At 64.5% G+C, this 55,976-nt stretch carries 56 protein-coding genes and 1 pseudogene (1 of these 57 running past the window's edge); 10 read left to right on the top strand and 47 right to left on the bottom strand.

The genetic code is table 11. The annotated features are described in order from the left end of the window. From BLW48_RS28510 to BLW48_RS28455, 12 genes are all read right to left on the bottom strand, one after another. Positions 1 to 1,325, bottom strand: partial view of an aminotransferase-like domain-containing protein gene (locus BLW48_RS28510; RefSeq protein ID WP_093178821.1) — the 5' portion only. Its footprint begins 79 nt before the window's first position; only the first 1,325 of its 1,404 coding nucleotides appear in the window; the start codon lies at positions 1,323 to 1,325; its stop codon lies off the left edge, out of view. Positions 1,326 to 1,386: 61 nt separating this feature from the next. After that, positions 1,387 to 2,211, bottom strand: coding sequence for an inositol monophosphatase family protein (locus BLW48_RS28505; RefSeq protein WP_218137528.1), 825 nt, complete (start codon positions 2,209 to 2,211; stop codon positions 1,387 to 1,389). Beyond that, positions 2,208 to 3,101, bottom strand: a complete 894-nt coding sequence (locus BLW48_RS28500) for a glycerophosphodiester phosphodiesterase family protein (protein ID WP_093178820.1) — start codon at positions 3,099 to 3,101, stop codon at positions 2,208 to 2,210. Before BLW48_RS28500 ends, BLW48_RS28505 begins: the two co-directional genes overlap by 4 nt. A 60-nt stretch (positions 3,102 to 3,161) precedes the next feature. Beyond that, positions 3,162 to 4,016 carry an ABC transporter permease gene (locus BLW48_RS28495; RefSeq protein WP_093178818.1) on the bottom strand — a complete coding sequence of 285 codons (855 nt, stop codon included), beginning with the start codon at positions 4,014 to 4,016 and terminating at the stop codon, positions 3,162 to 3,164. Next, positions 4,009 to 4,893 carry an ABC transporter permease gene (locus BLW48_RS28490; protein WP_093178961.1) on the bottom strand — a complete coding sequence of 295 codons (885 nt, stop codon included), beginning with the start codon at positions 4,891 to 4,893 and terminating at the stop codon, positions 4,009 to 4,011. Before BLW48_RS28490 ends, BLW48_RS28495 begins: the two co-directional genes overlap by 8 nt. After that, a complete protein-coding gene (locus BLW48_RS28485; RefSeq protein ID WP_093178817.1) occupies positions 4,893 to 5,969 on the bottom strand; it encodes an ABC transporter ATP-binding protein in 1,077 nt (358 codons plus the stop codon). The genes BLW48_RS28490 and BLW48_RS28485 overlap by 1 nt, the downstream gene beginning before the upstream one ends. A gap of 46 nt (positions 5,970 to 6,015) precedes the next feature. Further along, entirely contained in the window at positions 6,016 to 7,260 is a 1,245-nt protein-coding gene (locus tag BLW48_RS28480; protein ID WP_093178960.1) for an extracellular solute-binding protein, read from the bottom strand. A gap of 28 nt (positions 7,261 to 7,288) precedes the next feature. Further along, positions 7,289 to 7,981 (bottom strand): hypothetical protein, encoded by a 693-nt coding sequence (locus BLW48_RS35915; RefSeq protein ID WP_256330964.1) that lies wholly within the window; start codon positions 7,979 to 7,981, stop codon positions 7,289 to 7,291. Beyond that, positions 7,978 to 8,412, bottom strand: a complete 435-nt coding sequence (locus BLW48_RS28470) for an ExbD/TolR family protein (RefSeq protein ID WP_093178815.1) — start codon at positions 8,410 to 8,412, stop codon at positions 7,978 to 7,980. The genes BLW48_RS35915 and BLW48_RS28470 overlap by 4 nt, the downstream gene beginning before the upstream one ends. A 3-nt stretch (positions 8,413 to 8,415) precedes the next feature. Further along, positions 8,416 to 8,844: an ExbD/TolR family protein gene (locus tag BLW48_RS28465; protein WP_093178814.1), complete on the bottom strand. Its 429-nt coding sequence runs from the start codon at positions 8,842 to 8,844 to the stop codon at positions 8,416 to 8,418. Between the two features lie 26 nt (positions 8,845 to 8,870). Then, entirely contained in the window at positions 8,871 to 9,677 is an 807-nt protein-coding gene (locus BLW48_RS28460; protein ID WP_093178812.1) for a MotA/TolQ/ExbB proton channel family protein, read from the bottom strand. A 52-nt stretch (positions 9,678 to 9,729) separates the two neighbouring features. Then, positions 9,730 to 12,435, bottom strand: a complete 2,706-nt coding sequence (locus BLW48_RS28455) for a TonB-dependent receptor (protein WP_093178811.1) — start codon at positions 12,433 to 12,435, stop codon at positions 9,730 to 9,732. Positions 12,436 to 12,612: 177 nt separating this feature from the next. On the opposite strand from BLW48_RS28455, the gene BLW48_RS28450 reads away from it, so the two are divergent. The 7 genes from BLW48_RS28450 (at position 12,613) to BLW48_RS35125 (ending at position 20,113) form a co-directional block, all read left to right on the top strand. Beyond that, positions 12,613 to 13,785 (top strand): ROK family transcriptional regulator, encoded by a 1,173-nt coding sequence (locus BLW48_RS28450; RefSeq protein ID WP_093178809.1) that lies wholly within the window; start codon positions 12,613 to 12,615, stop codon positions 13,783 to 13,785. Between the two features lie 131 nt (positions 13,786 to 13,916). Further along, positions 13,917 to 14,837, top strand: coding sequence for a DUF6528 family protein (locus BLW48_RS28445; protein ID WP_143047802.1), 921 nt, complete (start codon positions 13,917 to 13,919; stop codon positions 14,835 to 14,837). A 114-nt stretch (positions 14,838 to 14,951) separates the two neighbouring features. Then, entirely contained in the window at positions 14,952 to 16,055 is a 1,104-nt protein-coding gene (locus BLW48_RS28440) for a glycerophosphodiester phosphodiesterase family protein (RefSeq protein ID WP_093178806.1), read from the top strand. 135 nt (positions 16,056 to 16,190) lie between these two features. Next, positions 16,191 to 16,676, top strand: coding sequence for a peptidylprolyl isomerase (locus BLW48_RS28435; protein ID WP_177142437.1), 486 nt, complete (start codon positions 16,191 to 16,193; stop codon positions 16,674 to 16,676). Positions 16,677 to 16,686: 10 nt separating this feature from the next. Then, positions 16,687 to 17,550: a hypothetical protein gene (locus BLW48_RS28430; protein WP_143047801.1), complete on the top strand. Its 864-nt coding sequence runs from the start codon at positions 16,687 to 16,689 to the stop codon at positions 17,548 to 17,550. Positions 17,551 to 18,386: 836 nt separating this feature from the next. Beyond that, positions 18,387 to 19,139 (top strand): hypothetical protein, encoded by a 753-nt coding sequence (locus BLW48_RS28420; protein ID WP_093178800.1) that lies wholly within the window; start codon positions 18,387 to 18,389, stop codon positions 19,137 to 19,139. Between the two features lie 86 nt (positions 19,140 to 19,225). Continuing rightward, positions 19,226 to 20,113 carry a hypothetical protein gene (locus tag BLW48_RS35125; RefSeq protein ID WP_143047800.1) on the top strand — a complete coding sequence of 296 codons (888 nt, stop codon included), beginning with the start codon at positions 19,226 to 19,228 and terminating at the stop codon, positions 20,111 to 20,113. 248 nt (positions 20,114 to 20,361) lie between these two features. Here BLW48_RS35125 and BLW48_RS28405 read toward each other — a convergent pair whose 3' ends face one another. From BLW48_RS28405 to BLW48_RS28360, 12 genes and pseudogenes are all read right to left on the bottom strand, one after another. Further along, complete coding sequence (locus tag BLW48_RS28405; RefSeq protein WP_093178796.1) at positions 20,362 to 21,261, bottom strand: LysR family transcriptional regulator; 900 nt, start codon at positions 21,259 to 21,261, stop codon at positions 20,362 to 20,364. 345 nt (positions 21,262 to 21,606) lie between these two features. After that, a complete protein-coding gene (locus BLW48_RS28400) occupies positions 21,607 to 22,398 on the bottom strand; it encodes an SDR family oxidoreductase (RefSeq protein WP_256330963.1) in 792 nt (263 codons plus the stop codon). 1,010 nt (positions 22,399 to 23,408) lie between these two features. Continuing rightward, the gene (locus BLW48_RS35495; RefSeq protein WP_177142436.1) at positions 23,409 to 23,546 is read right to left on the bottom strand and encodes a hypothetical protein; all 138 of its coding nucleotides are present in this window, start codon (positions 23,544 to 23,546) and stop codon (positions 23,409 to 23,411) included. A 487-nt stretch (positions 23,547 to 24,033) separates the two neighbouring features. After that, positions 24,034 to 24,519 carry a (R)-mandelonitrile lyase gene (locus BLW48_RS28395; RefSeq protein WP_371127574.1) on the bottom strand — a complete coding sequence of 162 codons (486 nt, stop codon included), beginning with the start codon at positions 24,517 to 24,519 and terminating at the stop codon, positions 24,034 to 24,036. An 11-nt stretch (positions 24,520 to 24,530) separates the two neighbouring features. Further along, entirely contained in the window at positions 24,531 to 25,592 is a 1,062-nt protein-coding gene (locus BLW48_RS28390) for an NAD(P)-dependent alcohol dehydrogenase (RefSeq protein WP_177142442.1), read from the bottom strand. 59 nt (positions 25,593 to 25,651) lie between these two features. Continuing rightward, positions 25,652 to 27,850, bottom strand: a complete 2,199-nt coding sequence (gene paoC, locus BLW48_RS28385; RefSeq protein ID WP_093178790.1) for an aldehyde oxidoreductase molybdenum-binding subunit PaoC — start codon at positions 27,848 to 27,850, stop codon at positions 25,652 to 25,654. 3 nt (positions 27,851 to 27,853) lie between these two features. Then, on the bottom strand, positions 27,854 to 28,804 hold the full coding sequence (locus tag BLW48_RS28380) for an FAD binding domain-containing protein (protein ID WP_093178788.1): 951 nt from the start codon (positions 28,802 to 28,804) through the stop codon (positions 27,854 to 27,856). Next, positions 28,801 to 29,436 carry an aldehyde dehydrogenase iron-sulfur subunit PaoA gene (gene paoA, locus BLW48_RS28375; RefSeq protein WP_093178787.1) on the bottom strand — a complete coding sequence of 212 codons (636 nt, stop codon included), beginning with the start codon at positions 29,434 to 29,436 and terminating at the stop codon, positions 28,801 to 28,803. Before paoA ends, BLW48_RS28380 begins: the two co-directional genes overlap by 4 nt. A 156-nt stretch (positions 29,437 to 29,592) precedes the next feature. Then, complete coding sequence (locus tag BLW48_RS35910; protein ID WP_371127573.1) at positions 29,593 to 30,090, bottom strand: SUMF1/EgtB/PvdO family nonheme iron enzyme; 498 nt, start codon at positions 30,088 to 30,090, stop codon at positions 29,593 to 29,595. A 23-nt stretch (positions 30,091 to 30,113) separates the two neighbouring features. Next, positions 30,114 to 30,367 (bottom strand): annotated as a pseudogene (locus BLW48_RS36095) (formylglycine-generating enzyme family protein); the annotation flags it as partial. 80 nt (positions 30,368 to 30,447) lie between these two features. Continuing rightward, on the bottom strand, positions 30,448 to 30,579 hold the full coding sequence (locus BLW48_RS35900) for a hypothetical protein (protein WP_256330979.1): 132 nt from the start codon (positions 30,577 to 30,579) through the stop codon (positions 30,448 to 30,450). A gap of 177 nt (positions 30,580 to 30,756) precedes the next feature. Next, positions 30,757 to 31,188 (bottom strand): cyclophilin-like fold protein, encoded by a 432-nt coding sequence (locus BLW48_RS28360; RefSeq protein ID WP_093178784.1) that lies wholly within the window; start codon positions 31,186 to 31,188, stop codon positions 30,757 to 30,759. Between the two features lie 107 nt (positions 31,189 to 31,295). On the opposite strand from BLW48_RS28360, the gene BLW48_RS28355 reads away from it, so the two are divergent. Next, positions 31,296 to 32,267, top strand: coding sequence for a LysR family transcriptional regulator (locus tag BLW48_RS28355; protein ID WP_093178782.1), 972 nt, complete (start codon positions 31,296 to 31,298; stop codon positions 32,265 to 32,267). A gap of 110 nt (positions 32,268 to 32,377) precedes the next feature. On the opposite strand, the gene BLW48_RS28350 is transcribed toward BLW48_RS28355, so the two are convergent. The 15 genes from BLW48_RS28350 to BLW48_RS28280 form a co-directional block, all read right to left on the bottom strand. Beyond that, entirely contained in the window at positions 32,378 to 33,517 is a 1,140-nt protein-coding gene (locus BLW48_RS28350; RefSeq protein WP_256330960.1) for an alcohol dehydrogenase catalytic domain-containing protein, read from the bottom strand. Positions 33,518 to 33,682: 165 nt separating this feature from the next. Next, positions 33,683 to 34,084: a carboxymuconolactone decarboxylase family protein gene (locus BLW48_RS28345; protein WP_093178781.1), complete on the bottom strand. Its 402-nt coding sequence runs from the start codon at positions 34,082 to 34,084 to the stop codon at positions 33,683 to 33,685. Then, complete coding sequence (locus tag BLW48_RS28340) at positions 34,081 to 35,076, bottom strand: Bug family tripartite tricarboxylate transporter substrate binding protein (RefSeq protein WP_093178779.1); 996 nt, start codon at positions 35,074 to 35,076, stop codon at positions 34,081 to 34,083. The genes BLW48_RS28345 and BLW48_RS28340 overlap by 4 nt, the downstream gene beginning before the upstream one ends. A gap of 10 nt (positions 35,077 to 35,086) precedes the next feature. After that, a complete protein-coding gene (locus BLW48_RS28335; RefSeq protein WP_143047798.1) occupies positions 35,087 to 35,479 on the bottom strand; it encodes a hypothetical protein in 393 nt (130 codons plus the stop codon). Positions 35,480 to 35,493: 14 nt separating this feature from the next. After that, on the bottom strand, positions 35,494 to 36,600 hold the full coding sequence (locus BLW48_RS28330) for an amidohydrolase family protein (RefSeq protein WP_093178776.1): 1,107 nt from the start codon (positions 36,598 to 36,600) through the stop codon (positions 35,494 to 35,496). Further along, positions 36,591 to 37,583, bottom strand: coding sequence for a branched-chain amino acid ABC transporter permease (locus BLW48_RS28325; protein WP_093178775.1), 993 nt, complete (start codon positions 37,581 to 37,583; stop codon positions 36,591 to 36,593). The genes BLW48_RS28330 and BLW48_RS28325 overlap by 10 nt, the downstream gene beginning before the upstream one ends. Position 37,584: 1 nt before the next feature. Beyond that, positions 37,585 to 38,469 carry a branched-chain amino acid ABC transporter permease gene (locus BLW48_RS28320; RefSeq protein ID WP_218137531.1) on the bottom strand — a complete coding sequence of 295 codons (885 nt, stop codon included), beginning with the start codon at positions 38,467 to 38,469 and terminating at the stop codon, positions 37,585 to 37,587. Between the two features lie 3 nt (positions 38,470 to 38,472). Further along, the gene (locus tag BLW48_RS28315; RefSeq protein ID WP_093178772.1) at positions 38,473 to 39,201 is read right to left on the bottom strand and encodes an ABC transporter ATP-binding protein; all 729 of its coding nucleotides are present in this window, start codon (positions 39,199 to 39,201) and stop codon (positions 38,473 to 38,475) included. After that, complete coding sequence (locus BLW48_RS28310) at positions 39,194 to 39,955, bottom strand: ABC transporter ATP-binding protein (protein ID WP_093178955.1); 762 nt, start codon at positions 39,953 to 39,955, stop codon at positions 39,194 to 39,196. The genes BLW48_RS28315 and BLW48_RS28310 overlap by 8 nt, the downstream gene beginning before the upstream one ends. A gap of 31 nt (positions 39,956 to 39,986) precedes the next feature. Continuing rightward, positions 39,987 to 41,195: an ABC transporter substrate-binding protein gene (locus tag BLW48_RS28305; RefSeq protein WP_093178770.1), complete on the bottom strand. Its 1,209-nt coding sequence runs from the start codon at positions 41,193 to 41,195 to the stop codon at positions 39,987 to 39,989. Between the two features lie 496 nt (positions 41,196 to 41,691). Further along, a complete protein-coding gene (locus tag BLW48_RS28300; protein WP_093178769.1) occupies positions 41,692 to 42,501 on the bottom strand; it encodes an SDR family NAD(P)-dependent oxidoreductase in 810 nt (269 codons plus the stop codon). Positions 42,502 to 42,587: 86 nt separating this feature from the next. Next, positions 42,588 to 43,562, bottom strand: a complete 975-nt coding sequence (locus tag BLW48_RS28295; RefSeq protein ID WP_093178767.1) for an SMP-30/gluconolactonase/LRE family protein — start codon at positions 43,560 to 43,562, stop codon at positions 42,588 to 42,590. 67 nt (positions 43,563 to 43,629) lie between these two features. Beyond that, positions 43,630 to 44,595: a Bug family tripartite tricarboxylate transporter substrate binding protein gene (locus BLW48_RS28290; protein WP_093178766.1), complete on the bottom strand. Its 966-nt coding sequence runs from the start codon at positions 44,593 to 44,595 to the stop codon at positions 43,630 to 43,632. A 23-nt stretch (positions 44,596 to 44,618) separates the two neighbouring features. Next, positions 44,619 to 45,749, bottom strand: a complete 1,131-nt coding sequence (locus tag BLW48_RS28285) for a zinc-binding dehydrogenase (RefSeq protein WP_093178764.1) — start codon at positions 45,747 to 45,749, stop codon at positions 44,619 to 44,621. A 23-nt stretch (positions 45,750 to 45,772) separates the two neighbouring features. After that, the gene (locus BLW48_RS28280; RefSeq protein WP_218137527.1) at positions 45,773 to 47,182 is read right to left on the bottom strand and encodes an aldehyde dehydrogenase family protein; all 1,410 of its coding nucleotides are present in this window, start codon (positions 47,180 to 47,182) and stop codon (positions 45,773 to 45,775) included. 370 nt (positions 47,183 to 47,552) lie between these two features. Here BLW48_RS28280 and BLW48_RS28275 point away from each other — a divergent pair, with 370 nt between their 5' ends. Then, positions 47,553 to 48,470 carry an NAD(P)-dependent oxidoreductase gene (locus BLW48_RS28275; RefSeq protein WP_093178763.1) on the top strand — a complete coding sequence of 306 codons (918 nt, stop codon included), beginning with the start codon at positions 47,553 to 47,555 and terminating at the stop codon, positions 48,468 to 48,470. 21 nt (positions 48,471 to 48,491) lie between these two features. Beyond that, positions 48,492 to 48,869: a carboxymuconolactone decarboxylase family protein gene (locus tag BLW48_RS28270; protein WP_093178761.1), complete on the top strand. Its 378-nt coding sequence runs from the start codon at positions 48,492 to 48,494 to the stop codon at positions 48,867 to 48,869. Positions 48,870 to 48,912: 43 nt separating this feature from the next. Here BLW48_RS28270 and BLW48_RS28265 read toward each other — a convergent pair whose 3' ends face one another. The 8 genes from BLW48_RS28265 to BLW48_RS28230 form a co-directional block, all read right to left on the bottom strand. Then, positions 48,913 to 49,875 carry a Bug family tripartite tricarboxylate transporter substrate binding protein gene (locus BLW48_RS28265; RefSeq protein ID WP_177142434.1) on the bottom strand — a complete coding sequence of 321 codons (963 nt, stop codon included), beginning with the start codon at positions 49,873 to 49,875 and terminating at the stop codon, positions 48,913 to 48,915. Positions 49,876 to 49,918: 43 nt separating this feature from the next. Then, positions 49,919 to 50,821, bottom strand: coding sequence for an NAD(P)-dependent oxidoreductase (locus tag BLW48_RS28260; RefSeq protein ID WP_093178758.1), 903 nt, complete (start codon positions 50,819 to 50,821; stop codon positions 49,919 to 49,921). 42 nt (positions 50,822 to 50,863) lie between these two features. Further along, positions 50,864 to 51,865 carry a tripartite tricarboxylate transporter substrate binding protein gene (locus BLW48_RS28255; RefSeq protein WP_093178757.1) on the bottom strand — a complete coding sequence of 334 codons (1,002 nt, stop codon included), beginning with the start codon at positions 51,863 to 51,865 and terminating at the stop codon, positions 50,864 to 50,866. Next, on the bottom strand, positions 51,865 to 52,251 hold the full coding sequence (locus tag BLW48_RS28250; protein WP_093178755.1) for a (R)-mandelonitrile lyase: 387 nt from the start codon (positions 52,249 to 52,251) through the stop codon (positions 51,865 to 51,867). The genes BLW48_RS28255 and BLW48_RS28250 overlap by 1 nt, the downstream gene beginning before the upstream one ends. Before the next feature lie 28 nt (positions 52,252 to 52,279). Then, on the bottom strand, positions 52,280 to 53,263 hold the full coding sequence (locus BLW48_RS28245) for a tripartite tricarboxylate transporter substrate binding protein (protein ID WP_093178754.1): 984 nt from the start codon (positions 53,261 to 53,263) through the stop codon (positions 52,280 to 52,282). A gap of 15 nt (positions 53,264 to 53,278) precedes the next feature. Next, on the bottom strand, positions 53,279 to 54,265 hold the full coding sequence (locus tag BLW48_RS28240; protein ID WP_256330957.1) for an SMP-30/gluconolactonase/LRE family protein: 987 nt from the start codon (positions 54,263 to 54,265) through the stop codon (positions 53,279 to 53,281). A gap of 162 nt (positions 54,266 to 54,427) precedes the next feature. Further along, on the bottom strand, positions 54,428 to 55,612 hold the full coding sequence (locus tag BLW48_RS28235) for an acetyl-CoA C-acyltransferase family protein (RefSeq protein ID WP_093178752.1): 1,185 nt from the start codon (positions 55,610 to 55,612) through the stop codon (positions 54,428 to 54,430). Positions 55,613 to 55,829: 217 nt separating this feature from the next. Further along, a partial coding sequence (locus tag BLW48_RS28230; RefSeq protein ID WP_256330977.1) for a 3-hydroxyacyl-CoA dehydrogenase family protein occupies positions 55,830 to 55,976 on the bottom strand: 147 nt, incomplete at its 5' end.

The following is a 55,976-nucleotide window of genomic DNA, read 5'->3' as shown; positions in this document are numbered from 1 at the left end:
TCAGAGATGCCGAAGTACGCGCCCGGGGCAAGCCAGATGCCTTGCCTCAGCGCGCGCGCCGTGACGTCCTTAGCCGACTGGGGATCGATCGGCAGACGCCCCCAGAGGAAAAGCCCCGCCTGCGGACGATGAAACAGCTCCACGCCGGCCGCGACGAGCTTGCGCTCGATCCGCGCATGCATGTCCGCCAACCGATGACGCAAGCGCTCCAGGTGCCGGCGGTAGGCGCTATCTATCAGTACCTGATGGACCGCCTTTTCCGTGACCGCGGAGGAAGTCAGGCCGGTGACCATCTTCAGACGCGTCAAAGTGTCCAGAGTCGCCGGGTCAGCCGCGACGAAGCCTACGCGCAGCAACGGCGAGATCGTCTTGGAGAAGCCCCCGACGTAGACGACCGGCCCAAGCCCCGCCATGGCGACCAGCATCGGTGCATCGGGCGGCGCCAGCCCCCGGCTCACATCGTTTTCGATGATACGCACCTGCGCGCGCTGGGCGATCTGGAGCACCTTGTAGGCCGTCGGCAAGGTGAACGACGAGCCCGTGGGATTGTGCAAGGCGGAGCTCACGAACAGCGCCTTCGGTTGGTGCCGCCGAACCACATCCTCGAGCGCTTCGGTATCCAGGCCATCCGGTGTGCGGGGCACGAACACCAGTCGCACGCCCGAGAGCCTCAATAGCTCGAGCAAGTTGCAGTAGCAAGGGTCCTCGACGGCAACGACGTCATCGGGCTTGAAGAGTGATCGAATGACCAGATCCAAGGCCTGACTGGCGCCTTGCGTGATCAGGATCGAATGGGCATTGGCAGGCAGGCCAAAGCGCGCCAGTTCGAAGGCGATGCGCGAGCGCAGGCTGGCGTCGCCCTGCGGCTGTCCGTATCCGCCGACCTGGCCCGCCATGGTGCGGCCCAGCGACCGCAGTGCCCGGCCGAATTCAATGCCGTCGAGCCAGCCGGGCGGAAGCCAGCCACAGCCGGCCTTGACGGATGTCGTCTGGTCGGAGAACACCACCGATGACAACCAATTGTCGTTCGGACTGGAAGGAGTCTCGGGGAACGGGGGCGCAGGCTGCGGGGTGATCTGGTTTATCACGGTGAATCCGGCACCGGGACGCGACGCGATCATTCCGAGTGACACCAGTCGCTGGTACGCCTGGACAACGGTGAACGTGCTGAGCTGGAGGCGCATCGCCAGTTGGCGCACGGACGGCAGCTTCTCGCCGGACAGTATCCGGTGCTGCCTGATCGCTTCGTCTACACCGTCCACGATCTGGGTCACCAGAGAAGTCGCGCGACCTTTGCGACGATCTATCGACAGCTTCAAGTCCATGAGCGCTCATCTCTCCCTGTTTCTCCGTCAACCATGGATTCGCAATCCGCAACGCGCAGGTTCAACGCTTCACCGGCGTCGGTGAGGATTCGCCAGCAATGCCCCACCCTGGCTGCGTGATCCTGTGGATCTCCGGCAACCCGGCGCGCACCCACGTCGATCTCTCGTCCAACGGCCCGTGATGCACTTCGAGCCCGGCTTCGGCGCACAAGACCAAGCCCGCCGCAATGTCCCAGGCCTGAACGCGATGCTGCAGGTGCCCGTCGAGGCGGCCGAGCGCGCTGAAGGCCAAGCCAAGCGTGGTGCAGCGGTAGGACTCCACCACCCACCCCGCCTCGCGCAGACGGCGCGTCGTGGCCAGCGCGTCCTCGAGGTCCAGGTCGGCGTCGCCGACCGAGGCCAGGTGCACATCTCCGAACGGCCGCTGTGGCTGCGCTGCAAGCCCGTTGACGAACAGCCCGAAGCCGGCCTCGGCACCGACGATCAGGTCCAGCGCCGGGAAGGCGATCACGCCGATGCTCGGCTTGCCGCCACGCACCAGCCCGAGCGACACGCCCCACAGCGGCAGGCCACGCAGGAAGTTGCTCGTGCCGTCGATCGGATCGATGAACCAGGTGGCATTCGCGCTGGGCCGCCCGCCGCCCTCTTCGCCGATCACCGCATCGCCAAAGAAATCCAGTGCGAGCCGCGCCCGGATCAACTGCTCCACCTTTTCGTCGGCCGCCGACACGAAGTCCTGAGGCCCCTTGGCGCGCATGCGCAGGTTGCCGCGGTCGTTGAACGCTTCGAGCGCGCATGCAGCCGCGTCGGACACGATGCGGTGTGCACGCGCCAGTCCGTCGGGCATCCCTGCGCGGACTTGGCCCGGGTCGCTCGCCGCGGTCATCGCACCGCCCCCCTGCCCTGACGGTCTTTGCTGCGTGCCAGGTAAGCCACCAGGTCCGGCACGACATCGGTCTGGATCGCGCCCACGCCGACGTCGAGCAGGCGGCCCCAGACGGCATCGGCGTCCTGCAGCGCATGCGTGTCGTTGAAGTCCAGACTGTGCGAGCAATCGATGGTGTTGACCCACAGGCGCGCGCCCTGGCGCCTAAGTTCGTCGCGGCCGGCCTCAAGATCTGCAAGGTCGGCGAAGCCCACCTCGTACATCTGGCAGCCCAGCGGCTCGAGCCAGCGCAGGTCTTCGGCGAAACGGCCGGGGCGGGCCTGCATCATCGGCACGAAGGCGATGCGACCGAAGAAGGGGCTGGCCCGGACCTGGTCCACATGCGCCTGCTCGGTGATCGTGGCCTTGACGAACACCTGGTCGGCCATGCCCGCGGCAATGACGGCCTGCGCGACGTGGTCGGCCATCAGCGTGTCCTTGACGTCGATGTTGACCACCACGCGATCGCGCGCCGCTTCGAGCGCGCTCGCCAGCGTGGGCAGGCGCTCGTGCGTCGGCACGAGCGCGCTGCCGCCGTCGCGGGGTTTGAGACGAGCCCGGCGCACTTGGCCGAAATCGAGCGCGGCCACGGCGCCGCTGCCGGTCGTGGTGCGTTCCAGCGTCGGGTCGTGCAGCAGCACCAGCACGTCGTCGCGCGTGGCACGCACGTCGAGTTCGATGATGTCGGCGCCCTGCGCGATGGCGTCGTCGAGCGCGGAGATCGAGTTTTCGGGGAGCTCCCGCCAAGCCCCACGGTGCGCGGCCACGAGCACGCGGGGGTTCGAGGAGCCGATGAGTGCGGTGGTCGAGATGCAGGAGTCGTCGGTTGGCAAGAATGCGGAAACAGCCATTGCGGGTGATTGATGTTGAAAGAGAAGTGAACGAAAAGTGAGCGGCTCGCGGGCGCGCTTTCAGACCTTGCCCATGCCCGCGGCCATCAGGTCGTCGCGCAGGATGCGCCCCGACAGCACGAACACGACCAGCACCGGCAGCAGAAGAATCAGCGCCACCACCGCGGCCAGCGGGAATTGCAGCGAATACGGGTCGAGGTGGTGGTACAGCAGCACGGGCAGCGTCTGCACCGCCGGCGCGCCGACGAGGAAAGTCTTGTCGAACTCCTCGAAGCTGCCGACGAAGGACAGCAGCGCGCCGGCCAGCAGCCCCGGCGTGCACAGCGGCAGCGCCACGTGCCACACGGCGCGCAGCGGGCTCGCGCCGAGCGAGCGCGCGGCGTGGAGCAACTCGTCGGGCAGGGTCTCGAAGCTGGCCACGAGCAGCCGGATCATCAGCGGCAGCGTGCCCACCATCTGCACCAGCACCACGCCGGGCACGGTGTAGGTCAAGCCCCATCCGAGGAACACCTGCCCCACGCCCACGGCAACGACGATGCCCGGCACGATCACCGGCGCCAGCACGAACACCTCGACCGCGCGCCTGCAGCGCAGCGGAAACTTGGCCATCGCCCAGGCTGTGGGCAGTGCCACGATCGCGGTCAGCACGGTCACGAGCACGGCGATGACGGTGCTGGTGATCGCCGCGCCCAGTACGTCGCCATCGTCGAACACGGCCCGCCAGAGGGCGCCGGTGTAGCTGCTGGGCAGCAGGTCCGGTGCGGGCCAGCGCCCGGCCACACTCCACAGCACCAGCAGCAGCAAGGGCAGCCCCAAGGCCAATGCGAGGGCCGCGAACAGGCCCGCCGACACCCAGATCCGGTCTTCGGGCTCGAAGCGCCGACGCGCCGGGGAGATCAACGCCGCCTCACTCATGGTCGTCCTTTCGGGCGCTGCCGCCCAGCAGCCGGGCAGCCCGCGCACTCAACGCGTAGTAGCCCAGCAGCACCGCGACCGCGAAGGCGCTGAGCAACATGCCGATGGCGTAGACCAGCGGCAGATGGCCGCTGCCGAACTCCGCGTACATGTGCACGGCCAGCGGACGCGGAGAAGGCGGCCCCACCAGATCGGGGATGGCGAACGAGCCCATGGTGCCGATGAAAGTCAGCAGCACCGCGGCCGAGATGCCGGGCAGCGCCATCGGCAGCTCCACCCACAGCAGCGTGCGCCAGCGGCCTGCGCCCAGCGTGCGCGCGGCGTGGCTCACCTCCTGCGGGATGGCGGCGAAGGCGCCGGTGATCACCAGGGTCATGAACGGCAGCTGCTTCCAGACCGAGGTCAGGATGACGCCCACGCCCCAGGGGTCGCGCACCAGGCGAGGCAGCGCGAGGCCGAACGGCGCGGCCAGCCGGTCGAGGAAGCCGCCGCGTTCGGCCAGGGTCATGACGATCAGCGCGGCAATGATGCCCGGCACCGCCATCGGTATCTTGTACAGCCCGTTGAACCACGCGCGCCCGCGGAAGTGGCGGCGCAGCAGCAGCGCCAGGCCGATCGAGAGGACGAGCGTCACCAGCACCGGAGCGACGCCGTAGTAGATCGACACCAGGAGCCCGCTGCGCAAGGCCGGGCGAGTGAAGATCTGCGCATAGTGCTCGAGCGTGAAACCGGCCAGTCCTTGGTCGAGGCCCAGGCTGCCCGCCAGGCTCCACAGCAGCGGACCAGCGAACAGCGCGCCAAGAAAGACCACGCCGGGCAGCAGGCAGGCCCAGGCCAGCAGCCGGGCGCGCGTGTCCGCCGCGGATGCGTTCTTCATCATGGGCGAGTCCCGCGGTTCGAGTCCTCGTCCGCGGATTTCAAAGCGTGCAGGCGCTCTGCAGCAGTGACGCTCACGCGCTGCCCCACGGGCAGCAATGTCGCGCCATCGCCGGCCGTGACGGTGACGCGCAGGCTCAGATCCGCGATGCGCACCGTGTAGTTCAGCTGCGCTCCCGTGAAACTCGCGGCCGTGACCTCGCCGGCGCCTTCGGCATCGGGCACGACCCACAGGTCCTCGGGCCGCAGCGACACCAGCGCGGAATCGGCACCGTCGGCCAGGTCGTCGATGGCGGCGGACGCGCCCCAGGGCAGCATCACCCTGCAGTCCTTGCCGCGGCCCGTGACCGGCAGGCGCAGCAGGTGCGTGTGCCCAAGGAAGTGCGCCGTGAATGCGTCCACTGGCCGGCGGTACAGCGCGAGCGGGGTGCCGCTTTCGACGATGCGCCCGGCGTTCATCACCATGATGCGGTCCGACATCGCCATCGCCTCGGTCTGGTCGTGCGTGACGTACAGGCTGGTCGTGCCGACACGCCGGTGCAGCGCGACCAGCTCGTCGCGCAGGCTTTCGCGCAGCTTGGCGTCGAGGTTGGACAGGGGCTCGTCGAAGAGCAACAGCGCCGGCTGCATCACGATCGCGCGCGCCAGCGCCACGCGCTGCTGCTGCCCGCCCGAGAGCTGGCGCGGCATCCGGTCCAGCAGGCCGTCGAGCCTGCAGATGGCCACGGCGTGTTCAATGCGGCTGGCCTGCTCGGCCGGCGCGATCTTCTTCATACGCAGGCCGAAGCCCAGGTTCTTGCGCACGCTCATGTGCGGAAACAGCGCGTAGGTCTGGAACACCATGGCCACGTCACGGTGCTCGGGCGGCAAGGTGTCGATGCGCCGCCCGCCGAGCCGGATCTCGCCGCCGCTGGCGCTCGCAATGCCGGCCACGATGCGCAGCAGGGTCGTCTTGCCGCAGCCCGAAGGCCCCAGGAGCGTGACGAACTCGCCATGCGGCACTTCGAAGTCGGTGGGCGCCAGCGCCACGGTCGAACCGTAGGATTTGTGAACGCCGCTCAGTGTCAGGGAGGCCATCGTTTGCCGCTTCAGGAAATGGAGGATGGAACAGGAGATGGCGTGCTCAGCGCTTCGCGAGCACCTTGTCTTCGAATGCGCGGATCAGCCCGCGCGTCACCAGCCAGTTGGCCGGCACGGAGCGCGTGCGCATCTGCGCGGCGGGCACCAGATAGGGTGCCGTTGCGGCGCTCGCAACGGCCGCAGGGTCGACGTCGTTGCGCGGCGAACGCGAGGCGTGGTGCTCCAGCTTCCAGACCTGGAACTCGCGGTCGAACGCCATGTCGATGAACAGCAGCGCCGCAGCCGGATTCCTGGCATTGGCCGGCACGATCAGGCCGTCGCCGCTGGCGGCCATGCCGCTCTCGAGCAGCGTGAGCCTGAAGCTGGACGGCAGTTGCCTGTCGCGGACGAACGCCAGGGACAGGTCTTCCCACGTGGTGCCGATCCAGGCCTGCCGGTTGTTGAGCAGGTTCAGCGTGTCGGCGTTGCCGTTGGTCAGCTCCGCCACCTTGAGCAGTTGCGTGAGGTACGCCCACAGCGGGTCGAGGCAGCTTGCGGTCGCGGCCCATTGCACGGCCTCGTCCTCGGTCATGCGCGCGCTCGCGAGGGTCTTGCGGCATGCCGGATCGCTGGCGAAGTGCAGCGCGGCCGCATACAGGAACCCGCTGCCGGAGCCGCCCTTGGCGGGCGAGGTGATGGCGAACTTCCCGGGATTCTTCTGCGCCCACGCCAGCAGCGACTCGAATTTCGCGGGCACCTCGGCGGTGGGCAGCAGCGCGCTGTCGTAGCCCAGCGCGGTCTGGTTCAGATGCACCAGCGGCCATGCGCCGCCGGTGTCCACGCCGAAGATCGCGTGCTTGTACTCGGCAGGAACCGCCGAGAGATTGGGCATGACATTGGCCAGGTCCAGCTGTGCGATCACGCCGGCGGAACGCAGCACCTCGAAGCTGTCGGTGCTCCCGGCAAAGTACACATCCACCGGCGAAGGCGCACCGGCCTTGTGGACGGCCATCAGCTGCTGGTTGGCCTGCGCCTGGCGTACGTTGCGGTACTCGACCTTGATGCCGTAGCGCGCCTCGAAACGCGGGATCAAGCCGAGCTTCCACACCGGATCGAAATTGCCCGCGAAGTTGTAGAGCATGAGCTTGCCTTCGCGCCGGGCCACGGGTTCGAGCACCTTGTAGAAGTTGTCGCGCGTCAGCGCGGCCGCATCGAAGTCGGCGTACTTCAGCGGGGCCTGCGCGTGGGCACCGAGCAGCGCGAAGGCCTGCAGGGCGAGCAACACGGCGGTGCGGAGCATCGAAAACATGGACATGGATACAGACCCGGGTTGCCGGCTATTCGGCACGGAAATTGACGTCGAAGACCACGAGTGCCTCCTCTGCCCCTTCGGACTTGCAGGTGAAGCGGCGCACCGCAGCCTGCACTGCACGCTGGTATTCGCGCGGGCCCGACAGCAGGCTCACGTCGAGCACGGCGCCGCCGTGCACGCGGAACTGCACCTTGACCGTGGCGGCCAAGCCGACCCGCTCGAAGACACCGGCCAGGCCGCTTTGCAGCGCGGCCTGGTAACCCGGGCACACCACGCCCACGCTCGACGATGGTGACCGGGCCGGCGCGGGGGATGGCGCAGGGGACGGCACTGGTGGGGCCGGCGGCGATGGTGCCGGTGCAGGGGCAGGTTCAGGACTCTGCATCGCAACGACGGGAGGCGCCGGCGGCGGCACGGGAACAGGCGCGGGCGTTCGCACGACCTCGGGCCGCGGCGCACGGGCCGGCTGCGGCGTTGCCGTCTTGCGGGCCTCGACGATCTTCTCGACCTTCGGCGGCTTCACCTCCTGGACGATGACGGCTTCCAGCGGCTTCCTGGCGACAGCCTCCACCGCCTTGCGCGCCAGCCCGGTGACCAGCGCATAGCCGATCAGCAGGTGCAGCCCCACCATCACTGTCAGGCCTGCCGGGCCGAAGCGGTTCGCAGGCTTGAAGTCCTTCACGCGGCCGAGGCTCGCAACAGGCAGGGTCGCGCTCATGGAGCCAGCGCCTGTGAGCCGACGATGCCGATCCGGGTCAGGCCGGCGCGCTGCGCCGCGGCCAGCACGGCAGCGACCACCTCGTATTTCGCCTTGCGGTCTGGCCGCAGGTACACCGGCGGCTGATCGGGCTGTGCGACGAGCTGTTCCATGCGGCGCACGAGCTCGGCCCGGTCGGCCAGCGGCTCGCCGTTCCACGCCACCACGCCGGCGGCGCTCACGTCGACGTGCAGCACTTCGGGCCTGGGTTCACTGGGCGGTGCGCTGGCCGTGGGCATGTTCAGATTGACCGCGTGCAGCTGGACCGGGATGGTGATGATCAGCATGATCAACAGCACCAGCATCACGTCGATCAACGGCGTGGTGTTGATGTCCGCGACCGGCGCGTCTGCCGCAGCGGATTGGCGTGGGGGTTTCCTGATCTTGCGCATGGTTCAGTCGTTGGGCGGAGGTTCGGTGATGAAGCCCACCTTGGCAATGCCGGCGCTGCGACAGGCGTTGATGACCCGGCCCACAGGCTCGTAGTCGCTCGCGCCGTCGCCGCGGATCTGCACTTCGGGCTGCGGGTTCATCGCGGCCACCGCGCGCAGCCGCCCGGCCAGCGCCGCGTCGTCGGGCAGGCGGCTGTCGAGCCAGTAGATGTCGCCGCGGGCGTCCACCGAAATCACGACGTCCTCCGCCTTGCTCACGCGCACTTCGTTGCGCTCCTTGGGCAGATCCACCGGGACCGCGTGGTTGGCCACGGGAATGGTGATCAGGAAGATGATCAACAGCACCAGCATCACGTCCACCAGCGGCGTGGTGTTGATCGCCGAGACGACCTGGTCTTCGTCGCCATCGGCAGCGGGGATGTTCATGGCCATCGCGTTGCTCCGGTCTCAAAGACTCGTCATGCGGCCTGCCTCGGGGGCGATACGAGCTGCGTCGTGTACAGAAGCAGCGCCGTATGCAGTTCGCCGCCGAAGTCGCGCACCTCGTCCATCACGCCGACATTGCGGCGCAGCAGCCAGTTGTAGCCCAGGACCGCGGGCACCGCGACGGCCAGGCCGATGGCGGTCATGATCAGTGCCTCGCCCACCGGGCCGGCGACCTTGTCGATGCTGGCCTGCCCGGCCACACCGATGGCGGTGAGCGCATGGTAGATGCCCCAGACCGTGCCGAACAGCCCGATGAAGGGCGAGGTGGACCCCACCGTCGCGAGGAACGACATGCCGTTGCCCAGGCGCCGCTGCACGCGCTCGGTGGCGCGGTGGATGGAGAGCTCCACCCAATCGTAGAAGTCGACCTTGGCCTGCAGCCCCACATGCTTGCGGGTGGCATTCAGGCCTGCATCTGCAATGAAGCGAAAGGGGCTGCCGTCGGCCAGCTTTTCGACGCCCTCTTCGGTGCTGTGGGCGCTCCAGAATTCACGCCCTGCGTTGGCCGCCTGGCGCTTCATCTTGCCCTGCTCGAGCAGCTTGGTCACGATGAGGTACCAGGTGCCCATGCTCATGATCGCAAGGATCACGAGCACGGTCCGGGCCACCAGGTCGCCCTGGCTCCACAACGCATCGAAGCCGTAGGGGTTGCTGCCGCCGGTGGTGGTTGCGGTTGCAGCGAAGGCTTGCGAGCCAAGGCACATGCCGCATGCAGCGAGGGTGGCGAAGCGATACAGCGCGTGCCGCGTGCGCTCGGAAAGTCGGTGTTGTTTCATCATGAGTTGGAGCGAATGGATTGAGTGGGCGGGGTGCGGGCCATGAGCTGCGCCGTCAGAGTGCATAGGTCATGCCGAACCAGTACGACTTGCCGTTGTCGATCTCCTGGTTGAGCAGGGATTGCCCCGGACCCGTCACCCGGCGCAGCTTCGCACCGGTGAGGTTCTTCGCCTGCAGAGCGAAGGACAGCGCCTTGCTGTACTGGTAACGCACCTGCATGTCGACCGTCTTGATCGCGGCGTAGTAGATGTCCAGTGCAGAGTTCGTGGTCGACAGCGAAGTCAGGGTCTTGCCGGTGTAGTTGTAGGCGACCTGCCCGCTCCAGGCGCCGCTGCCCCACAACAGGGCCAGGTTGGCCATGCGCGTGGGCGAGTCCTGCATCTGGGGCATGGCGCGGCTGGTGCCGTTGCTCATGCGCACGCTTGCGGGCTTCTGGTCCATCAGCGTGAAGTTCGCGGCCCCGCCGAAGGCGTTGAAAGGCGCCGGCAGGAAGTCGAAGTGCACATCGGTCGCGCCGAGCTCCAGGCCATTGACCTTGGCCGTCCCGACGTTGGAGGCCTGCGTCAGGTTCTGCGTGTAGCTCGCACCGCCGATCATCAGGTTGTTGGTCGAGGTCAGGCGTGCGATCTCGTTGGAAATGTTCTTGTCGAACAGCGCCACCGACACCATCGAATCGAGCGAGGGGTGCCACTCGAGCGAAACGTCGAGGTTGCGGGACTTGCGCGGCTGCAGGTCCGGGTTGGCCTGGGTCGTGGTGATGATGTTGCCGGCGACGGAGCTGGAGTTCTGCCCCAGGTCGGAGTAGATCGGGCGCGCCAGCGAACGGCCCAGGCCGGTGCGCAGGCGCAGGTCGGGATGGATGTCCCAGCTCAGGTTCACCGAAGGCAGCACGTCGGTGCGACTGGACGATTGCGACGTCTGGCCGTAGGTGGTGGACTGGTTCAGCGGCGTGGGCATCCAGGTGTCGATGCGCGTGGCGGCATGCTCGACGCGGGCCCCTGCGGTCGCGGTGAAGTTCTCCAGCTGGTAGGCCGCCATGCCGTAGGCGGCGCTGATGCGCTCGGAAACATCGAAGTCCTGCGACGTGCTGCGCGCCACCTGATCAGGGGACAGCGTGTAGCGGCCCGGATTGGCATTGAAGTAGGCCTGGGCAAGCGCCGGATCCACCAGCAGCAGCGAGCGCCCGTTGCTGTTGTAGGGAACCACCATCGCGCTGCTGGCGCCGACCTGCGCCAGCGTGATCGGCCGGCCGGTGGCGGGGTTGAAACGCTGCTCGTCGAAGTTGTAGTTCTTCGTCAGGTCCCGCAGCTGGAAGCCGGTCTTGAAGCCCCAGCCCTGCGCGCCGTCCTCCAGGTTGTGGCTGAGGTTGACCTTGAGCGTGTGCTGGTGCGTGGTCGACTGCTCGACCTGCGAGGTGTTTTCCGTCAGGTTGTAGCGGCTCGTGTCGTAGAGGGCGCTGCCGTTCCTGGGCGTGAAGACCGGCACGGAGCCGGGCACCAGCGTGTAGTCGTAGCCCAGCGCCGTGCTGTTGCCGGTCGCGAAGGTGTGCAGCTTGGAGTCCTGCCGGTAGCTGCCGCTCGCCTCGTTGTACGTCACGTCGATCAGGCCGCGGTCCCAGGGCTGGTACTCGGCCCCGGCCTCGACATAGCGCAGTTGGCGGTTTTGGTCGAACTTGGCGTAGTCGGTCTGCGACTGGCCGCTTGCGGCGCTACCGGTCAGGCCGTTGACCGTCACGGGCGAGGAGGCGGTGGCGGTGTTCTGCAGCCACTGCGCGCGACGGTCTTCGTCGTTCAGGTGCTGGAACCAGCCACCCGTCAGGTGCGCGCGGAAGTTGCTGTGGTTGTCGTATTCGAGCTTGCCGAACAGGCTCTTGCGCTCGCGGATGTTGTCGTAGGTCAGCCAGCGCAGGCGGTCGGGGAATGCAATGGCGTTGCTGACGTCGGCGGTGGCAGGGTTGAGCTTGGCGGCGTTGGTCTGCGCGCCGCCCTTGGGGTAGAAGCTGTAGCTGTCGATCGCGGTGTTCAGCGACGACGAGACCCGCCGGAAATAGCTGCCCGACAGCAGCGCACCGAATTCGTTGTGCTCGCCGAAGGTGGTACTCATCGTGCCTTCGAGTTGTCCGGAAGGCGATGATCTGTCGAGGCGCCGGTGATTGGTCCAGTCCGACAGATCGGTGCGCAGCGAAAAGTGCTGCCCGGGATTGTCGAATGCGCTGCGCGTGCGCAGGTTCGTCAGGCCGCCGATGGCGTTGCCTTCCATCTCCGGCGTGAAGGTCTTGTAGACCGACACCTGGCTGGCCAGCGACGCGGGAATGACGTCCAGCGAAACGACGCGGCGCGTGGTTTCCGTCGCGGGCAGTGCGATGCCGTCGATCGTGACGCTGTTGTAGTCGGGGTTAAAGCCGCGCAGGGTCATGAACTGCGCCTCGCCGCGGCCGTTGTTGACGATCATCGACACACCGGGCACGCGCTGCAGCGCCTCGCCCAGACCAAAATCGGGGATCGAACCGATCTCGTCGGAGGACACGCCGTCCGACACGACACGCTCGGCGCGCTTCTCTGCGATCGCCTTCTTCGCCGACAGGGCGCGGCCCGTGATGACCACGGGCGCCAGTTCCGTGGCCGGCGCGGAGGGCTCGGCGGACGACGCTGGCGAAGGGCCAGGCTGCGCCTGCGCCCACGCCCGGGTCACGGACAGTGGCAGGACGCCCAGGACGAAAGGGACGCTCAGCAGTACGACCCGGCTGAACAATGCTTGCATGACGGCTCCAGATGAATGAGTGGTTCGTGGCAAGGGCGTGCATCCCCCTGACAACGACTTCGACTGTATTTATTCACTGTGACTGAATTATTAAATTCATCGCAGTATCCCTAGGAAATCAAAGAGACGACGGACTTTTCTTATTTATGTCACCTTTCATGTATATAAACTTGATGCATGGAAGATGACTTGCACCGCCCGGGCACGGCCACGCCGCCCCGGACCTTCTGGCGTACGCCTGCCGACCCCGTGGTCGCCAGCCCCAACGAGCGGGAACTGCTCGATCTGGTCCGTCGCCAAGGACGGATGTCCCGGGCGGACCTCACCCGTGCCACCGGCCTGGCGGCGCAGTCGGTGATGCGGCTGGTCGACGAGTTGCGCGACCGCGGTTTGCTTCACCTGGGCGAGACCTTGCCGCGCGAAGGCCGGGGCAAGCCGAGCCAGGCGGTCGAGCTGGTGCCCGGCCATGCCTGCACGATCGGCTTTTCGATCACCACGGACAGCGTCAGCTCGGCCATCGTCGACTTCGCGGGCAATGTGCTCGGACAGAGGCACGTGCAGACGCCGAACCTCGATCGCAGCAAGCTGGTCGCGGTGCTGCGCCAGCACACGCAGACGCTGCTGCACACGCACAAGGTTTCGCCCGATCGGCTGTTCGGCCTGGGTGTGGGCATCACCGGCTTCTTCGTGGGCGAAGGCCGCCGGGTGAACTCCCCCTCCCCGCTGGACGATCTCGCGCTGGTCGACCTAGACGAGTTGCTCGCGCGGGAGCTGGGACACCCCGTGTGGCTGGACAACGACGGCACCGTGGCCGCCGTCGGAGAGAGCATGCTGGGTGTGGGGCGCTGGGCGCGCAGCTTCGTCTACCTGTACTTCAGCCTGGGCCTGGGAGGCGGCCTGATTGTCAATGGCCGGTGCGTGCGCGGCGCCCACGGCAACGCAGGCGAAGTCGCCGGCATGCTGTCGATACCGGGAATCGAGGCACCCACACTGGAGTTGCTGCGCGAAATGCTGGCCTCGGACGGCCTGGCCTTCGCGGACATCGGCGCGATGCTCGCGCAGTTCAACCCTCATTGGCCGGCCTGCGATCGATGGCTGGAGCGTGCGCGTCCTGCGATGTCGCTGATCGTCTCGGCCACCGTCGCGTTGCTCGACCCCGACGCCATCGTCTACGGCGGGCGGCTGCCGCGGGCGCTGGCCGAACGCCTGATCGCCGGCTCGACCATCGACAACAAGCCCCGGCGCGGGCGCAAGCGGCCCGAGCCGCGCCTCGTGCCAGCCGAAGCGCCCAGCGATGCCACGGCCATCGGTGCGGCCGCGCTGCCGTTCAAGGAGCACTTCTTCCTGTGATGGTGCGATTGGAGTGCATGAGCATCTTTCTCCCTTAATAATTCAGTCACAGTGATTAAATAGACTGGCGGCGGTTCGGTGTCTGGGCGACGTGCCTCACCGCTCTCGCACTCATTCGAAGGATCACTGTCATGTCTCCATTGCCGGTCCGCCTTGCAGGCAAAGTTCGCGCCACGCTGTTTCTCGCTTCGGCGCTGCTGTTCGGCGCAAGCTCGCACGGTGCTGCGCTTCTGGCCTGCGGCAGCGATGCGGTTCGCAAGTACGAAGTCGACGGTGATCGTTCGACAGTGACATGGTCGTGGTCGCCTCGAACCGACGGCAACATGCCTGAGGCCTACAAGTCGGGGCTGTTCGACAAGATCGATGAATGCAAGCCTGTCCTGGGCGCCAGCGCGGTCCTGGTCACGGCCTCGACGGGCGGCGTTGCGCTGGTCGACCTGCGGACCGGCCATGCCACGTTCTGGGCGCAGGTGGCCATGGCGCATTCCGCCGAGATGCTGCCGGGCCATCGCATCGCTGTAGCCGCATCCCTGGCACCGCAGGGCAACCGCATCGAGATCTATGACGCGAGCTTGCCGGGCCGCATGCTCCATGCCACCGAGCTGTACTCGGGCCATGGCGTCGTGTGGGATGAGCGCCGATCCCTGCTGTATGCGCTGGGCCACGAGGCCGTCAGAGCGTACAAGCTGACGGACTGGGACTCTCCGGCGCCGCGGCTGGCATTGGTGGCGTCCTGGCCGCTGCCAGGCAAGGCGGACGGACACGACCTCGCCCGGCTTCCGGGTGGCCACGAGCTGGTCCTGAGCACCGACGACGGCGTCTGGCAGTTCGACCCCGATACCGGCGTCTACGAGGCCTATGCGCCGCTGGCCGGCCTGCGCAACATCAAGGCCGTCAGCGTCGAAGCCCGCACGGGCCGCATCGCCTTCCAGCAGCCCGAGGAGCGCTGGTGGTCCCATCACATCCGGCTGCTCGCGCCCGAAGGTGCCATCGCCGTGCCGGACATCCGGCTCTACAAGGTGCGCTGGCTCCCCGACCACCAAGCGCCTTGACGGCACCGGCCTCGCAGAAAGTTCTCTGCCCCGCTCGATTTAATAATTCAGTCACAGTGAATTATTAGGATGGGCCAGGGCCCTACTCCAACACCTTCAATCCCTCCCTCCACCATGCAACACCTCAGCCTTCGAAAACTGAACCCGGCGAAAACCATCGGGCCCGCGCTGCTGGCAGCCATCTGTGCTGCACCTCAATTCGCCTTTGCGTCTTGCGGCAATACGACGACCAAGATGCGGGAAATTCTCGGCACCAGCTACACCACCGACACGCTGGTGCTCGCCCACCGCGGGCTCTGGGGAAAGTACGCCGGCATCCCCTCCCTGCCTGAGAACTCCAGAGGATCGCTGTCTCAAGCCGATCTCAAGTGCATGGATGGCGTCGAATTGGACGTCAAAGTGACGAAGGATGGGGTGCCCATCCTGATGCACGACTTCAATCTCGGCAGAACAACGAACGTGTATGCCGTCATGGGGGGATCCAAGTACAACCCCATGACCAATCAGGGACGAAACCCCGCGGTGAGCACCGTTGCCTGGAACACGGTCCAGCAACTCGAGTTGCTGACGCCCGATCGAAGCGTCGCCACCGGCTATCACCCGCCGCGCCTCGACCAACTCTTCGATTACTGGAAGAGCCAGGGCATGACCGTCCCGATGGTCTTCGACACCAAGACGGCCGATGCCGTCAGAGCGGTCCACACGATCGCACTGCAAAAGTTCGGCCGCCCTGACGACGTGGTTGCCGTCAAGGTGAACGCAACACTGTTCCCTACGCCGTCGGCATTCATTGGCAATGCCAAGTACATCACGGCGATCCCCGTGTTCACCACGAACATGCTGTCCAAGATCGATGTATCGAGCAGCAGGGCCGCCTGGCAGGGATACGTCAACACCCTGGAGATCAACGTGAAGCAGGATGGTGGCCTGCTCCAGGGGCAGATGGATACAGCCAGGAGGGCCGGTAAACGCGTGGGCGTATTCCATGCAATCCCAGACGGTCCTGTGTCCGGACAGTTCTACCAGAACACGGGGCAATGCTGCTACCGGCTTTCGGATCTCTTCTTCTCGTACTCGGGCGGGAAGGACACAGCCGATCACCGCGGGGACCAGGGCTACCTCCTCTATCAGGGCTTTGGACTCATCACCACCGACGACCCTGTGGGCGTGAACCGCTTTCTGGGGGATCACGGCAAGCGGGTCTCGCACATCCATTGAACGGCCCTGGGTCCACGCCCCTTCGGAGACTGCCTTATGGCAAGTATTGAACTCAGGCAGTGTCTGTTCGCCGCGCTGGTACTGGCCGCGGCAAGCTTCGGCCTTCATTCGAGGACCTGCGCCGCGGAGCCCGCGATGGAACGCACAGACAGCGCAGCCATCGCCGAATCCGAAATCAGGAGCCAGTTCGAGGCACAACCTTGGGCATACGACGAGTACCGCCTGAGCCACATCTTCATCGCCGCGCAAACCATGGGCTCGAAGACAAGACCCAAGACACCGCGGTCCGAATCCCAGGCACTCACGCTGGCCCGGATGCTCAAGCGCAAGCTCGACGCGGGAGCGGACTTCGCGAATCTGGCGCGCACCACTTCCGACGACGCCGCGACCGCGCCTCTGGGCGGCGCACTGTCGTCAATCTTCGGCCTCTATCTCGCCGATGAATTCGTCGTCGCAGTTCGCACGCTGGCTGTTGGCGAGGTTTCCAAGCCGACCCGGGGGCCGCACGGATACCACCTCATCAAGCTGGAAGAGAAACACGCCGCCACGCTCGAAACGGCCCGAGTGCTGGTCGAGCTTCACATGCGAGGCGAGGCTCTGCCTCGTTCTCCGGCGGATTAAATCGAGCATCATGCGCCGTCGTGCAACGAAATTGAAGGCAGCGGTCCTCGCTATGGCCGGTGTGTCGGCAGCTATCGCCGTGCTCATCGCTTGCCAGGACACGCCGCAGCAGCCGGGCGTCAGTGAGCAAAGCGTGCCCGTCGATTCAGCGGCTAAACGCTATGTAGACGAAGTGAGTCGACGATCATTGGCGGCTGCAACGACCATGCCGATTCAACCGCCATCGAGTCCGGCAACCGCCGATGTCCAACGAAGCTACGAAGCTGCCGTGCTGTACGCCAATTGCGAGCAACAGACGAAAGAAACTGCGCCAGATGCAACTTCCCCCGACGAGGTCTACGACATTGACCTGAGCGGCGCACTGGCGGCGCATTTGATGCAAGAGGCCCATGCGAGGAGCGCCGAATGCCAGAAGGTCGGCCCCAGCGAATATCGCCAGGTCGATCAGCTCTTGCGAACTGCTGCGTCGAATGGCAGCCTGGATGCACAGGAGCTCCTGCTGCGCAGACGCGGGCAGGCCCTGGTAAATGGCGCACTCCGGGATCGCGCGCCAGATGAAGCGCCGGAATTCGCTCCCGTCGACGAGAACGAAGCCAAGGCCATCATCTCGGAACTGGAAGCGCTGGCGCTCAAGGGGCACCGGGAATCCATGACCACGCTTGACCAGTTGCTGTCCTCGCCGTTGCCGCGCTTGTCCGACCCGGTGCAGGCGGCGGCATGGCGACTGGTGTCATACCAAACACCCGGTGGCGAATTTCCGTCCGACGAGCAGTTGGTTGGCGGTGTCGAAGTTCTCGACGACATGGACGAGACCACCAGGCAAAGCGTGCTGGCGGTGGCGAAGCCACTCTTCGAACGCTGTTGCGCGCGATAGCGCCGTCAGGTTGCGGATCGCGGATTTCGGCGCTCGATCCATCCTCATTTTTCATCGAGTTCTGACTCGCCGAAGTGTCTTTTGGCCGTTGTTGATCAGGCAGGTTGTGCACCGCGCGCGAATCAGGGCCTCATGGAAAACTGGGGGCGCTTCGAGGTGGAAATCAGCAGCCGCTCTGCAAATACTGCGCGAACCGAACCTCATGAGGGCTCATGGCTGCCTTGGCGTACCAATCAAGCGGATAACAAAGCGCCAGAAACAAGAAAACCTTGGTACTGTTGAAATCAACGGCTTGGCGACCTGGCAGCTGCCGCGAAATCGACAAATCCGCTCTCGACCGTATCAGCCTCATTTGCCTTCGGCACGGGGGCAAGCAGAGACGATGACAGAGGTCGTGCGGATTGAGCGGCGCCGACGCCAGCGCAAACGGCCTCGCGCAGCACCTCTTGCGCGTTGCCGTTGACATCCCTCTGACACGCGCATTCTTGTCTCCGCACCCTTTGAGTCCCGACCGGGCCACCTAGCGGCATCGAACGACATCACACGCGCACTACCCCCAAGAAAAGTACAAGGGCCATCGCGCTCCAAAACATCAAAACAGCTGAAAAGTGCTGGGCGCGCTCTTGCGCCGCCTTGAGTGCCTTGGTCCCATCGCAAATCAAATCACATTACCAATACAGTTGCTCGTTTGATCTCCATACAGTTATCAAAAAATAATCGAGCTGTAAATGGAGCCACCCGACCAAGCACCGTAGCATTCGCGAGCGTCATTTCTACGCCTCTCTGTTATTTTGGCGTTGCAGTTACTTATTTCTTAATTCTCCATAGAAATCAAAATGAAGTCCTTAAAAAAAGCAATTGTGGTATCGACAATCGCGGCTCTGCCCTTGGTATCGCAGGCGATGACTCAGCAACAATGGCAGAACGTGGTGTATGGCGCCGCTGCTGCGGGGGCATGGGGTTCATGGGGAGCGCTCAACACGTTGATCGGCCATTTCGTCAATAACCCGGGTCGCGTGAGTGCGGCCGATTGGGGAAATATTGTCAGCACGCTTTGCGGTTCGGCAACCTCGGGCGCCTTGGTGTCCTGGAGTCCAGCGACCACCCCCATCAGCAAGACCAACATTGCGTTGGCAGTGGTTAGAGCCGGCAGTGTTATCGGGGCGTCAACCACCTGCCGATGGATCACAGCACCGATCGCGAGCAAGATCATCGGCACACACAACGACGCCGACAGCCGCGCAAATGGACTCCCGTCGAGCAGAAAAAGCGCGCTCAACGGGGACGTGAGTGCCTTCGAGTCTCAGAAGACGAACCTTACGTCTGCGCTCCAGGACATCAAGGACGCGAACGCCACACTGATCGCCGCCCAAAACAACTACAACGCGCACAACTGTTCGCACTTGCACGACCAACGGTGCCAATTGGATCAGCAGACGCTGATTTCAGCGAAGCGCGACATGGACAATTCCCAGACATATGCAAGGCAGATGGCATGGGACATCGCCCAGACGCTCGTGAAGATGGGCGCCCTGGAAGGGGAGCCATTGAACAGAGTCCCAACAGCGCGCCCTGTGCAGCATCCCTGACAGGAGTCCATCCCGGACCACCACAAGACAAATGGGGCATCGCAGACAGAGTCGAAGCAATTAGCTTCGGCCTGTCGTCACCAAAAATGACAAAGATCTACACACTCGACAACACCGCGAATCGAAGATCAAAAATCTTTCTGAACAAGAAGCGGGCTTTGCCATTCAAGGCGACCTTGGCGCTCACCGCGTTGCTGCTGGTCTCGGCAGGTGTTATTGCTCTCACAACGAGAGTCGACAGCGGTGGTGTCGCCACATCAAACGGCAACAGCACGCAAGCGTCAGTTGCACGGCCTTCGGTGGCCTATCGGCCCGTTTCAATCGGGCAAGAATCTGTTACTGCATCTGCATCGACGACGAGTCCCGCGACCGTCGCCTTGGCTCACACCGAGCCCGATCCGCAGTATTTCAGAGCCTCGTCGGCCGACGATCTGTACGCCAAAGTTTCGATTGCCATGCGGTGTTCTGATGGGGACTCGACATGGATCGACAGTGAAATTTGCCAGGGTATTCCTCCCAAGAATGCGCGCGAATTGAAGCAGTTGCTATCCGATGCAGCCAATGCCGGAGCTCCCGCCGCACAACGGTTTCTCGCTCAAGATGAAGCCGATCACAGCTCAGAAGCACTCGACGACGCAGCAGCAATCGACCCGGCGCTTCGCGCTCAAGGCGTCGAGCGCTTGCAAGCCTCAGTGGAAAAACTTCAGGAACTGGCTCTCCAGACTGGCGATGCTCATCAGTTGACACAACTGTCTGCGGTCTACTCACGCAACATCGAGAACCTCGCGGATGGCGCAAAGTTAGGTGCTGCATGGGCCATGGTCGCAGGATTGAGAACCGGGCAAAAGGCCTCGGAACTGGAAAGCCTCTTGGAGGCGTTCACCGATGACGAGGCGACACAGGTCAGAAAAATGGTCCATCAGTTGTCAATGCGTTTGCCGCCGGCCCCGCCCGAGCGCGAGGTTGCACCATGAGCGCGACGGTACCCTGTACCCCAAGGGGACAGGAATAGCGATTGCGGTGTGAGAGCCGAAACGCGTCATGTCCCCCACCCACCTAAGTGGGCTTGGATAATAGTGTGGTCGTCGGCGATTTTGGGCGACACAAGGTGTGCGCCTTCAAATTCAAGCCGATCATCAGATATTTCTATTGGTTTGAAAAAGCGGAAGTACATCCGCTCATCTTTCAATGATGCAAATCGCCTCATGGAGAGAGAATGAGCTCATTGCACGCTCAACTTCTCCACAACCATGTCGACAAACGCCGTCACCGCTGGCGAAGGCTGCTGACGACTGGGATAGACGACGCTCATGCCGCAGCCGGCCTGCTTGTACTGCGGGAGCACCTGCACCAGCCGGCCAGCGGCAATATCGGACGCCGTCAGGAAGGACGGCAGTGCGGCAATACCGAAGCCGGCGCACGCTGCCCTGCGCAGCGCTCCCTGCGCGTTGCTATTGAAGCGCCCTCTCACACGCACTTCTTTCTCTGCACCGCCCAGGTGCTGCAGACGCCAAGTGGCGTAGCCGCTGGCGTCGGGCCGCACCACGCACTCGTGCTTGCTCAAGTCTTCCAGCGTGGTGGGTGTGCCATGCGTCGCCAGATAGGCGGGGCTGGCGGTCAAATCAAGAGCACCATAGTTCGCGAGGATTCTTCGGGCGACATAGCAGCAGTCCTGCGAGGGCTCGCCCCAAAATGCGACGTCGATGCGGTCCGCAACGAGATTGACCGGCGGATCATCGCTGAACACGAAGTCGAGCCGCACCAGAGGATGCTCGGTCAGGAACGTCTCGACCCATTTCATCTGCAAGAAATCAAAGAAGCTAGTCGGCGCGGCCACTCGCACAGTGCCGCTCGGCCCAGCACTGCCTGCCACATACAGTTGGCTCGCTTCGATGAGTTCCTCGACCGCCGGACAGCAGCGCTCGTGAAAGGATTCGCCGGCACTGGTCAACGTGAGCTTGCGGGTCGAGCGATGCATCAGCCGCGTGCCCAACCGCGCCTCGAGCTGCTGGACGCGCCGGCTCACCGTAGCCGACGGCATCCTCAGTTGCCGCGCCGCCGCGACGAAACTGCCGCTGCGCGCCACCTGCACAAACATCGCGACTTCGTTCAAATCAAGCATTGGAGTTCTTTTCGCCACCGGCCGAGTGCTGTCAGCGCCATGACGGCAACGCCGACGAATCGGCGCCGATACGTCGCCAGCCAGCGCTCCTCCAAGATGCTCGCTTGACCCTGTGGGTTGTTGATTTCCGTATCCCTTTATCCCTTTGACCCCGCTTTTCATCGAACGCTGCCCGCGTAGCTTCAAGCCCTTGCCCGATGCACATGTGCGTGGCCCGCGCAAATGCGTCGAGGCTCCATGGCAGGCTGAGGTACTTCCGAGTGGAAATCAACACACCAGAATCCGCACGAAGCAGCCTAGTCGAGGCTCGCATGTCGCGTTGCCTTATTAACCAACCACCAAGTTCTAACCACCAAGTCGGGTGGCCAGATCCTCACGAACCCAAGCGGGCTCCTCTGCCAGAGGCATATTGTTTTTGTCGCGCACGGCATCCAGCGAGCCGGTCCGATCGGACTCCAGAGGAGCAAACAGCGCGTCGAAGTCATGGGTCGCCTCCCCCCGCTCCGCGACAAGCTCGAAGGTCTTCTGGCCGGCAGCGGCAGACGAAAGACTACGTACCAACACTTCGGCGATCTGCTGCCGCGCAACCACACCGTCGCTGGGATCGCTGGCCCAGCGGGTATCACCCTGCAGCAGCACCAAGCGGTGCTGGTCGGCCGCGTTGTAGTCGAACCAGCCGGGACGCACAATCGTGTACGGACATCCGCTGGCACGTACCAGTCGCTCCGAGCGCCGCTTCCAGTCATGGCCTTCGAGAGGACCTAGGCGCGCGTCGACGCGTTTGGTCACACCAATGGCCGTCATGAGTGCAATACGTGGCTTGCGATCGCCCAACGCCGCCAATACGTTGCGGACGCCGCCATAGTCGATGTCCTTGGCACTACTGCCATCGCCGCCAGAGCCCAGCGTAAACACGATGGCATCGACGCCGTCGAGTACGCCATGCAGAGCATTCGGTCGTGTGACATCACCCATGAACAATTCCGCTTGCGGCGGGAGCATCTGGCGTGCCTTGGCGCTATCGCGCACCAAAGCACGTACGCGATATCCCTCTCGAAGCGCCTCGGCAACGACCAACCGACCGATGTTTCCGGTAGCGCCCACGACAAGAAGTGTGGTGGCAAGGGAAGCAATCACATTCTGTTCCTCTGAAGATTCAGCCTGGTCACCCGCCGCTCGCCCGGTAAAGCGTTCACGCAAAGTGAATGACAGCGAGCAATCGTACGGACACAGTCCGCTTTGAGTAAGCCCACCGGTCCGCATGCACTTGTGAGCTGGACTTATGAATCAAACCTCTCGATCGAACGGTGCATGCCGCTTTTTCGCGCAGGAACACGAACTTGATGACGGAGCGCGCACCGAGCTGTCTCCAGGGTTGGATTCGATCGCGCCACAATGGCTGCGCGAACTCCATCCCAAGCCCCTGGGTGAGCAGGTGCTCAGCTAAAGAAAGAGCGGGACTTGTCACAGGATCGAAGACACGGAACTCGTTGCCTGCGATTACCCTCGACGTAGCGCCGCGATGACAACAGTCAATGCGCGCGGGCATTGCCGCCGACTCGGATAGCAGAAGGGATGTCCCGGATAGATTCACACCAGTCGTCGAGTACGCGGATCGGCCGCCCTGCAGCGATGGGCGAACTGCTATTGAGCATCCACTGGCCGCTGACACGGAGCTTGACTTCCTGTCCATCTTTGGCAACGTCCCATAGCAATTGCGGAGTTGTGCATCTTCTTGGCTTATTGCGTCATGAAATGGATGCACCGCGGAGAGCTCAAACGGACTTGGCCGAATTGGAACTGGAGCACGCCTACATCGCCCATACATCGGCTCGGACGGCGGCATTGCGCAGGCTTCGGACATCAATGTGTCCACTCCCACGAAGCGTACAGAACACCGACACTCCCAACGCTTGATGATTCTCGGAATATCACGGCTCGTCCGCATCAGCGGCGACATGCTTGTGACTGGCGAGAAGACCGGCGCGGCGCGGTTCATCGAGACGTTCGAACAGATGTGGCGACCGAGGGAATGTGGCTCGAGGAGATCACTGCGAATCCGATCCCATCGGACAGGCATGGTGCGTTTGCTCCCTCACAGCCCATGTGTCGCTGCCGGCAATCGATCTTCCGATCTGCATCGCCACCTATCTTTGCGTCTTCTCGATCTCCGCCATAAGCTCCTCGACGGTGGCCCCCACCGAGGCTGAGTACTTATCGACAACAGGCTCCACTTCTTCGCGACGCTTCGTCATTTCGTCAGAGGGCAGTTCAGAAACGATCATGCCCGCCCTCTTCAGCGCATCAAGCGCGCTGTCGGCGACGCCGCGCGAGGCCTAGCGCTGGAAGGCGGTCGATTCGGCCGAGGCCTCGATGAGGATTTTCTTTCTTCCGCGCTCATGCCGTCCCTCCGGTGCCCGCGATCGGTGTTCCGCCCACCTGCGCGAAACACGTTGCCAATGAGTAATTTCCGGGCCCGCCACATGCGTGACGAAGGCCTTCGAAGGCACGTACGCCGTGCACATCGGCCAGTTCACGCGCCTGACTGCCGGCGCCTCGCGGTGGCCCCGCAGGCAAGGCAGATGGCAACATTTGCACATGCCGCAATCCAGACGCCAAGGGTCAAGGCGGATTGTGCGACCAGTGATCGGAGCGTTGTGCAGCAGCGTTGCGGGCAGCGAGCCGCCCCCGAGCACAAGAAAAGTTCGGTTGGTGAGGCACACCTGCGCCCGCATTGACGAGGGAGGAGACTCGAGCCCCCATCTCAACTACTCACGGTCGGACTGGCTCTGGCAGGTACTGCGCATCGCTGACCTTCTCCAGCCAGTCAACGGCTTTGCCGTCTAACAACTCCGTGATGGCCATGTGTGTCATGGCCGTTGTCGGGGCTGCACCGTGCCAATGCTTCTGACCGGCCGGGATCCAGACCACGTCACCGGGCCGGATCTCCTGCACCGGATCACCCCAGCGCTGAACGCGACCCACACCCGCCGTCACGACCAGGGTCTGGCCGACTGGGTGGGTATGCCAGGCCGTTCGTGCGCCGGGCTCAAAGGTTACGTACGAGCCGGTTGCATGGGTCGTTCCATTAGGCCTAGGAAACAGCGGGTCGACCCTGACGGTTCCCGTGAAATACTCAACGGGACCCTTGGCAGACGCTTGGGACCCGTTGCGGGAGATCTGCAGACTTTTGTCGCTCTGCGCAAACGCTGAAGCGGCCATCGAGAGAGAAATCGCGGTCATGGCGAGAGATTTCAAGATCGTTCCTTCTATCGGTTCTCGGGCGCCCGCAGCGACGACATGTCGATGACAAAGCGATACTTCACATCGCTCTTGAGCATTCGCTCGAAGGATGCGTTGATTTGCTCCATTCGAATCACTTCGATGTCCGAGGTGATGCCGTGCTGGCCGCAGAAGTCCAGCATCTCCTGCGTCTCGGGCAGGCCACCGATCAACGAGCCGGCGACCGCCTTTCGATTCATCACCATCGGTGCGCTGTTGAGCACCGGCTCCAGCGGGCCCAGATAGCCCACGAGCACCAGCGTCCCGCTGACGGCCAGCGTGCTCAGGTAAGGATTGACGTCATGCACATAGGGCACGGTATCGACAATCAGGTCGAACGTGTTTTGTGCAGCGGCCATCTGTACAGCATCGGTCGACAACACAATGTGGTCAGCGCCGAGACGGCGCGCATCGTCTTCCTTGCCTGCCGATCGCGTGAACAGCGTGACCTCCGCACCCATCGCCTTTGCCAGCTTCAACGCCATGTGTCCAAGGCCACCCAGACCGACGACGGCGACCTTGCTGTCGGGGCCAACTTTCCAATGGCGCAGCGGCGACCAGGTCGTGATGCCAGCGCACAGCAAAGGCGCCGCACCGGCGAGATCGAGGCCGTCAGGCACCTTCACGACGAACTTCTCCGAAACCACGATACGCTCCGAGTAGCCACCAAAAGTCGGCATGCCATCGCGGGGATCGACGTCGTTGTACGTCAGCGTATTGCCGTTTTCGCAGTACTGCTCGAGTCCGCGCGCGCAGGCCTTGCAGTGCTGGCAGGAATCGACCATGCAGCCGACTCCGACGGCATCGCCAACCCTGAAGCGGGTCACCTCGGCGCCGACCTGCGTGACGCGGCCGACGATCTCATGGCCCGGCACCATCGGGTAGTTGGCGCCGCCCCAGTCGTTGCGGGCGTTATGGATATCCGAATGGCATACGCCGCAATACAGAATATCGATCACCACGTCCGTGGCACGTGGCTCGCGCCGATCGAACTGAAAGAGACGCAGAGGGGACTCCGGGGAATGCGCGGCATAGCCGCGAAGCTTCATCGCCATGATCGGCTTTCCTTCTTGCTTGGCATTGATTCGAGAAAGGGCTGGCTGGGAATTCAGACATTGAGGGACGGCATATGTCCCAGCAGCTTGTCGAGCGTGACCGGGTAGTCGCGCACGCGCACGCCCGTCGCGTTGTAGATCGCATTCGCCACCGCCGCGCCGACGCCGCAGATGCCGAGTTCGCCGACGCCCTTGGCCTTCATCGGCGAGGACATGGGATCGGTCTCTTCCAGGAAGACTACCTCCTGGTGCGGGATGTCAGCATGCACCGGCACTTCGTAGCCGGCCAGGTCATGGTTGACGAAAAAGCCCAGGCGCTTGTCCACCGCAAGCTCTTCCATCAGCGCCGCGCCGACGCCCATCGTCATGCCGCCGATGACCTGATTGCGTGCCGACTTCGGGTTGAGAATGCGCCCCGCCGCACACACGGCCAGCATGCGCCGCACGCGCACCTCGGCGGTGTACGCATCCACGGCCACCTCGACGAAATGTGCGCCGAAGGTGGACTGCTGATATTGCTTGGCGAGGTCACCGAACTCGATGGCGTCCTCGACGAGGATGCCGCCCTCACCTGCCACCGAGGCGAGCGACAGGTTGCGTCCGCCGGCGCGCACCATACCTTCCGCGAAGGTCGCAGTGGCCGTATCGAGCCCCGCGCGCTGCGCCACGGCCTCGCGCAGCTTCATGCAGGCAGCGTACACGCCCGCAGTCGAGCTGTTCGCACCCCACTGTCCACCGGAGCCTGCGGACACCGGAAAGGACGAGTCACCGAGCCGCACGACCACCTTGTCGATGGGCACGCCCATCATCTCCGCCGCGGTCTGGGCGATGATGGTGTAGCTGCCCGTGCCAATGTCGGTCATGTCGGTTTCCACGCTCACCACGCCGCGCCCATCGAGCCGCACGCGGGCGCCCGATTTCATGACCTGGTTGTTGCGGAAGGCGGACGCCAGGCCCGTGCCGATCCACCAGCGGCCCTCGCGCCGTTGCGCGGGTTTCGCGCTGCGCTGCGCCCATTCGAAACGCTGCGCACCCGTGCGCAGGCATTCGACGAGGCGGCGCTGGGAGAAGCGGCGGTTCGGATTCGCGGGATCCACTTGCGTGTCGTTGAGCACGCGAAGCTCCACCGGGTCCATGCCGAGCTTCTCGGCCAGTTCGTCGATGGCGATCTCGAGCGCCATCAGGCCCGGCGCCTCGCCCGGTGCGCGCATCGCATTGCCTTCGGGGAGATCGAGCGACGCCAGCCGGGTGCCCGTCAAGCGGTTCTCCCCGGCATAGAGCAGTTGGGTCTGCTGCACCGCGTTTTCCGGCTTGCCGCCGACCAGATTGCCGGACCAGCTCTCGTGTCCGATGGCCACGATCTTCCCCTGCCGCGTGGCGCCGATGCGGATGCGCTGGATGGTCGCCGGCCGGTGGGTGGTGTTGTTGGCCACCAGCGGCCGCTGCAGCGCCACCTTCACGGGACGCCGCACCATGCGGGCGCCGACGGCGGCCAGCACGATATCGGCACGCAGAAAAAGCTTCCCGCCGAAGCCGCCACCGATGAACGGCGAGACGAGGCGGATGTCGTCCTTGGCAATGCCCAGCGTCGTTGCCAGGTCGGACCGGCTCCAGTCGATCATCTGATTCGACGTCCAGACCGTAAGCTTGTCTGCGCGCCATGCGGCAGTCGTGGCCATCGGCTCCATCATGGCGTGCGAGTGGTCGGGCGTTGTGTAAGTCTCGTCGAGCTTCACCTCGGCCTTGCCGAACGCGTCGGCGAAATCGCCGACGGTCCTGTTGTTGTCGGTGGTGCGCTTGTCCGTCGATGCCTTCGCGCTGACGAGATCGAAGTCGCCTTCCGCACGGGCGTACTCGACGCGCAGCAACTGCGCGGCGGCGCGCGCCTGCTCGAAAGTCTCGGCGATGACCATCGCGATCGCCTGATGGTAGTGATCGACGTTTGGCCCCCCCAGCAATCTGGCGATATTCCAGGTGCCCTTGCCCAGCTTGCCGGCGTTCTCGGCGGTGACGATGGTGATCACGCCGGGCGCTGCCTTGGCCTGGCTCTGGTCGATGGATGCGATGCGACCCTTGGCGATGGCCGAGCCGACGATGTAGCCGTACGCCGCGTCAGGCGCGACGTCATGGCGCTCGTAGGCGTAGGGCGCCGTGCCCGTGGTCTTGAGCTTGCCGTCGATGCGGTCCAGCGGCTGGCCAATCACCTTGAGCTGGTCGATCGGGTTCGTGGTGGCGGGTGTGTCGAATTTCATCGCTCAGCTCCTCGCATCTGTCAGCACCGCATCAAGGGTGCGTTCGACCAGCGTCACCTTGAAGGCGTTCTGTTCGGTCGGTTTGGCGTCGGCAAGCAGCACGGCAGTGGCGGCCGCTGCACCGCGGGGCAACTCGCGCTCTGCCGCTTCGACGCGCCACGGTCTGTGCGCCACGCCGCCGAGTGCGATGCGCCCAGTGCCGTCGCGCTGCACGATCGCAGCGACCGACACCAGCGCGAACGCATAAGAGGCGCGATCGCGAACCTTGTGATAAATGTGCCTGCCGCCCACAGGCGCCGGCAGCTGGACCGCGGTGATCAGTTCCCCGGGGGCGAGCGCAGTCTCTACATGCGGCGTGGCGCCGGGCAGTTTGTGGAAGTCGGCAATCGGGATCGTGCGGCGCGAGCCGTCGGCGCGCATCGCCTCCACACCCGCATCGAGCACGCGCATCGCGACGGCCATGTCGCTCGGCTGGGTCGCAATGCACGCGTCGCTCGCGCCGATCACCGCATGCTGCCGGCTGAACCCATCGATCGCCGAACAGCCGCTTCCGGGCTGACGTTTGTTGCATGCCTGGTTGGTGTCGTAGAAGTACGGGCAGCGCGTTCTCTGCAGCAGGTTGCCCGCGGTGGTCGCCTTGTTGCGCAACTGCGCCGATGCGCCCGCAAGCAAGGCGCGCGACAGCACGCCATAGTCGCGCCGCACGCGCTGGTTCGCGGCGAGGTCGGTGTTGCGCACCAGCGCGCCGATGCGCAGGCCGCCGTCGGGCATGCTCTCGACCTTGTCGAAGCCCAGGCCGTTGACGTCGATCAGGTGGCCGGGCGTTTCGATCTCCAGCTTCATCAGGTCGAGCAGATTGGTGCCGCCGGCAATAAATCTTGCGCCTGATGTGCGTGCAGCCGCCGCGACAGCCTGAGCGGGCGACGTGGCTCGCTCATAGGTAAAGGCTCTCATGCTTTCACCTCCGCCACTTCGGAGATCGCCTCGACGATGTTGCTGTAGGCACCGCAGCGACAGATGTTGCCGCTCATGCGTTCGCGAAACTCGACGGTCGTGAGCCGCGGCTTCGCCGTCAGATCGGCGCTGACGTGACTCGGGATGTCCTGGGCGATCTCGCCCAGCATGCCCACGGCCGAACAGATCTGTCCCGGCGTGCAGTAGCCGCACTGGTACCCGTCATGCTTGACGAAGGCCGCCTGCATCGGATGCAGATTGCCGGGTGTGCCGAGGCCTTCGATCGTGATCACCTTCGCGCCTTCGTGCATCACGGCGAGCGTGAGGCAGGAGTTGATCCGTCGGCCATCGAGCATCACGGTGCATGCGCCGCACTGACCGTGGTCGCAGCCCTTCTTGGTGCCGCTGAGGTGCAGATGCTCTCGCAACGCATCGAGCAAGGTCGTGCGGGTGTCCAGCGTGAGGCGGTGTGTCTTGCCGTTGACGCTCAGTGTCACAGGCATGGACGTCGTAGCACTGGAGCCAACTGCCTGAGCCGCGGGCGCCGTGACCAGTGCCGGCACCGCCGCAGAAGCCGCGCCGGCCTGCAGCAGGCCGCGGCGGGAGATCGTGATCTTGTCAGGGAATGCCATGATGTACGCCGCTCCTTCATCATGTGGCCGGTCGACTGGAGCTGCCGACCCTCTCGCGACTTTAGGTTCGTACTCTTGCTTCGAATAGTCCATACCTCCTTGAAAGACTGACAAGCTGTGCTTGCTGGTCCTTAGCACGGCCGATGTTCTTTGACTTCAACTCAGATCCCAGAGCTTTCGAATCACCTTGTTGGCCACCGAGTCCTCCAAGAACTCGGAGCTTCCGGAGTCGGAACTGACGGGCAAGTTGCGCACGACGCAGGCAGCCAGAAAGAAGCAGAAGCAGGTGCCGAAATGCTCAATGCGCGCGAGCGTGTGTTGGCCCAGCAGATTCGACAACGGTGATCTGTCCGGATCTCCCCTGAGGTTCCGATCGCCCTTGACTGCAAGACTGAACGTGATCAGATGCGATGCAGGCCGTCGGCTGCCGCCCGTATAAAACGCCCACTCGACTTCACGAACCAGCCGCAGTCCGATGCTGATGCCGCGGTACCGCGGTTCATAGGAGCGCCGGGAGGCCGAGCGCCATCCGTCGCCGGTGCCGTGCCAACTGCCGCCGCGCACCACGCGTTCGCTTCCGGAGGCCGGGCCTTGTGTGGATCGACGGCCGGGTTGCTGGCGTAGTAGCGAGGATCGTACCGATCCTGCACCCACTCCCAGACGTTGCCGTGAATGTCGTGAAGACCCCAAGGATTGGCGGGCTTCTGCCCGACGGGATGCGTGCCGCCTGTGTCAAAGCTCTCACCGTGCCACGCGTAGCGACCCAATTGGCTGGCTTGGTCCTCAAACGGGTAGGCGGTCACGGTCCCGCCCGGGCGGCATATTCCCATTCCGCCTCGGTCGGCAAACGATAGCGGGCGCCGCCTTCCTTCTCGTTGAGGCGTTGGACGTATTCCAGTGCATCGTTCCATGAGACGGTGGCTGGGTGCATTGGCTTCGTGATTCGCGCCGCCATGCCGGGAAGGTCGCAATAGGGGTTGGAGCGCGGCTGCGTGTACGGGTTGCTGCCCATCACGAAGACCTATTGCACCTGCGTAACTTCGAAACGGCCCATGTGGCCATGTAGAAGGGCTTGGTGATGGTCACGCGATGCACGGGCTTTTCGCTGCTGTGCGCCTCGGGAGCGCCATCCCTCGAGCCCATCAGGAAGCTGCCAGCAGGGATGCGCACGAACTCCACCATGTCGATCGAATTCGTCTGGATCGCCCTCGACCAAGCCGAGCTTGCCAATGAAGCGGGCTGTGCTTGTACGACCTGCACGGCGCCCATCAAGACCGCCCCGACAGTGGTACCTCTGTAAGCAAGGCGAGCAATACGGCTTCAGCGCCTCCCCGTGTTGAGCAGTCCGGCACGGGACATGCCAGATTCGCTGCAATCCTGCAGTGCAAGTTCCACGGTCACTTGCACGGGGCCGGGCGTCGCGAAAGCACCAGCACCAGCACCAGCACCAGCACCAGCACCGATTTTGCCGAGCACATGCACGCCGCCCGTGACATCCTGACGCGCATCGTCATGGAAGATCGCGATGTCCGCCGCAGGCGCCCAATAGACGATGTCACCCGTCTCGAAACTCCGGGTTCGAATCCCTTCATCGCACGAAAGGGCCTTGGGCAGAGCGCCGAATTTCTCCCTCTTGAGGAAATCGAACATGGTGATCGTCAACGGAAGCAGCGAGACGAACTCGCGCGTGGTTTCGCTGTCGATCAAAACAGCTGGGATCACCTTGTCGTGAATTTTGAAATTGATCTTCATGGTCGAGCGTTCGCCAACTTTAGGGCGCCCTTTCGCAATGCACTAGTCCATGCGGACTTGAAGCACTGCAAAGTCGAGGTTGATAATCGGCCGAAGGAAAAGCTTCAATGCCCATCAACGAACTACGTTCCATTGCCACCTTTGTGAAGACCGCAGAACTAGGCAGCCTGAGGCAGGCGGCGGCTTCGCAAGGGATGACGCCGCAAGCAGCCAGTCAGGCACTCGCCCAGTTGGAGAAACACCTGGATGTGCGGCTGTTCCACCGGACCACGCGCAGCATGTCGCTCACCGACGAGGGGCGACAGTTTCTCGAAGCTGCACAGCCCCCGTTGCTCGGGCTGCAACGGGCGCTTCAGATGGCCCGTGAAGCCAAGGAGGGCATTGAAGGGCCGTTGCGCATCGTGGGGCCGAACTCTGTTTTTTCACCAGTGCTCTGGCCCCTTCTCGACCAATTTTGTCGACGCTACCCGGAGGTTCAGCCCGATGTACAACTGGACGACCGCATTGGGAACTGGGTGGAAGATCGGGTCGATGTCGGCTTTCGTGTAGGAGCATCTCCCGCCGACGGTGTCATTGCGCGCAGGCTGTTTTCTCTGCAGCTCATCATTTGCGCTTCACCTGACTACCTCAGCCGCCATGGAGCTCCGGACAGCCTCGACGCCCTGACCAAGCATCGCTGCAGCGCCTTCCGGAATTCGGGCACGGGACGCGTACTGCCCTGGTTCGTAAAAACCAGCGACGGCTCGATGAGCGAGCATCACGTCGTCCCGGCGATGACTGTCAACGACGAAGCGCTGGAGACAGAAGCGGTACTGGCCGGGCATGTGATCGGGCTACTGACCAGTGTGGCCGCCGCTTCGCACATCCGGGCAGGGCGCCTGGTACCGTTGCTCGTCAAGCACGTGGCCGACAAATCCAGCGTCTTTGTGTACTACGGCAGCCGCTCCGCTCAACCAGCACGCGTACGCGCCTTCATCGATGTGACCGTCGAACTGCTGGCCGACAATCCTTCCTTCGTCTTGACGCCCAAGGAACTGGCGACCGCAGAAGCCAACGGCAGAAAGATGGCGAGTCCCTGACCGGCAAGTCATCTCCGCAATGCTCCCGGCCTTTGGCTGCCCAAGGGCCCACCGCGACGTGGCCACCCCGGAGTGCGATCAGGTCATCGAATCCCACAAAGGCCGGGGCTTCAAAGCCCGTGCGGCAACAGGATCTGGCGCACGACGCCGCCACCCTGCAGCAGGTCGAAGCCTTCATTCAGCCGCTCGAAGCCGATGTGTTCGCTGCGCAGCTTGTCCACCGGCAGCCGCCCGCCCAGATACATGTCGACGTACCTGGGAATGTCTTCCTGCGGGACGCCGCCGCCCATGAACGAGCCACGCAGCACCCGTTCCTCGCAGACCCAGGCCAGATGAGGGATGGAGAAGGCGGCGGAACTCTTGCCTACGCCCACGCCGATCACCTCGCCGCCGCGCACCCCGATGGCCTGTGCCATGTCCAGAGCGTTCAGGTTGCCCGAGATCTCGAACGCATGATCCACGCCGCCGTCCGTCAGATCGAGCACCTTCTGCACCGCGTCAGGGTCGCGCGCATCCACGCAATCGGTTGCGCCCACCGCACGTGCGAGGTCGAACTTGCCGGGCAGTACATCGATGCCGATGATCTGCGACGCGCCGGCCTCTCGCGCCGCCATGACGGCCGTGAGGCCGACGCCGCCCAGACCGATGATGGCCACACGGGCCCCGGGCTTCACCTGGGCGCTGTTGAACACCGCGCCGGCCCCGGTCACCACTGCGCAGCCGAACAGCGCAGCGACGTCCAATGGCACCTCCTTGTTGATCTTGACCAGCGATTGCGGCGCCACGACCGCATATTGCGCATAGACCGAGATACCGCTGTAGTGGTTGAGCCGGCCACCATCAGCCAGGCGAAGCCGGCGCGAGCCGGTGGCCAAAATGCCCTCCGATCGCGCGCCGCTGACCGCCTGGCACAGACCAGGCCTGCCTGCCAGGCAGGTGCGGCACTGGCCACAGCCAGCCACGCCAGCCATGGCCACATGGTCGCCGGGTGCCAGGCCCTTCACTCCGCGACCGACCTCGCGCACGATGCCAGCGCCCTCATGCCCGCCGACGATGGGCAGTGGCCGCTTGCGCAGGCCTTCAACTACCGACAGGTCGGAATGGCAGATGCCCGCGCCGCGCACTTCGACCAGCACCTCGCCATCGCCAGGCCCGTCAAGTTCGACCTCCTCGATCCGGAATGGTCGGCTCTGGATGTAGGGCGCGGGCAGGCCCTGTTCGTACATGACGGCTGCGGTCATCTTCAACATGCTGTGTCTCCTGAGACGGGAAGGTTGGCTGGATCCCCGATCCGGCCGTCAATTGCGACGGTAGAGGGTGCGGGAAAAGTCTAGCGATCGGTGCCAAGAGGCGTCCAAGGCGATTTTTGGGAACCCGCGTGCGGGTTTCATGAACGGGGCGAGGCAAACGCAGAATCACGACGCTTCGGCCCGCATCTCGGCAAAGGTCTCCTTCGCCGCGATGACCGCCTCGCGAACCAGCGGTGCGCCGACATAGCCCAGCAGGTGCAGCAAGGCTTCGACCAGTTCGTCCTCGCTCCAGCCGTGGTTTCGCGCGAAGCGCAGATGCACCTTCAGCTCCGTCGTGCGGCCCGTAGCAGCATCGGAAATCAGTGTCACCAGTGTGCGGGTCTTCAGGTCCAGGCCTGGCCGCGCCCATAGTGTGCCGAACAGCATCTCCTGCGTGAGCTCTGCGAACTTCTCCATGATGGGATCGGCGTAGAGATCCTGGTCAAGCTTGTCGGCATAGGCGTCTCCTACGAGCTTCCTGCGCATGGCACGGCCCTTGACGCGCAGCGGGCTGTATGGCTTGTTCATTCTGCGGACACCTTGTGTTTGACGACGATGGGGCGCCACTTGTCGACCTCGGCGCGCACGAGCTTTTCGAATTCCTCAGGCGTCGACGTCGCGGCCGTCATGCCCAGTGCCGCCAGCTTGGCAACGACGGCCGGCTCGCGCAGGATCTCGTTCACGGTCTTGTTCATCTCGACAACGATCTCCCGAGGCAAGCCCTTGGGGCCTTGGATGCCGGTCCACGGCTGAGACGAGAATTGATAGCCCTGCTCGATCAGTGTGGGCACATTCGGCAGCGACGGATCGCGCTTGTCGCCAAACACGGCCAGCACCTTGAGCTGGCCCGCTCGAATCTGCACCATGAAGTTGCCGATCAGCGCCATGCCCGCATCCAGGTGCCCGCCCAACAGGTCCTGCAGCACCTGCGGCGGCCCCCTGTACGGCACGATGTTGAACTCCACACCGGCCAGATCCTGCAGTGCGAGCTGGGTCATGTGCGAGTAGGTGCCGCTCCCCGGACTGCCCATGCGCACCTGGCCCGGATGGGCTTTCGCATAGACAACGAAATCTTTGAAGCTGTCCACCTTCAAGCTGCTGCGGACCACCAGCACGGATGGGTCGCGGTTGGTCAAGCCGATGTAGCTGAAATCGGTGAGCGGGTCGTAGGGCAGTGACTTGAAGGTCAGCACGTTGTTGGCCGCCGGCCCAGGCGTCGTCACGATGAACGTGTAACCATCGGGCTTGGCGCGTGCAACCGTTGCCTGGCCGATGTTTCCAGACGCGCCCGTGCGGTTCTCCACCACCACGGTGTTGCCGTACTTGCGCTGGATGCCCTCCCCGACCACGCGGCCGACGATGTCGAAGCTTGATCCGGCCGGCCAGGGCACGATCAGCGTCATCGGTTTTTCCATCGGCCATCTCGCCTGGGCACCGCACCACGACGCGGTCAACAGGGCGAGGCCGGCAGGCAGCACCGTGGCATAGGCCCAACGGCGGATCATGTGCATACGGATCATGGCAGTCCTTTCAGTCCACTTTCAGTTGATGTCCCTGGCCACGCGGCCCATCCGCGCCGTATCGGCCGCTACCCTGGCGCAGGTGTGGCATGCATGGGCTCGAAGCGCCACGTCGCGAGCGCACCGCCATCTCCGGCGAGCCCAGGAGTTGGACAACCTCTTCGTCGATGTGCTGCGTCAATTGCGGCGGCGGGCTGCGCGGCTGGTAGAGACCAAACCAGGACAACACGCCACAGCCCGACACGCCCGATACGCCCGATACGCCCGACTCGGCGATGATGGACACATCCGGCGCCAGCAGTTCTTGAGCGTCCTTGGCCAGGACCGATGGCAACACCAGCAGAGAGCTCCGGGCCTCGGCCACGAAGGCCGGGCACTGCATTCGCTCGCGTCTATTGCGCACGAGAATTCCTCGATCTAGCGCGGCGGCATGGCGATGCCGTCGCACTGCACCGCCAGATCCGGCAAGCGGTACGCCCTGCAGGCCGTCCGGTAGAACATGGAACGCCGCTCGTCCACGGACCAGTCACTCGTGCAGCGTTTGAAGGCATTCCACAGCGCGGCGTAGCTGCATGACTGCTTGTCCACCGGGAAATTGCTCTCGAACATGCACCGGTCCGACCCGAAGGCGTTGGTGCAGGCATCGATGAACGGCCGCCAAGCCCGCACCAGCGCATCGGAATGCGGCGGCAACTCGCCTCGTTCGAACCCGAAGCCGCACAGCAGCATCCCCATCCCACCGATCTTCACGCTGACGTTCGGCCGCTCCGCCAACGCGTAGACACCGTGCTGCCACTGCGCGAACACGCCACGACGATCCGCATCGTAGGGCGCCACGCCGAGTGCGATGCCGCCATGGTTCAGGATGAAGCGCGTGTCCGGAAAGGCATCGACCAGCGCAGCCAATTCATCCAACTGCGTGTGGAAGACCAGCGCGTCGAAGCTCAGGCCGAAGCGTGACAGCCAGCCGAGCCCGCGCCGGAACTGCGAGTCGCCCAGAAGGTGAGGCGATGCGTTGTGCGTGAACCGGCCCAACGGCCCGCTGTCGTGCGTGGCGTGGTGGCGCACGCCGCGCAATCGGCCCTGGCCGGCCTGCAGATGCGCCTCCAGCACCGGCACCACGGCATCGCCCAAGCACAGATCGACATTGGAGACGATGCCTGCCCCGAGCTGACAGGCCCCTTGCGGCGTCTGCAGCGCGGGTGCGCTCACGCGCACGACCGTCTCCACTTCGCCGAGTGATCGCAGTTCCGGCAGACCGTCGGTGCGCCAGCCTGCGCCAAAGGCCTCGATGTAGACGGTTCCGATAACGCGATGCCCGCCCTCGGCCAGGTCGTGCGCAAGATCCTGCGCCCGGTAGTGCTGGGCATCGGCCGCGCTGCCGTACAGGTGATGGTGCGCGTCCACTATCGGCAGCCCGGGTTCGAGCGCCGGCTCGCGCGGCGCGAGCGCGTGCCAAGCCGCCAGCGCGCGCACGTCCCGAGGCCGGTTGCCGCGAAAAATGGCAGTCGGATTCACAGCCATTTGCGCAGACGGGCCGGCAGCAGCCCCATGACACCCTGGCGGAAGAACAACACGCAGATGAAGAACACCGCACCCTGCACGAACACCACCCAGGACCGCAGGCCCGACAGATACGTCTGCAACGCCATGAACACCACGGCGCCCAGCGCCGGCCCCATGACAGTGCCCAGGCCACCAATCAGCGTCATGACGATGGGCTCTCCCGACATGGCCCAATAGACATCAGTCAGCGAGGCAACCTGTGCCACGACGGCCTTGAGCGCGCCGGCCAGCCCCGCCAACGCAGCGGACAGCGTGAAGGCGATGAGCTTGTAGTGGCTGACCCTGTAGCCTAGCGAGACGGCGCGCGCTTCATTGTCCCGGATCGCCCGCATGACCTGGCCAAACGGGGAATCGATGACGCGGAACAGGAACATCATGGAAGCGACGAAAACCACCGCAACGACGCCATACATTGCCACATCGCTCTTCAGATCGATGAAACCGAACAGCGCGCCACGCGGCACGCTGCGGATGCCATCCTCCCCTCCGGTGAGTGCCGGCGCCTGCGCGCAGATGAAGTAGACCAACTGTGCCAGCGCCAGGGTGATGGTGGCGAAGTAGATGCCCTGGCGCCGAATCGCGATGAAGCCAAACACTGCCCCCATGGCGGCTGCCGCCAAGGTGCCCAGCAGGATCGCCAGTTCAGGCGTCAGCCCCCAACTCTTGGCCGCGTGCGCCGCAACGTAGCTCGCCATGCCAAAAAAGGCCGCATGGCCGAAGGACAGAAGCCCTACGTAGCCCAGCAACAGGTTGAAGGCACAGGCGAAGATGGCAAAGCACATCGCCTTCATCAGGAAGGCCGGATGGATGGCGAACGGCGCGAGCACCAGCGCCGCAACGAGGATCACCAGAGCCACGGTGCGGATGCGGGTGGCCTCGCTGAGCGGGCGGGAGAAAGGCGGCGCGAAGGGCTGGGCCGCCGCATGGTTGTCGATGCTCATTTCAACGACTCTCCCCAAACAGGCCCGTCGGCTTGACGAGCAGCACGATGATCATTGCCACGAACACGACGGTGGTTGACGCCTCGGGATAGACGACCTTGGTCAGGCCTTCCATCAGTCCCAGCACCAGCCCGGTGACAATGGAGCCGAGGATGGAGCCCATGCCGCCGATGGCGACAACCGCAAACACCACGATCAGCAGGTCCGAGCCCATGGCCGGGTTGGCGCCGTACACAGGCACGGCGAACACACCAGCCAACGCCGCCAGACCAACGCCGCAGCCATAGGTCAGCGTCAGCATGCGCGGCACGTTGATGCCCAGAGCGCGCGCCATGCTCGCGTTCTCGGTGGCCGCGCGCAAGTAGGCGCCCAGACGCGTCTTCTCGATCAGCAGCCATGTGGCCAGGCACACGGCCACGGCCGCACCCACGACCCACAGCCGGTAGTTCGGCATGAACAACACGCCCAAGTTGGTACCGCCCTGCAGCGCCACGGGCGCGCTGTACGGCAGGCCCGAGGTGCCATAGGCATTGCGGAACAACGACTCGATCATCAGGGTCATGCCATAGGTCAGCAGCATCGAGTAGGTATGGTCCAGGTGATAGATGCGCGAGATGAACAGTCGCTCCAGCACGATGCCGACCAACCCCACCAGCAGCGGTGCCAGCAGCATCGAGGCCCAGTAGCCCAGCCCCAGGTAGTTGCCCAGCATCCAGGTGGCCATGGCGCCCATCATGTAGAAGGCGCCGTGCGCGAAATTCACGATGTTGAGCAAGCCGAAGATCACGGCCAGCCCCAAGCTCAGGATCGCGTAAAACGAGCCATTGATCAGGCCGATCAGGATCTGGCCGGCCCACGCCTGTGCGGGAATGTCGAAGATGTTCATCATTCAGATTCCCAGGTAGCGCGCAAGCCGCGCTTCAGCCTCGGCAGTCTGCAGCCGTGGCAACTGGTCCACGACATGGCCTTCCTCGATCACGACCCAGCGGTCGCTGACAGTAGAGGCGAAGTGGATGTTCTGCTCCACAAGCAAGATCGTGAATCCAGCCTCCTTCAGTTTGTCGATCGTGCGGCCGATCTGCTGAACAATCACCGGCGCCAGACCCTCGGTCGGCTCATCCAGCAGCAGGAAGCGTGCGCCGGTGCGCAGCACGCGCGCAATCGCCAACATCTGCTGTTCGCCGCCGGACAACTTGGTGCCCGGGCTGTCCATGCGCCCCTTGAGGTTGGGAAACAACGTGAATATCTCGTCGACCGACATGCCGCCCGGCGCCACCACCGCAGGAAGCTGCAAGTTTTCGGCAACCGACAGTCGCGAGAAAATGCCACGCTCCTCCGGCACATAGCCCATCCCCAGGCGAGCGATGCGTTCGGGCGGCAGGCCGACGGTCTGCTGCCCGTGGAACGTGACAGACCCTCGGCGCCGCGGCAGGATACCGATGATGGAGCGCATGATGGTGGACTTGCCAGCGCCGTTGCGGCCCACCAGCGTGACGACCTCGCCGGCAGCCACGGCGAAGGAGATGCCGTGCAGTACCTCGTCCTCGCCATAGCCGGCGACCAGTTCCTGGATGTCAAGCAGGGCCGCACGCGGCGGATGGGACACTTGTTCAGACATTGGCAGGACTCGTTCCGATGTAGGCCTCGATGACCCGTTCGTCGGCGGCAACGGTCTTGTAGTCACCCTCTGCCAGCACGCTGCCGCGCGCCAGCACGGTAATGGTCGTGCACAGCGAGGACACCACGCTGAGGTTGTGCTCGACCATCAGGATGGTGCGTGTGCGGCCGATCTCACGAATGATGGCGGCCACGCGATCGATATCCTCGTGGGCCATGCCGGCCATGGGCTCGTCGAGCAACAGCACCTGGGGTTCCAGCGCGAGCGTGGTAGCCAGCTCCAGTGTGCGCTTGCGGCCATAGGACAGGTCGGCGGCCAGGTGTCCGCCATAGCACTCCAGGCCCACGCTGGCCAGAATGCCAAGGGCCTCCTCGTCGTACTGGCTGTTGCGGCGCTTGGAATACAGGAAGTTGAACCAGTCCCCTCGGCGCTTCTGCACCGCTACGCGTACGTTCTCCAGTGCCGTCATATGCGGGAACACCGCCGATATCTGGAACGAGCGCACCAAGCCCCGGCGCGCGATGTCGGCGGGTTCCAGCCCGGTCACATCTTGGCCCATGAATTGGATCTTGCCGCTGGTGGGCTGGATGAACTTCGTCAGCAGGTTGAAGGTCGTGGTCTTACCCGCGCCATTGGGTCCGATCAGCGCATGGATGGTCCGCTTGCGCACCTGGATCGACACGTCGTTGACCGCGACGAAGCCACGAAAGCTCTTGCTCAGCCCGTGCGCAGACAGCACGACATCGCCCGTCAGCTGTGCAGACACAGGGGTGCCGCACGCCAAGCTAGACAAGCTTGCACTCCGTCTGCTTCAGCGGCTTGAACACCTTGTCACCCGTGACGGCGCCGAACACTTCGGCCACGTCGAACTTTCCTTTGGATTGCGCCGGCGTCAGCACGCGCATGAGGTTCAGGTCATACACCACGCGGCCGTTCTGGCGGATCGAGGCGTTGTTCCAGAAGCTCGAGGTAATGGGCTGCTTGCGCATCTGCTCTGCCACGGCCTTCACGTCCGTTCCCTTGACGGCCTGCACCGCCTGCAGATAGTGCGTGGCGGCCGCATATGCCTGTGCGTGCGAGCTACCTGGCGCACTCCCCATTTTTTCCTGGTACCGCTTGGCAAAGGCCCGCGTCGCGTCGTTCACGTTCCAGTAGTAGCCGTCGGCAAAGCGCATGCCCTGCGCCACGTCGAGCCCTGCCGCGAGGATGTCCGTGTACACCAGGATCGGAGCGACCACCGTCTTGCCAGCGGCGAACACGCCGAACTCGCGCGCCTGCTTGAGCGAACGGATCAAGTCGGTGCCGGCACTCAGAAACACCACCACGTCGGCGCGTGCTGCCTGGGCCTGTGTGATGAAGGACGCGTAGTCCGTGGTGTTGATCGGATGCCTGACCGCTCCGACCACCTGGCCTCCGGACTCCTGCACCGCCGCCGCACAAACCGGCGTGGCGGTGTGGCCGAACACGTTGTCGATGGAGATGAAGAACCACCTCTTCTTGGCATCCGCGCCGGCTGCAACGACGGCGGAGCGCGCATAGGCGTACGAGTCCACCTGCCAATGAAAGCCATAGGGCGAGCAGTCCTGCTCGGTGAAATTCACCGCAGCCGCCGAGGTGATGTTGGTGATGGCGCCTTTCTCGCGTGCCAGCGACTGCACGGCAAGGGCGGCGACGCTGGACCCTCCGAGCAGCAACATGCCGATCTTCTCGACGTCCAACCAGCGCTTGGCGATGTCGCTCGCGACATCCGCCTTGTTCAGATGGTCGCCCGTGACCAGTTCAATCGGCCGACCCAGCACTTTGCCTTGGTTGAAGTCCCGAATGGCCAGTTGAATCGCATGCTCCTCCCCCGGGCCGTTGATATCGCGGTATACGCCGGTGTAGTCGGTGAGCTGGCCGATCTTGATTGGCTGAGTTTGACCAAGCGTCAGGCCAGGCATGGCCAACACGGCAGCGCCGCCAGACAGCGTCTTGAGCAAGGATCGTCGTTGCATGGTGCATCTCCGTTAGTTGGCTCGTACAGCAGCGCACAGGCGCAGTCACCCAACGGTCTGGAGAGACCGGTCGTTTGGGTGGGAAGGTTCAGGATCGGTGCGAAGACGACGACGTCTGAGGCGAGACGCCTCGGCCATGCGGCGGATCAGCGCCTTTGTCCACGCGTTCCACGCCGTTACCTCGCCGCTATGCACCGTGATGGAGCAGTCCACGCCGATGGATGCCGCAAGATTCCGCAATGGAAGTCCGCGAAACTGTTGGGAAGGTCCGGCGCCCCAATCCCGAGCGACAGGCATCGCAAAAAAGTAGCCGGCAATTCCCGGTCACACATCACTGTTGCTGTCATCCGCATTTTTTTGTCTCCGGATAATCTTTGTTGCTACTCGCGGCCGGTGCGAGCAATTTGTGGTGACAGTCTAGGAATGCCCCGCATGCCGTGTCCATCTGCATTTCTGGCACGTGGTGTGCACGTTTCGCGAACGCGGACACAGCCGCTCAGGACGGCCGCATGGGCCCTGGCGGCCGCGGCACCCAGCCCATCAGCGACTGGCTCAACGCGCCGTCCACCAGCACGTCCTGCCCGTCCACATAGCCGGCCCGGTCGCTCGCCAGGAAGGCGATGACGGTGGCGAGATCCTCGGGCTCGGAGATCCGCCGTATGGGCACCAAGCGACGGCGCGCCTCGGCCACTTCGCTGTCGCCGTACGCAGCCTCGGTGGCCGGCGTTCGCACCAGGCCGGGAGAGACCGAGTTGCAGCGGACACCGTGCTCGGCAAGCTCCAGCGCCAACATGCGTGTGAGCATCAGCAGGCCGGCCTTGCCGACGCTGTAGACACCGCCATGCGTCAGCGGTAGGTGGCCGCAAATCGAAGCCACGTTGACGATGGCGCCCCCCTGGCCGGCCACGATCATCTGCCGTCCGAACGCGCGCGTGCAGATCAGCGTGCCCGTTACATTGACGTCCAGCATGCGATTCCATTGGTTCAGGTCCGCGTCCATCAGCGGCCCCGCGTACCCGACCAGCGCCGCATTGTTCACAAGCACATGGCAGGCGCCAAGTTCTCGCTGCACGCGCTCCGCGGCCGCGGCGATCGCGTCCTGCTGCGTCACGTCCGCCGCCAGCCCGATCGAGCGACCGCCAGCGCTGGCGATCTCGGCCGCCACCGCGTCGGCAGAAGCGGCATCACGGTCCAGCACGGCCACGTGCGCGCCGTGACGCGCGAGCTCGTGCGCAACGCCCGCGCCAATGCCACGGCCGGCACCCGTGACCACGCAGACCCGGCCCTCCAGACCTAGCCATGTCAAAGCGCCGCCAGGGGGCGCGATTGCAGAAACGTGTTCCATCTTGAAACTCCTCGTTGATGGGGTCGAGGCCTCTTCCCAGGTGCAACTCATTGGTGCGAGAACAGCGTGGCGCCTGGCGCTAGCGCGCGCGCACGAAAGATCATGGCGCCCTGCCCGCCTGGTACGTCACGGGACACGATCACCACATCGGGCGAGCCCGGCACAAAGGCCAGACTGGTGCATTTCAGGAAGTGACCATGCTCCCGCCCGGGCAACAGGATCTGCCCGATCAGAATGCCATGGGGGTCGAAGGCCAGCACGCGGCCTTGGTAGAACATCGCCACATAGACATTGCCTTCGGCGTCGGCACGCATGGAATCCGGCGCGCACCCAGTGAAGTGGTAGGGCACGGTGGAGCCGAACGGTGCCAGTCTGGCGGCGTCGACCAGATCCGCGCGATGCAGCCGGCCGGCGCCGAACTCGGTTGCCCACAGCACCTTGCCATCGGGGCTTAGCGCCACACCGTTCGCCGCGGACATGTGAGGGAGCACGGGCTGGATCGTCTGCTGGTCAGGTGGAACGTAGTACACGCCGCCCGTCGGGCAGGTTGCCGTGCCGCGGAAGTCGGTGAAGTAGAAGCCGCCGTGGCGGTCGAACACCAGGTCATCGGGCACATGGCCTGCCATGGCCGGCACGATTGTCCGTGCGTCGCGGCCGTCGGGGTCGATCGCGACGATGCGGCCCGCCTGGAAATCGCCCACGCCCGCCAGAAAGATTCGACCGTCCCGGTGCAGCGCCAGCCCGGTCGGGCGCAGCGTGGCATCGGTATAGACCGTGCTCAAAGCTCGCTGCGGCGACAGACGCAGCACGCGCCCGCCATAGATGTCCAGGAACAGCAGGTTGCCGTGGCGGTCGAAGGCTGGACCTTCCAACGGCATGGCGTCTTCGGAGACCTGGAACCACGGCTCGGCCGTGGCGCTGGGCAGGCCCTGTTCCCAAACCGGAATGGGGGCAAGCCCACGCGTGGCTTCTGTGCGGAAAAGTCGGGCGTCGGCGCTCGGTTCAGGCGCGATCTTCAACATGTGCTCTCCTGTCGGGGCAGCGCGCGACGCCACGGTGCCCGCGAGGGTCGGCATGCGCTGACGACGTTCACAACGGGGTCAGCCCCGCATCCCTCGACAGCCGGGCCCATGCGGTGATCTGCTCACGCACAAAAGCTTGGAAGCGGTCGTTGGACGTGTCGGCCGGGACCATGCCGATGTCGGCGAGCAACTGCTGCACATCCGGGTCGGCCACTGCTGCATGGAAGGCGTGATGCAGCCTCTGCGTGACCTCAGGTGCCACTCCAGCGGGGCCGAACACCCCAATCCAGGACGCATAGTCGAAGCCGGGCAGCGCGGCAGTCAACGGCTCGGTGTTGGGGAAAATCGCGAGACGGTGCTGCGTCGTGATACCCAATGCTCGCAAGCGGCCCGCATGCACAAAGGACTTCACGACGACCGGGTCTGTCAGCATGAAGTCCAGCCGTCCGGCCACGAGGTCGGTTGTGGCCTGAGCCGTACCGGCGTAATTCACCCCCACGACATCGAGACCGCCCAGCTTCTTGAGCAGTTGGGCCGCGACCAGTCCGCCCGAGTTGCCTGTGCCGTAGCTGAGCCGGCCCGGACGCTCGCGCGCGTACTGGACGAACTCCTGCGCCGAACGCACCGGCAGTTCGGTCGGCACCACCAGAACCAGCGGGTTGATGGTCAGTTGGGTGACGGGGGTGAAGTCCTTGACTGGGTCATAGCCCACATCCTTGAGCAGGTACAGGGGCGCGGCATGGGTCGATGCGCCGCCCAGCAGCAACGTATGACCGTCGGCCGGTGCCTTGGCAACGGCACGCGCCGCAACCACGCCATTGGCACCCGGCCTGTTTTCCACCACGATGGGTCGACCCAGGGTCTTGCTCACACGCTCGCCGACGAGCCGAGCCAGGGTATCGGAGGCCGCACCAGGTGGGGTGATGGTCAGGATGCGGACGGGCTTACTCGGAAAGCTGCCTTGCGAGGCAGCGGGCGCCAGCGGCGAGGCCGTCGACGCAACCATCAGCAGTTGCCTGCGCGTGATCGTCATCGGTGTCTCCTGCTTTTTTCCGCTCAGCCGTGCGGTCGCAGCACCTGGCGCAGCACTTCCCCGTGCTCCAGGCGGTCGAGGTTCAGGTTCAGTTCGTCGAAGCGGAAGATGCCACTCATCAGCCGTTCCACGGGCAGCCGTCCTTCCTGGTAGTAGCGCATGTACAGCGGCAGATCGCGCTGCGGCACGCAGCTGCCCATCAGCGAGCCGCGGAACACCTTCTCCTCCGCGACGAGCGCCGAGTGCGGATAGTGGTAGAGGTCGCCCGTGGCACCGAGCCCGACGCAGACGATCTCGCCGCCCTTGCGCGTGACGGCATTGGCGGTAGTCATCGCCGCTTTGCTGCCGGACATCTCCAGCGCGAAATCGACGCCACCGAGCGTCAGGTCCCTCACCACGTCCACGATGTCGGCATCGAGCGCAGAAACGGTATGCGTGCAGCCCAGATCCCGTGCGAGCGCAAACTTGCCGGGGTTGATGTCAATGCCGACGATCACCGACGCCCCGGTGATCTTGGCGGCCATGACGGCGTTGAAGCCGACGCCGCCCAAGCCAATCACGGCCACGCTCTGCCCTGCCCGCACCTTGGCGGCGTTGAAGACACAGCCGGCACCCGTCACGACCGCGCAGCCGAACATGGCCGCTACGTCGAACGGGATCGCCGGGTCCGCTTTGACCAGCGTGCCTGGCACCGTGACCGCATACTGCGCGAACGATGACACTCCGCTGTGATGGTACAGCCCCATGGCTCCGCGCGTCAGCCGTCGTGCCCCGTTCATCAACACCCCCTTGGTGCGCGATGCACTGACCAGCTCGCACAGAACGGGCCGGCTGTTGACGCAGTAGACACATTCGCCGCAACCGGAGCCCACCGTCATGACCACATGATCCCCGGGCTTGAAGCCCGTGACGCCGCGCCCCACCTCGCGCACGATGCCCGCTCCTTCGTGGCCCATGACCACCGGCAGCGTTCGCTTGCGCAAACCGGCCACTTGAGACAGATCGGAGTGACACAGGCCTGCGGAGCGCACCTCGACCAGCACCTCCCCCTCGCCTGGTCCCTCCAGTTCCACCTCCTCGATCTTCAGCGGCTGGCTGAGGGCATAAGGCGCCGGCAGACCTTGTTCGTACATGACTGCTGCGGTCATTCGCATGATCTGGTGTCCTGCCGCCTGGTTCAGTTCAGGACGAAGAGCCGCTCTTCGGTCATGTCGCGGATGGAGAATTTGGGTCCTTCGCGGCCGATGCCGCTGTCCTTCACACCGCCATACGGCATCTGGTCCGAGCGCCATCTCGAAGTGCCGTTGACGATCACACCGCCGGTGCGAATCGTGCGAATGGCCGACAGCGCCATGTCCAGTGAGTTGGTGAAGATGCCGCACTGCAGGCCGTAAGGGCTGTCGCTGATGGATGCGAACAACGGCTCGATTTCCTCGTACGGCTGGATGCTCATCGCAGGTCCGAAGATCTCGTCCGAAACCACGCGCATCGCGGGGTTCACATTGCTCAGGATGGTGGCGTCGAGTTGTGCGCCCCTGCGCTTGAAGCCACGCAGCGGGCGTGCCCCGGATTCGATGGCCTCCTGGACCATCCGCTCCACACGGATGGCGGCTTGCTCGTCGATCAGTGTGCCGACATCGGTCGCCATGTCGAGCGGATCGCCGAAGCGGATCGCGTCCGTTTCCTGGCATACCGCCTCCACGAAGCGGTCGTGAATCCGCTTGTGCACGTAGACGTTCTGCACCGACACGCAGCTCTGCCCCGCCAGTGCGACAGCATTGCGCGCGCAGGCCTTGGCGGCTGCGGCGAGATCGGCGTCGTGGTGGACGAACGTCGGGCCGACGCCGCCGAGCTCCAGCGCGACGCGCTTCATGCCTACGGCGTCGCGGATCATCTTGCCCACGCGAATCGAGCCGGTGAAGCTGACGAAATCGACCCGCGGATCGCTGACGATCCGGGGACCCACGGCATCACCGTAGACGGTGTTGATCGCCCCCGCTGGAAAGCCGGCCTCCAGAACCGCCTCTACGAACTGGTGCACGCAAAGTGGCGCCTTCGGCGACGGCTTGAGCACGATGCTGTTGCCAGCCGCCAGCGCCGGGCCGAGCTTGTGCGCGGTCAGGCTGATGGGCCCGTTGAACGGCGTGATGGCGGTGACCACGCCTACCGGGTAGCGCATCAACATCGCGATCTTGCCGGCGCCCACGGCACTGGCGTCCATAGGGATGTGTTCGCCCTGGATACGCACGGCTTCCTCGGCGCAAAGGTGCATCAGTTCGGCCGCGCGCTGCGTCTCGACAATGGCGTCGCGCAAAGCCTTTCCGGTTTCGCGCGCCATGGTCAGACCCAGCTCCTGTGTACGGGCGGCGACCAAGTCTGCCGCGCGATGCAGCAGCCTGGCACGCTCGTGCCCTGGCAGCGCAGCCATCGCGGCCTTGGATTTGCGCGCAGACTCCAATGCATCCTCCGCATCCTGCAGCGAGGACACGGGCATCATCGCTACAACGTCGCCGCGGTACGGGTCGCGCACGTCGTGGACCTGCTCGGCTTCACGCCATTGGCCTGCGATCTGCATGCGAATGCGCACGGGTGGCGCGCTCTGGTGTTCGGTATTGTTCATCGGGTCTCCAGCGATGGGGAGCAGCGACTGCCAAGGCCCATGTCGCTGTCTCCTTCTTCAGCAAGTGTGAAAGCGCTTCGCGGCGGCGTCCATGTCGAAATCCAGTAGCTCGCCTCCGGGTTTTCCGAAGATGGGTTGCGCCTGGATGACTCCACGCATGTGGACAGTCACGCATCGCACATCGTTTCGATTCCACGGACATGGCTTGCCGAAAAACGCCATGGACGCAGGAAGTGCCCGATTCCTAGACTGCGTCCGTCGCACCAAAGCATTCGGCGCTCATGCGTGCCGAATACTCATGCGCTTCAACCGATCCGAAGACTCAGCAGGAGACAACATGAAACTGGGATTTATCGGCCTTGGCACCATGGGCTCAGGCATGGCCCTCAACCTCATCAAAGCCGGGCACGAGCTCGCCGTGCACGACCTGCGGAAGGAAAGCGCCACGCGCCACCTCGCCGCCGGGGCGCGCTGGGCCGAATCGGCGGCCGATGCCGCCTCGGGGGCGCAAGCCGTTTTCACCTCCGTTCCCGGCCCCAAAGAGATGCGACAGGTCGGCGCCGCGCTGCGCGAGTCCATGCCGATGGGCAGCGCCTGGTTCGACCTGACCACCAACTCGCCAACCGTGGTGCGCGACGTCCACAAGAGCCTTGCCGAAAAAGGCATCGCTGTGCTCGACGCCCCGGTCAGCGGCGGCCCCGCTGGCGCCAACGCAGGCAAGCTGGCCATCTACGTGGGCGGTGATCGGGAGGTGTTTGCGCGCCACAAGGCGCTGCTGGACGCCATCGGCGACCAGGTGCTGCACGTCGGAGACATCGGCGCCGGCAACGTGGCCAAGCTCGTTCACAACTGCGCCAGCATCACGATGCGCATGATGATCGCCGAGGTCTTCAGCCTGGGCGTCAAGGGTGGCATGGATCCGCTCGAACTGTGGCACGCGGTCCGTCAGGGTGCCATCGGCCGCTCGCGCACCTTCGATCGTATCGGCGATCAGTACCTGCAAGGCAAGTACGAACCGCCGAGCTTTGCCTTGCGGCTGGCGCACAAGGACCTGACGCTGGCCCTGGATCTCGGCCGCGAGCTCCAGGTGCCCATGAAGTACGCCGAGCGGGCCATGGAGGACTTTCAGGCCGCGCTCGATCGCGACTGGGGCAACCGCGATTCGCGCTCGCCAATGCAGATCCAGAACGAACGCGCCGGCGTGCACATCAAGGTGTCCGCCGAGGACGTGAAGAAGACCCTCGCACGCGACTGAACACCCATCAAGAAAATCACCATGGACGCAAAGCAGACCGGCCGCAAGATCATGAACGAACTCATGGGCGAGGGCTATGTCGAAGGCAAGGACCAGAAGAAGAATGCGTTCACTGCGGCGCTGAACGACTACTCGGAGGAGGTGTGTTTCGGCCGCGTGTGGGCGCGCGGTGTCATCGAACCCAAGCTGCGCAGCATCCTGAACATCGCGATGCTGACAGCGCTGGGCAGGCCGAACCAGCTGCGCAACCACCTCGAGGGCGCGCTGAACAACGGCGTGACCGTCGACGAGTTGCGCGAGATCCTGCTGCACACCGCCGTGTACTGCGGCCTTCCCGCCGCAGGCGATGCCTTCAAGGTCGCAGAAGATGTGCTCAAGGGCCGCAAGCTGATCGATTGAGCGCGTCGCTCGACCTGCCCGTGCGCAAGCAAAACCAGCGTCCTCAGTCCACCTGGATACCTTTGTCCTTGACCAGCCGAGACCAGCGGGCGACGTCGGCCGCGATCACCCGGCCGAACGCCTCGGGCTTCGCAGGCGCCGGCATGGCTGCCTCGCGCGCCAGTGCGGCCACGGCTTCGGGCTGTGCCAGGATGGCGTTGATCTCCTCGTTCAGCCGCTGCACGACGGCACGCGGCAGTTGGCTCGGCCCGACAAATCCCCACCAGAACTCGATGCGAAAGTTCGGAAAGCCCGCTTCGGCCGCGGTCGGCAGCTGGGGCATGAACGGATCGCGCTGGGCGCTGGTCACGGCAATGCCGCGCAACTTGCCACCAGCGATGTAGCCGGACGTCGTGGCATAGGTCGCCAGGCCCGCCTGCAGATTTCCTCCCATCATGTCGGCGAAGGCCGGTGCCATGCCCTTGTAGGGCACATGCACAAAGCGCAGCTTCGCCTCCGCAGCCAGCATCTCCATGCCCAGATGGCTCATTGAACCTATTCCGCTAGAACCATAGGTGACCGCATCCGGCCGGGTCCGTGCCATGTCGACCAGATCCTTCAACGTCCTGACGGGCGAATCGGCGGGAACGGCAACGAGCAACGAAGTCTTGCCGACCAGTGCGATCGGCGCGATGTCGCGCACCGGATCGTAGGCCATCTTCCGCCCGGTCGCAGCATTGGTCGCGTACGCGCTCGTGATGAAGATCAAGGTGTAGCCGTCGGCTGGCGCCTTGACGCCCGCATCGAAACCTATCGCGCCACCCGCACCCGCCTTGTTCTCGACGACGACCGGCTGGCCGATCCGAACTGAAAGCCGCGTCGCAATGCTGCGCGCAATGATGTCGGTGCCGCCACCCGCTGCGTAAGGCACGATCAGCTTGATGGGCCGGCTCGGCCAAGCCTGCGCCCGCACAGTGGCGGGCGGCAAGACAGCGGCCGCTGCAATCGCCACGGTGTACAGCAGCATGCGGCGCGTTGCCAGCAAGTCCAGCGACATGTTGTCCCGCGCCTTAATCGATGGTGTGGCCGTCCGGCACCACGTGACTGCCGGTGATGCGATCCATGGTCAGGGCAACCACGTTGACCGGGGACTCGAAGCTGTATTCGTTGAGCGCCATCTGGTAGAAATCCTTGGCCAAATTGCCGAACAGCATGGGCATGCCGGAATCCTGCCCGAGCTGGCAAGCCAGGCGTACGTCCTTGTGAAGCAAGCCGAGTGCGAAGGCCGCCTTCAGCTTGCCGGTCAGGATGTGGCTGGCCATGTACTTTTCCATCCAGAAGTTGCGGCCACCGCTGGTCATCATGATGTCCAAGGCCTTCTCGCCTTCCACGCCGTTCTTCACGGCAAGCGCCATGGCTTCCAGCGTCATCAGGCGCGTTCCGGCGGACAACAGGTTGTTCGCCAGCTTGACGACATGCCCGCAGCCAATATCTCCGGCATGGAAAACGTTTGGGCTGATCGCACGCAGCACATGCCCAATGCGCTCGAACAGCGCCGGCGCGGCGCCGACCATGATGGCAATGGTGCCGGCGTCTGCGCCGGCCGGACCGCCGCTGACCGGCGCATCGACCATGTCGATGCCGCGCTCGGCCAATTTGGCGGCGATGTCGCGCGTGACGGTCGGGTCGCCGCTTGTCTGGTCGACGACCAGGGTGCCTGGCTTCGCGATGGCGGCGATCCCGTCCGGCCCCAGCAGCACGCTGCGGACATGCTCCGACGTCGGCAGGCAAAGCAGGATGACGTCACATGACGCAGCGATCTGCCCGAGGCTCTCGGCGCGGTTCGCACCATGCTCAGCCAGGCGCTGCACGCAGGCGGCGTCGCGGTCGTAAACCGTCAACGAGTATGTCAATTGCAGCCGTCGGGCGAGCGCCCCACCCATGTTACCCAAGCCTACATATCCGATGTTCATGGTCCGTGTCCTTTCAAGGTGATGCAATGTCTGTAAGGGGCGTCAGTCGGCGCGAATGCCGGCGTCCCTGACGATGCGGGCGTACTTGAAGGAGAGATCGTGCAGCGTCGACGAGAACGCCTGGGCCGAATCGCTGGCCTCCAGCTCCACGCCCTGATCCAGCAGGCGCGCGCGAAAATCCGGTTGTTGGGCAGCCCTGCGAATCTCGGCGTTCAGGCGCTCGAGGATTGCGGGTGGGGTGCCAGCGCGCGCAACCAAGCCGTTGAAGATCGTCGCCTCGTAGCCGGGCAAGCCCGACTCGTCGATCGTCGCCAGGCCCGGGGCCAGCGGAGAACGCGCGGCGCTGGTGATACCGATGGCCCTGAGCTTTCCTGCCTTTACATGCGGAGCCGAGGTGCTGATGGTGTCGAACATCAGCGTCGTGCGCCCGCCCATCACATCGATCAGCCCTGGTGCATTGCCTTTGTAGGGCACGTGGGTCATGCGGATATTCGCCATGGCGCTGAACAGTGCCGCCGCGATGTGTCCGGTGCTGCCGTTGCCGGAAGTGCCGTAGGTCAGCTCGCCCGGATGGCGTTTGGCCAGCGCGATCAGTTGCGCGGCTGTTGCCGCGGGAACCGCAGGATGCACCACCAACAGCAGCGGAATGCGCGCAACGAGGCTGACGCCGACGAAATCCTTCAGTGGATCGTAGGTGGCGGTACGCACCACGGCCGGCGTATACAAAAACGAATCCGCGATGGCCAAGTAGGTATAGCCGTCGGCGGGTGCCCTGGCCACCGCATCCACGGCAAGCATGTAGTTGCCGCCCGGCCTGTTTTCCACGATGACCTGCTGCCCCAGTTGCTCTGACAGCTTCTGCGCCACGTTACGACTCACCAGATCGAGATTGCCGCCGGCCGCGGCCGGCACCACGATGCGTAGCGGCCGCGACGGGAAGCTGTCCGCCCTGCCGTCACGGGGGGCCGTCAACATCGCCGCCGCTGCGCAGACGGCCAGTCCCAGACGCGCGAAGCTTCGGCAGGCTGAGCGAATGGATTGCATCAGCCTATCTCGCTGACCTTTTCCAACCACTCCACCGGTTGACCCTCGAGCACTTCGGAAACGGAAATATGAGTCATCGAGGTCTTCTCCGCGGCACCGTGCCAGTGCTTCTCGTGCGGCTCGATCCAGACGACATCGCCAGGACGGATTTCCTCGACAGGCCCCCCGTCACGCTGCACGCAACCGCAGCCCGCGGTCACGATCAGCATCTGGCCAAGGGGATGCCTGTGCCAGTTCGTGCGAGCGCCGGGTTCGAAGGTGACGCTCGCGGCCTTGACGCGCGCGGGAGCCGACGCGTTAAAAAGCGTGTCGACCCTCACGCGGCCCGTGAACCGCGTTTCGGGTGCCTGCGCCGAGGGTTGTGTGCCGATGCGCCTGATTTCCATGATGAGTTTTCCTCTTCAGTTGTAGTGATCAGTCGGATGCGATGTGCGCGTCCTGGATCAACTTGCGCCAGCGCGGGACCTCCGTTCCGATGGTCAGCGCAAAATCTCCTGGCGATCCCGGCGTGGGCTTGGCGCCATCGCGCGCGAGCAGTTCGCGCGCATCGGGCGTGGCCAAGATGACGTTCAACTCGTCGTTGATCCGTTTCAGAATGGGCGCCGGCAAGCCACGCGGTGCGAGCATTCCCCACCAGGAATCGACGTGATAGCCGGGCAACCCCGCCTCTTCCATCGTCGGCAGTTCGGGCACCAGCGGCGAGCGCTGACCGCCCGTGACGGCCAGTGCGCGCATGCGGCCGCCACGCACGTGCGGCAACGCAGCCGGAAAGCTCGCAACCAGCATTTGCGTACGCCCGCCCAAGAAATCGGTGATGGCCGCGCCCAACCCCGTGTACGGCACGTGCAACAGCTTGACCTTCGCCAGGTCGTTGAACAGCTCGCCGCCGAGGTGATTGATGGTCCCGACCCCGGCCGAGCCATAGCTCATGGGCTTGGTGCGTGCCAGCTCGATGAACTCGCGCAGATTCTTGGCCGCCACATCGTTCCCGATGACGATCATGAAGGGAGCGGACCCGACCATGCCCACGGGCTGCAGATCGTGCGTAGGATCGTAGGGCGGGACGGTCTTCAACAGCGGCGCCGTCATGTAGGGACTAGACTGGAAAAGCAGTGTGTAGCCGTCGGCAGGCTGCCCGGCAACATAGGTGGTGCCGATGATTCCGCCGGCGCCGACCTTGTTTTCCACGATGACCTGCTGACCCAACCGACCGGACAGCTTGGCCGCGACGAAGCGCGCCACCGTGTCGGTGCTGGCTCCAGGCCCGAACGGGACGATCAGGCGGACCGGCTTTTGCGGCCATGCGCCCTGGGCCCGTGCAGCAACGGGCAACCAACCCGGCACGGCGAGACTTGCCCCCACCGCCAGAATTTCTCTGCGGGTATGCAGCTTGTTCATCGCGCGACCGCCGCTTCAGTGGTGGGAGAACATGGCGAAGCCCGGCGCCAGACCGCGCGCCGTGAAGATCATGGCGCCCTCGCCGTGCACGACGTCGCGCGCCACTATCACCAGATCGCGCGAGCCCGGCACCAAGGCCAGGCTGGTTGACTTCAGGTACTTGTTGCCCTCGCGTCCCGGCAGCAGGATCTGGCCGATCGGGATGCCGAAAGGGCTTAGCACCAGCACGCGAGCCTGCCAGTTCAGCGCCACGTAGGCATTGCCATTCGCGTCGGTGCGCATCGAGTCGGGCGCGCGGCCCGCAAAGGTATAAGGCACCGACACGCCACCGCGCGCGCGCACGCCCGGCGACATCAGTTCCACACGATGCAGCCGGTTCGCGCAGTATTCCGTCGTCCACACCACCTTGTCGTCGGGGCTGAGCGCTACACCGTTGGCCGCACACATGCCTGGCAGCACAGGCACGATTTCGCGGTAGTCCGGCGTGACGTAAAAGAGTCCGCCGGTAGCCTCGGTGGAACTGCCCCGGAAGTCCGTGAAGTAGAAACCGCCTTCGCGGTCGAACACCATGTCATCGACGACATGACCCGCCTTCGGTGACACGATGACCTGTCGATTGCCGCCATCCGGCTCCAAGGCGATCACGCTGCCCGCGTCGAATTGGCCGTTGCCGTTGATGGGCCCCACGCATGCCACGAAGATGCGACCATCCTTGTGGATCGCGATGCCGGCAGGATGCAGGTCCTGCTCTACGTACAGCGTAGTGAGTTCGCGCTTCGGCGACAAGCACAGCACGCGGCCGCCGTAGACGTCGACGAACAGCAGATTGCCGTTGCGATCGAAAGCGGGACCTTCGAGTGCCACCGAACTGTCGCCGACCTTGAAGTACGGCTCAGCGGTCGCAGTCGGGAGATCCCGCTCCACGAAGGGGATGGGTGCCAGACAGCGTGTGCTGTTGAGGTAAGAGAGCGTGCTGCGCTCTGAAGGCTGGATGTCTAGCAAGGCTTGTCTCCTTTCGGTGCCTGTCTCGGCTCGTTCGAATCGAGCCTGTGCGTCCCAGTTTCACGGCCATCCCGCGCAGCGTCCATCGCTACTTTCGGGAGACGACATGCACGTTTTGCGAAGGGACGTACCGTCGCGAGCAACGCATGCCGGCCAGCCTTCTCAAACGCGCTCAAAGACGGCGGCGATGCCCTGGCCGCCGCCGATGCACATCGTGACGAGTGCATAGCGGCCGCCCGTACGACGCAATTCGGCGATCGCCTTCGTCGTGATGATCGCGCCGGTCGCGCCCACCGGATGGCCCAGAGAAATGCCAGAGCCGTTCGGGTTCACCTTGGCCGGGTCGAAGCCCAGCTCCTTGATGACCGCGCAGGCCTGCGCCGCGAAGGCTTCGTTCGACTCGATCACGTCGAAGTCGCTCACCTTCAGGCCGGTGCGCTCCAGCACCTTGCGCGTGGCTGGCACGGGGCCGATGCCCATGTATGCGGGCTCGACACCAGCGTGCGCGTAGCCGACCAGGCGCGCCAGCGGCTTCAGGCCCCGCGCCTTGACGCTCTCGCCGCTTGCCAGCACCACCGCGGCAGCGCCATCGTTGATGCCCGAGGCGTTGCCGGCGGTGACGAGGCCGTCCTTCTTGAACGCAGGCTTCATCTTCGAGAGCGCGTCGACGGTGGTGTCGGCGCGCACATGCTCATCGGTGTCGAACAGCACGACGCCCTTGCGCGTCTTCACTTCGACCGGAACGATCTGCTCCTTGAAGCGGCCCGCCTCGATGGCGGCGGCTGCGCGCTGCTGGCTGCTTACGGCCAGTTCGTCCATCTGCTCGCGCGTGATGCCGTAGCGCGCAGCCACGTTCTCTGCAGTGATGCCCATGTGGATCTTCTCCCACGGGTCGTGCAGGATGCCCAGCATGTAGTCGACCAGCACCGCATCGCCCATGCGAGCGCCGTAGCGCGCCGAAGTGTCGAAGTACGGGCCGCGGCTCATCGACTCCGAGCCGCCGCCGATGGCGATGTCGCAGTCGCCCAGCGCAATGGCCTGCGCAGCCGACACGATGGCTTGCAGGCCCGAGCCGCAGAGGCGATTGACGTTGAAGGCCGGCGTCTCGATGGGGCAGCCCGCGTCGATGGCGGCCACGCGGCTGAGGTACGCGTCCTTCACGTCGGTGGGAATTACGTTGCCCATGACGACGTGCCCGATGGCATCGGCCGCGAGGCCGCTGCGCTCGATGGCGGCCTTGACGGCGGTGGTGGCCAGGTGGGTGTTGGGCACGTCCTTCAGCGCTCCGCCGAAGGTGCCGATGGCGGTGCGGGCAGTGCCGACCACGAAGATGTCGCGTTGGGTCATGAAAAAATTCCAGTTGACAATGAATTGAGCAAACTCCTGACCGGCCGCGCCACTCGTATAAGAAGAATCCCAGGAAGACTTCCGACAAGGCATTGACGGCCAAGACACCGTCACGGGTCAGAGATAAATGAGGCACATTCCTGTGTGATGGTTGCGGTGAACTGAACGCTCTCGAAGCAGCGATTTCAGTGAGGCGTTCCTCACATGCGTTGACACCTCAGTAGGCGTAGACGCCGCGGCCGGTCTTGCGGCCCAACTGGCCAGCCGCGACCATTTCCTTCAGCAGCGGGCAGGGGCGGTACTTGGAATCGCCGAACTGCTCCAGGTACACCTCCATCACGGCCAGGCACACGTCCAGGCCGAT

Source organism: Variovorax sp. YR266, assembly GCF_900107295.1.
Lineage (GTDB): Bacteria > Pseudomonadota > Gammaproteobacteria > Burkholderiales > Burkholderiaceae_C > Variovorax.
This window is presented reverse-complemented; position numbering and strand designations above follow the sequence as displayed.

What these genes read in the sequence shown, in the direction of transcription:
- BLW48_RS28345 (WP_093178781.1), bottom strand. Translation starts at nt 34,084, where the DNA reads ATGAACAAGCCATACAGCCCGCTGCGCGTCAAGGGCCGTGCCATGCGC.
- BLW48_RS28325 (WP_093178775.1), bottom strand. Translation starts at nt 37,583, where the DNA reads ATGAGCATCGACAACCATGCGGCGGCCCAGCCCTTCGCGCCGCCTTTC.
- BLW48_RS28330 (WP_093178776.1), bottom strand. Translation starts at nt 36,600, where the DNA reads ATGGCTGTGAATCCGACTGCCATTTTTCGCGGCAACCGGCCTCGGGAC.
- BLW48_RS28260 (WP_093178758.1), bottom strand. Translation starts at nt 50,821, where the DNA reads ATGAACATCGGATATGTAGGCTTGGGTAACATGGGTGGGGCGCTCGCC.
- BLW48_RS28315 (WP_093178772.1), bottom strand. Translation starts at nt 39,201, where the DNA reads ATGTCTGAACAAGTGTCCCATCCGCCGCGTGCGGCCCTGCTTGACATC.
- BLW48_RS28270 (WP_093178761.1), top strand. Translation starts at nt 48,492, where the DNA reads ATGGACGCAAAGCAGACCGGCCGCAAGATCATGAACGAACTCATGGGC.
- BLW48_RS28285 (WP_093178764.1), bottom strand. Translation starts at nt 45,749, where the DNA reads ATGCGAATGACCGCAGCAGTCATGTACGAACAAGGTCTGCCGGCGCCT.
- BLW48_RS28420 (WP_093178800.1), top strand. Translation starts at nt 18,387, where the DNA reads ATGAAGTCCTTAAAAAAAGCAATTGTGGTATCGACAATCGCGGCTCTG.
- BLW48_RS28505 (WP_218137528.1), bottom strand. Translation starts at nt 2,211, where the DNA reads ATGACCGCGGCGAGCGACCCGGGCCAAGTCCGCGCAGGGATGCCCGAC.
- BLW48_RS28390 (WP_177142442.1), bottom strand. Translation starts at nt 25,592, where the DNA reads ATGAAGCTTCGCGGCTATGCCGCGCATTCCCCGGAGTCCCCTCTGCGT.
- BLW48_RS28320 (WP_218137531.1), bottom strand. Translation starts at nt 38,469, where the DNA reads ATGAACATCTTCGACATTCCCGCACAGGCGTGGGCCGGCCAGATCCTG.
- BLW48_RS28355 (WP_093178782.1), top strand. Translation starts at nt 31,296, where the DNA reads ATGCCCATCAACGAACTACGTTCCATTGCCACCTTTGTGAAGACCGCA.
- paoC (WP_093178790.1), bottom strand. Translation starts at nt 27,850, where the DNA reads ATGAAATTCGACACACCCGCCACCACGAACCCGATCGACCAGCTCAAG.
- BLW48_RS28255 (WP_093178757.1), bottom strand. Translation starts at nt 51,865, where the DNA reads ATGCAATCCATTCGCTCAGCCTGCCGAAGCTTCGCGCGTCTGGGACTG.
- BLW48_RS28450 (WP_093178809.1), top strand. Translation starts at nt 12,613, where the DNA reads ATGGAAGATGACTTGCACCGCCCGGGCACGGCCACGCCGCCCCGGACC.
- BLW48_RS28485 (WP_093178817.1), bottom strand. Translation starts at nt 5,969, where the DNA reads ATGGCCTCCCTGACACTGAGCGGCGTTCACAAATCCTACGGTTCGACC.
- BLW48_RS28435 (WP_177142437.1), top strand. Translation starts at nt 16,191, where the DNA reads ATGGAACGCACAGACAGCGCAGCCATCGCCGAATCCGAAATCAGGAGC.
- BLW48_RS35900 (WP_256330979.1), bottom strand. Translation starts at nt 30,579, where the DNA reads ATGGGCTCGAGGGATGGCGCTCCCGAGGCGCACAGCAGCGAAAAGCCC.
- BLW48_RS28500 (WP_093178820.1), bottom strand. Translation starts at nt 3,101, where the DNA reads ATGGCTGTTTCCGCATTCTTGCCAACCGACGACTCCTGCATCTCGACC.
- BLW48_RS28235 (WP_093178752.1), bottom strand. Translation starts at nt 55,612, where the DNA reads ATGACCCAACGCGACATCTTCGTGGTCGGCACTGCCCGCACCGCCATC.
- BLW48_RS28265 (WP_177142434.1), bottom strand. Translation starts at nt 49,875, where the DNA reads ATGCTGCTGTACACCGTGGCGATTGCAGCGGCCGCTGTCTTGCCGCCC.
- BLW48_RS35915 (WP_256330964.1), bottom strand. Translation starts at nt 7,981, where the DNA reads ATGAGCGCGACCCTGCCTGTTGCGAGCCTCGGCCGCGTGAAGGACTTC.
- BLW48_RS35125 (WP_143047800.1), top strand. Translation starts at nt 19,226, where the DNA reads ATGACAAAGATCTACACACTCGACAACACCGCGAATCGAAGATCAAAA.
- BLW48_RS28480 (WP_093178960.1), bottom strand. Translation starts at nt 7,260, where the DNA reads ATGTTTTCGATGCTCCGCACCGCCGTGTTGCTCGCCCTGCAGGCCTTC.
- BLW48_RS28430 (WP_143047801.1), top strand. Translation starts at nt 16,687, where the DNA reads ATGCGCCGTCGTGCAACGAAATTGAAGGCAGCGGTCCTCGCTATGGCC.
- BLW48_RS28350 (WP_256330960.1), bottom strand. Translation starts at nt 33,517, where the DNA reads ATGTTGAAGATGACCGCAGCCGTCATGTACGAACAGGGCCTGCCCGCG.
- BLW48_RS28470 (WP_093178815.1), bottom strand. Translation starts at nt 8,412, where the DNA reads ATGCGCAAGATCAGGAAACCCCCACGCCAATCCGCTGCGGCAGACGCG.
- BLW48_RS28290 (WP_093178766.1), bottom strand. Translation starts at nt 44,595, where the DNA reads ATGACGATCACGCGCAGGCAACTGCTGATGGTTGCGTCGACGGCCTCG.
- BLW48_RS28455 (WP_093178811.1), bottom strand. Translation starts at nt 12,435, where the DNA reads ATGCAAGCATTGTTCAGCCGGGTCGTACTGCTGAGCGTCCCTTTCGTC.
- BLW48_RS28295 (WP_093178767.1), bottom strand. Translation starts at nt 43,562, where the DNA reads ATGTTGAAGATCGCGCCTGAACCGAGCGCCGACGCCCGACTTTTCCGC.
- BLW48_RS28440 (WP_093178806.1), top strand. Translation starts at nt 14,952, where the DNA reads ATGCAACACCTCAGCCTTCGAAAACTGAACCCGGCGAAAACCATCGGG.
- BLW48_RS28495 (WP_093178818.1), bottom strand. Translation starts at nt 4,016, where the DNA reads ATGAGTGAGGCGGCGTTGATCTCCCCGGCGCGTCGGCGCTTCGAGCCC.
- BLW48_RS28360 (WP_093178784.1), bottom strand. Translation starts at nt 31,188, where the DNA reads ATGAAGATCAATTTCAAAATTCACGACAAGGTGATCCCAGCTGTTTTG.
- BLW48_RS28465 (WP_093178814.1), bottom strand. Translation starts at nt 8,844, where the DNA reads ATGGCCATGAACATCCCCGCTGCCGATGGCGACGAAGACCAGGTCGTC.
- BLW48_RS28460 (WP_093178812.1), bottom strand. Translation starts at nt 9,677, where the DNA reads ATGATGAAACAACACCGACTTTCCGAGCGCACGCGGCACGCGCTGTAT.
- BLW48_RS28405 (WP_093178796.1), bottom strand. Translation starts at nt 21,261, where the DNA reads ATGCTTGATTTGAACGAAGTCGCGATGTTTGTGCAGGTGGCGCGCAGC.
- BLW48_RS28245 (WP_093178754.1), bottom strand. Translation starts at nt 53,263, where the DNA reads ATGAACAAGCTGCATACCCGCAGAGAAATTCTGGCGGTGGGGGCAAGT.
- BLW48_RS28250 (WP_093178755.1), bottom strand. Translation starts at nt 52,251, where the DNA reads ATGGAAATCAGGCGCATCGGCACACAACCCTCGGCGCAGGCACCCGAA.
- BLW48_RS28380 (WP_093178788.1), bottom strand. Translation starts at nt 28,804, where the DNA reads ATGAGAGCCTTTACCTATGAGCGAGCCACGTCGCCCGCTCAGGCTGTC.
- BLW48_RS28490 (WP_093178961.1), bottom strand. Translation starts at nt 4,893, where the DNA reads ATGAAGAACGCATCCGCGGCGGACACGCGCGCCCGGCTGCTGGCCTGG.
- paoA (WP_093178787.1), bottom strand. Translation starts at nt 29,436, where the DNA reads ATGGCATTCCCTGACAAGATCACGATCTCCCGCCGCGGCCTGCTGCAG.
- BLW48_RS28275 (WP_093178763.1), top strand. Translation starts at nt 47,553, where the DNA reads ATGAAACTGGGATTTATCGGCCTTGGCACCATGGGCTCAGGCATGGCC.
- BLW48_RS35495 (WP_177142436.1), bottom strand. Translation starts at nt 23,546, where the DNA reads ATGATCGTTTCTGAACTGCCCTCTGACGAAATGACGAAGCGTCGCGAA.
- BLW48_RS28305 (WP_093178770.1), bottom strand. Translation starts at nt 41,195, where the DNA reads ATGCAACGACGATCCTTGCTCAAGACGCTGTCTGGCGGCGCTGCCGTG.
- BLW48_RS28340 (WP_093178779.1), bottom strand. Translation starts at nt 35,076, where the DNA reads ATGATCCGTATGCACATGATCCGCCGTTGGGCCTATGCCACGGTGCTG.
- BLW48_RS28445 (WP_143047802.1), top strand. Translation starts at nt 13,917, where the DNA reads ATGTCTCCATTGCCGGTCCGCCTTGCAGGCAAAGTTCGCGCCACGCTG.